Source organism: Stenotrophomonas sp. STEN087 (genome assembly GCF_056759115.1).
Genome location: NZ_JBRRCR010000001.1, coordinates 111,308 through 154,288, shown reverse-complemented (window position 1 = coordinate 154,288; position 42,981 = coordinate 111,308). Strand labels below are relative to the sequence as shown.

At 68.4% G+C, this 42,981-nt stretch carries 41 protein-coding genes (1 of these 41 running past the window's edge); 15 read left to right on the top strand and 26 right to left on the bottom strand.

All coding sequences use genetic code 11. The features are described 5' to 3' along the window. Positions 1–180: 180 nt before the first annotated feature. A complete protein-coding gene (locus tag ACVOK1_RS00730; protein ID WP_481560739.1) occupies positions 181–657 on the bottom strand; it encodes a MerC domain-containing protein in 477 nt (158 codons plus the stop codon). 32 nt (positions 658–689) lie between these two features. Between ACVOK1_RS00730 and ACVOK1_RS00725 the strand changes: the two genes are divergently transcribed. From ACVOK1_RS00725 to ACVOK1_RS00690, 8 genes are all read left to right on the top strand, one after another. Continuing rightward, complete coding sequence (locus tag ACVOK1_RS00725; protein WP_481560738.1) at positions 690–1,229, top strand: ZrgA family zinc uptake protein; 540 nt, start codon at positions 690–692, stop codon at positions 1,227–1,229. After that, positions 1,226–1,921, top strand: coding sequence for an ABC transporter ATP-binding protein (locus ACVOK1_RS00720; RefSeq protein ID WP_481560737.1), 696 nt, complete (start codon positions 1,226–1,228; stop codon positions 1,919–1,921). Before ACVOK1_RS00725 ends, ACVOK1_RS00720 begins: the two co-directional genes overlap by 4 nt. Next, positions 1,914–3,167: an ABC transporter permease gene (locus tag ACVOK1_RS00715; protein WP_481560736.1), complete on the top strand. Its 1,254-nt coding sequence runs from the start codon at positions 1,914–1,916 to the stop codon at positions 3,165–3,167. Before ACVOK1_RS00720 ends, ACVOK1_RS00715 begins: the two co-directional genes overlap by 8 nt. 3 nt (positions 3,168–3,170) lie before the next feature. Beyond that, positions 3,171–3,722: a DUF3299 domain-containing protein gene (locus tag ACVOK1_RS00710; RefSeq protein ID WP_481560735.1), complete on the top strand. Its 552-nt coding sequence runs from the start codon at positions 3,171–3,173 to the stop codon at positions 3,720–3,722. Next, entirely contained in the window at positions 3,712–4,371 is a 660-nt protein-coding gene (locus ACVOK1_RS00705; RefSeq protein ID WP_481560734.1) for a DUF3299 domain-containing protein, read from the top strand. Before ACVOK1_RS00710 ends, ACVOK1_RS00705 begins: the two co-directional genes overlap by 11 nt. Continuing rightward, complete coding sequence (locus ACVOK1_RS00700) at positions 4,371–5,120, top strand: hypothetical protein (RefSeq protein ID WP_481560733.1); 750 nt, start codon at positions 4,371–4,373, stop codon at positions 5,118–5,120. Before ACVOK1_RS00705 ends, ACVOK1_RS00700 begins: the two co-directional genes overlap by 1 nt. 195 nt (positions 5,121–5,315) lie before the next feature. After that, entirely contained in the window at positions 5,316–6,848 is a 1,533-nt protein-coding gene (locus ACVOK1_RS00695) for an MFS transporter (RefSeq protein WP_481560732.1), read from the top strand. 5 nt (positions 6,849–6,853) lie between these two features. Further along, positions 6,854–7,402 (top strand): TetR/AcrR family transcriptional regulator, encoded by a 549-nt coding sequence (locus ACVOK1_RS00690; RefSeq protein WP_481560731.1) that lies wholly within the window; start codon positions 6,854–6,856, stop codon positions 7,400–7,402. A gap of 204 nt (positions 7,403–7,606) precedes the next feature. Here the strand turns inward: ACVOK1_RS00690 and ACVOK1_RS00685 are convergent, their stop codons facing one another. Further along, on the bottom strand, positions 7,607–8,464 hold the full coding sequence (locus tag ACVOK1_RS00685) for an AraC family transcriptional regulator (RefSeq protein WP_481560730.1): 858 nt from the start codon (positions 8,462–8,464) through the stop codon (positions 7,607–7,609). Positions 8,465–8,540: 76 nt separating this feature from the next. Here ACVOK1_RS00685 and ACVOK1_RS00680 point away from each other — a divergent pair, with 76 nt between their 5' ends. Continuing rightward, entirely contained in the window at positions 8,541–9,107 is a 567-nt protein-coding gene (locus tag ACVOK1_RS00680) for a carboxymuconolactone decarboxylase family protein (protein WP_481560744.1), read from the top strand. Between the two features lie 53 nt (positions 9,108–9,160). Here ACVOK1_RS00680 and fdhD read toward each other — a convergent pair whose 3' ends face one another. Beyond that, positions 9,161–9,994 carry a formate dehydrogenase accessory sulfurtransferase FdhD gene (gene fdhD, locus ACVOK1_RS00675; RefSeq protein ID WP_481560729.1) on the bottom strand — a complete coding sequence of 278 codons (834 nt, stop codon included), beginning with the start codon at positions 9,992–9,994 and terminating at the stop codon, positions 9,161–9,163. A gap of 183 nt (positions 9,995–10,177) precedes the next feature. Between fdhD and ACVOK1_RS00670 the strand changes: the two genes are divergently transcribed. Beyond that, entirely contained in the window at positions 10,178–12,460 is a 2,283-nt protein-coding gene (locus ACVOK1_RS00670) for an FdhF/YdeP family oxidoreductase (RefSeq protein WP_481560728.1), read from the top strand. A gap of 132 nt (positions 12,461–12,592) precedes the next feature. On the opposite strand, the gene bla is transcribed toward ACVOK1_RS00670, so the two are convergent. Then, entirely contained in the window at positions 12,593–13,444 is an 852-nt protein-coding gene (bla, locus tag ACVOK1_RS00665; protein WP_481560727.1) for a subclass B3 metallo-beta-lactamase, read from the bottom strand. A gap of 121 nt (positions 13,445–13,565) precedes the next feature. On the opposite strand from bla, the gene ACVOK1_RS00660 reads away from it, so the two are divergent. After that, positions 13,566–14,732: a low temperature requirement protein A gene (locus ACVOK1_RS00660; protein WP_481560726.1), complete on the top strand. Its 1,167-nt coding sequence runs from the start codon at positions 13,566–13,568 to the stop codon at positions 14,730–14,732. A 21-nt stretch (positions 14,733–14,753) separates the two neighbouring features. Here the strand turns inward: ACVOK1_RS00660 and ACVOK1_RS00655 are convergent, their stop codons facing one another. The 7 genes from ACVOK1_RS00655 to pip form a co-directional block, all read right to left on the bottom strand. Next, positions 14,754–15,269 (bottom strand): DUF1697 domain-containing protein, encoded by a 516-nt coding sequence (locus tag ACVOK1_RS00655; RefSeq protein ID WP_481560725.1) that lies wholly within the window; start codon positions 15,267–15,269, stop codon positions 14,754–14,756. Next, positions 15,266–15,907, bottom strand: coding sequence for a response regulator transcription factor (locus tag ACVOK1_RS00650; RefSeq protein WP_481560724.1), 642 nt, complete (start codon positions 15,905–15,907; stop codon positions 15,266–15,268). Before ACVOK1_RS00650 ends, ACVOK1_RS00655 begins: the two co-directional genes overlap by 4 nt. Beyond that, on the bottom strand, positions 15,900–16,958 hold the full coding sequence (locus tag ACVOK1_RS00645; RefSeq protein WP_108768983.1) for a sensor histidine kinase: 1,059 nt from the start codon (positions 16,956–16,958) through the stop codon (positions 15,900–15,902). Before ACVOK1_RS00645 ends, ACVOK1_RS00650 begins: the two co-directional genes overlap by 8 nt. A 131-nt stretch (positions 16,959–17,089) precedes the next feature. Continuing rightward, positions 17,090–17,830, bottom strand: coding sequence for an MgtC/SapB family protein (locus ACVOK1_RS00640; RefSeq protein ID WP_481560723.1), 741 nt, complete (start codon positions 17,828–17,830; stop codon positions 17,090–17,092). Then, positions 17,830–20,589, bottom strand: a complete 2,760-nt coding sequence (mgtA, locus tag ACVOK1_RS00635; protein WP_481560722.1) for a magnesium-translocating P-type ATPase — start codon at positions 20,587–20,589, stop codon at positions 17,830–17,832. The genes ACVOK1_RS00640 and mgtA overlap by 1 nt, the downstream gene beginning before the upstream one ends. Positions 20,590–20,643: 54 nt before the next feature. After that, positions 20,644–20,943, bottom strand: coding sequence for a hypothetical protein (locus tag ACVOK1_RS00630; protein ID WP_108768980.1), 300 nt, complete (start codon positions 20,941–20,943; stop codon positions 20,644–20,646). A 389-nt stretch (positions 20,944–21,332) separates the two neighbouring features. Continuing rightward, complete coding sequence (gene pip, locus ACVOK1_RS00625; protein ID WP_481560721.1) at positions 21,333–22,280, bottom strand: prolyl aminopeptidase; 948 nt, start codon at positions 22,278–22,280, stop codon at positions 21,333–21,335. Between the two features lie 131 nt (positions 22,281–22,411). On the opposite strand from pip, the gene ACVOK1_RS00620 reads away from it, so the two are divergent. Both ACVOK1_RS00620 and ACVOK1_RS00615 read left to right on the top strand, forming a co-directional pair. Further along, positions 22,412–23,083, top strand: a complete 672-nt coding sequence (locus tag ACVOK1_RS00620) for a TraX family protein (protein ID WP_481560720.1) — start codon at positions 22,412–22,414, stop codon at positions 23,081–23,083. A 20-nt stretch (positions 23,084–23,103) separates the two neighbouring features. After that, positions 23,104–24,213 carry a DNA glycosylase AlkZ-like family protein gene (locus ACVOK1_RS00615; RefSeq protein ID WP_481560719.1) on the top strand — a complete coding sequence of 370 codons (1,110 nt, stop codon included), beginning with the start codon at positions 23,104–23,106 and terminating at the stop codon, positions 24,211–24,213. Positions 24,214–24,228: 15 nt separating this feature from the next. On the opposite strand, the gene ACVOK1_RS00610 is transcribed toward ACVOK1_RS00615, so the two are convergent. From ACVOK1_RS00610 to ACVOK1_RS00595, 4 genes are all read right to left on the bottom strand, one after another. After that, the gene (locus tag ACVOK1_RS00610; protein ID WP_481560718.1) at positions 24,229–24,528 is read right to left on the bottom strand and encodes a hypothetical protein; all 300 of its coding nucleotides are present in this window, start codon (positions 24,526–24,528) and stop codon (positions 24,229–24,231) included. 67 nt (positions 24,529–24,595) lie between these two features. Then, on the bottom strand, positions 24,596–26,341 hold the full coding sequence (locus tag ACVOK1_RS00605; RefSeq protein ID WP_481560717.1) for a sensor domain-containing diguanylate cyclase: 1,746 nt from the start codon (positions 26,339–26,341) through the stop codon (positions 24,596–24,598). Positions 26,342–26,454: 113 nt separating this feature from the next. After that, positions 26,455–27,405 (bottom strand): cation diffusion facilitator family transporter, encoded by a 951-nt coding sequence (locus ACVOK1_RS00600; protein WP_481560716.1) that lies wholly within the window; start codon positions 27,403–27,405, stop codon positions 26,455–26,457. A gap of 69 nt (positions 27,406–27,474) precedes the next feature. After that, complete coding sequence (locus tag ACVOK1_RS00595; protein WP_481560715.1) at positions 27,475–28,116, bottom strand: AprI/Inh family metalloprotease inhibitor; 642 nt, start codon at positions 28,114–28,116, stop codon at positions 27,475–27,477. Between the two features lie 207 nt (positions 28,117–28,323). Between ACVOK1_RS00595 and ACVOK1_RS00590 the strand changes: the two genes are divergently transcribed. Then, complete coding sequence (locus ACVOK1_RS00590) at positions 28,324–29,097, top strand: CHAD domain-containing protein (protein WP_481560714.1); 774 nt, start codon at positions 28,324–28,326, stop codon at positions 29,095–29,097. Between the two features lie 67 nt (positions 29,098–29,164). On the opposite strand, the gene ACVOK1_RS00585 is transcribed toward ACVOK1_RS00590, so the two are convergent. The 10 genes from ACVOK1_RS00585 to ACVOK1_RS00540 all read right to left on the bottom strand — a co-directional run bounded on the left by ACVOK1_RS00585 (position 29,165) and on the right by ACVOK1_RS00540 (position 40,113). Further along, positions 29,165–29,791, bottom strand: a complete 627-nt coding sequence (locus tag ACVOK1_RS00585) for a nucleotidyltransferase family protein (protein ID WP_481560713.1) — start codon at positions 29,789–29,791, stop codon at positions 29,165–29,167. Continuing rightward, complete coding sequence (locus tag ACVOK1_RS00580; protein ID WP_481560712.1) at positions 29,758–30,747, bottom strand: XdhC family protein; 990 nt, start codon at positions 30,745–30,747, stop codon at positions 29,758–29,760. The genes ACVOK1_RS00585 and ACVOK1_RS00580 overlap by 34 nt, the downstream gene beginning before the upstream one ends. Then, positions 30,744–32,945 (bottom strand): aldehyde oxidoreductase molybdenum-binding subunit PaoC, encoded by a 2,202-nt coding sequence (gene paoC / locus ACVOK1_RS00575; RefSeq protein ID WP_481560711.1) that lies wholly within the window; start codon positions 32,943–32,945, stop codon positions 30,744–30,746. Before paoC ends, ACVOK1_RS00580 begins: the two co-directional genes overlap by 4 nt. Then, positions 32,942–33,898 carry an FAD binding domain-containing protein gene (locus ACVOK1_RS00570; RefSeq protein ID WP_481560710.1) on the bottom strand — a complete coding sequence of 319 codons (957 nt, stop codon included), beginning with the start codon at positions 33,896–33,898 and terminating at the stop codon, positions 32,942–32,944. The genes paoC and ACVOK1_RS00570 overlap by 4 nt, the downstream gene beginning before the upstream one ends. Then, a complete protein-coding gene (paoA, locus tag ACVOK1_RS00565; protein WP_481560709.1) occupies positions 33,895–34,542 on the bottom strand; it encodes an aldehyde dehydrogenase iron-sulfur subunit PaoA in 648 nt (215 codons plus the stop codon). Before paoA ends, ACVOK1_RS00570 begins: the two co-directional genes overlap by 4 nt. Positions 34,543–34,672: 130 nt before the next feature. Continuing rightward, entirely contained in the window at positions 34,673–34,951 is a 279-nt protein-coding gene (locus ACVOK1_RS00560) for a DUF3325 domain-containing protein (RefSeq protein ID WP_481560708.1), read from the bottom strand. Positions 34,952–35,072: 121 nt separating this feature from the next. Beyond that, a complete protein-coding gene (locus ACVOK1_RS00555; RefSeq protein ID WP_481560707.1) occupies positions 35,073–36,563 on the bottom strand; it encodes a PepSY-associated TM helix domain-containing protein in 1,491 nt (496 codons plus the stop codon). Continuing rightward, entirely contained in the window at positions 36,560–36,859 is a 300-nt protein-coding gene (locus tag ACVOK1_RS00550; protein ID WP_481560706.1) for a DUF3649 domain-containing protein, read from the bottom strand. The genes ACVOK1_RS00555 and ACVOK1_RS00550 overlap by 4 nt, the downstream gene beginning before the upstream one ends. Before the next feature lie 49 nt (positions 36,860–36,908). After that, a complete protein-coding gene (locus ACVOK1_RS00545; RefSeq protein WP_481560705.1) occupies positions 36,909–39,086 on the bottom strand; it encodes a TonB-dependent receptor in 2,178 nt (725 codons plus the stop codon). 175 nt (positions 39,087–39,261) lie between these two features. Continuing rightward, positions 39,262–40,113: a siderophore-interacting protein gene (locus tag ACVOK1_RS00540; protein WP_481560704.1), complete on the bottom strand. Its 852-nt coding sequence runs from the start codon at positions 40,111–40,113 to the stop codon at positions 39,262–39,264. A gap of 157 nt (positions 40,114–40,270) precedes the next feature. Here ACVOK1_RS00540 and ACVOK1_RS00535 point away from each other — a divergent pair, with 157 nt between their 5' ends. After that, positions 40,271–40,888 carry a TetR/AcrR family transcriptional regulator gene (locus tag ACVOK1_RS00535; RefSeq protein WP_406236224.1) on the top strand — a complete coding sequence of 206 codons (618 nt, stop codon included), beginning with the start codon at positions 40,271–40,273 and terminating at the stop codon, positions 40,886–40,888. 3 nt (positions 40,889–40,891) lie between these two features. Here the strand turns inward: ACVOK1_RS00535 and ACVOK1_RS00530 are convergent, their stop codons facing one another. Next, positions 40,892–42,981, bottom strand: the 3' portion of a protein-coding gene (locus tag ACVOK1_RS00530) for a PAS domain-containing hybrid sensor histidine kinase/response regulator (protein WP_481560703.1). The gene runs 706 nt beyond the window's last position; 2,090 of the gene's 2,796 nt are visible here — the last part of the coding sequence; its start codon lies off the right edge, out of view; it ends in the stop codon at positions 40,892–40,894.

The window sequence follows — 42,981 nt, the reverse complement described above, 5'->3', positions numbered from 1 at the left end:
TAATACTATTGCGCTTTGTGTCGTCTGCGCAACTTATCCGGCCGTGCGCCCATGCGGCCGTTGGGTGTTCACGTGTTTTTATTGTGGTTATGAGGTGTGTCCCGCGATGCGGCGGCCACTACCGGGCATCGCGCGTAGACGGAGATCCGGTAGTGCCGGCCGCTGGCCGGCATTCCGCCGTTACCGCATGCGGCGCAATGCCCGCCGGTTGAGGATGTGGGCGGTGGCCAGCAACACGCCGCCACAGGCGGTCGCCACGCCGTGCCAGACCAGTGATTCCTTCAACGGCATGTACAGCGACGACGCCAGCAGCGCGACCGCGCCGCAGGCCGCCAGCCGCAGCGGCCGCCACTGCTGGTGGCGACGCCAGCCCGACACGGTGCTGGCCATGGCCACGGTGGAGGCGACCACGGCAAACACCCATTCCCAGCGCGACATCACCAGCAGCGCGGTCATCGCGCCGTGGGCCGGGTGCTGGAACGAGCGCAGGGCCATCATCGCCGCCGGCACGAAGGCCAGCAGCAGGGGCAGGGTGATGCAGTGCGCGGCGCAGGCCAGGGACAGCCAGGCGCCGGCCAGGTCGAGACGGGGGTGCCAGCGTGCCGAAGCTGGCGGCTGGGGCATTGTCCTTGCGGGCGGCGTGGGGATGTGGTCCATAATGTTACATAGTAACAATGATGGAGTCCCCCATGAAGCGTTCCGTTTTGCTGTTCCTGTTGTTTGCCGCCCCTGCCGTGCACGCACACGACGTGCGCCAGCTCGGTGCCCACGTGCATGGCCAGGCCACGGTCGACCTGGCGGTGGATCAGGGCACCCTTGAACTGGCCCTGCAGGCGCCGGGTATCGGCATCCTCGATTTCGAGCGGCCGCCGGCCAATCCCACCGAACAGGCGGCGCTGGACGCGGCACTGGCCACGCTCAAGCGCGGCGACTGGTTGACCCTGCCCACCGCAGCGCAGTGCACGCCGCTGAAACGTGACGCGCACGCGGAGGGCTTTGCCGCCGCCGCATCCACCACTGCCACTGCGCCGGCCAAACATACGCATGCAGGCTTCAACGCCGAGCTGCGCTACCAGTGCGCCAATCCGGCCGCGCTGCGCGTGCTGGTGCTGGCCTTGCCGAAGGTCTTCCCGAACCTGCACGAGGTCATCGTCAACAGCGCGACGGCGGCCGGCCAGAGCCGAACCGTGCTCAACGCTGACAACCTGCGCGTGGTGCTCGCCCCATGAACACCGCCGCGGTGATCGCGCTGGAGCAGGTGCGTTTCAGCTATGGCGGGCGCACCGTGCTGGATATTCCGCAGCTTCGCATCGCCGCCGGAAGCAGCGTGCTGCTGCGCGGCGCCAGCGGTTCGGGCAAGAGCACCCTGCTGGGCCTGCTGGCCGGTGTGCTGCGCCCCGAACAGGGCGAGGTGAGCGTGGCCGGCACGGCCGTGCACACACTGAAGCCGGCGGCGCGCGACCGCTTCCGCGCCGATCATCTCGGCGTGATCTTCCAGCAGTTCAACCTGCTGCCCTTCCTCAGCGTGCGCGACAACATCGCGCTGGGCCTGCGCTTCGCGCCCGCGCGCAGCGCTCGGGTCGGTCGGCCGATGGATGATGAAATCCTCCGCCTGCTGCAGGCCCTGCACCTGGACCCGGACCTGCTGCAGCGTCGGGCCGGCACCCTCAGCGTCGGCCAGCAGCAGCGCGTGGCCGCGGCGCGCGCGTTGATCGGTCGCCCGGCAGTGCTGCTCGCCGATGAGCCGACCTCGGCACTGGACCGCGAAGCGGCCACCGCCTTCCTGCAGCTGATGGCCGCGCAATGTGCCGCGGCCGGTACCACCGCGGTGGTGGTCAGCCATGACGACAGCCTGCAACCGCTGTTCGACCGCGTCGTGCAGCTGCAGGACATCAACCACGCCGGAGCCGCCCATGTTTGAACTTGCCTGGGCCAGCCTGCGCAGCCGTGCGCTGAGCGTGTCCTTGACCGTCCTGGTCATCACCCTCAGCGTGACCCTGCTGCTGGGCGTGGAGCGTGTGCGCGTGCAGGCGCATGAGGGTTTCGCCAGCACCGTTTCGGGCACCGACCTGATCGTTGGCGCGCGCTCGGGGCCGGTGAACCTGCTGCTGTACTCGGTGTTCCATATCGGCGACCCGACCAACAACGTGTCCTGGCAGTCCTACCAGGAACTGTCGACACTGCCGCAGGTGAAGTGGGCGGTGCCGCTGTCGTTGGGTGATTCCTGGCGCGGCTACCGGGTGATCGGCACCACCGGTGGCTATTTCGAGCATTACCGCTACGGTGCGGGGCACACGTTGGCCTTCGCCGGGGGCAAGCCCTTCGATGATCTGTACGACGCGGTGGTCGGCGCCGATGTCGCCCGCGCGCAGGGCGTGCAGGTGGGCGATGAGATGGTGCTCGCCCATGGCACTGCTGCGGTGACACTGGCCAAGCATGCCGACAAGCCATTCCGCATCAGCGGCGTGCTGCAGCGGACCGGCACGCCGGTGGATTCGTCGGTGCTGGTGTCGTTGCCTGCGATCGAGGCCATCCATGTGGATTGGCGTTCGGGCGTGCAGCTGCGCGGGCACAAGGTCAGCGCCGAGGAGGCGCGGCACCTGGACCTGACTCCGACCAGCATCACCGCCTTCATGCTCGGCCTGAACTCGCGCATCGCGACGTTCTCGGTGCAGCGCGCGATCAATGACTACCGCGACGAGGCACTGCTGGCGATCCTGCCCGGCGTGACCCTGCAGCAGCTGTGGCAGTCACTGGGCACGGCCGAGAGGGCGCTGCAGCTGATCAGTGCAATGGTCGTGCTGCTGGGCCTGGTCTCGCTGGTGGCGCTGCTGGTGTCGACCCTGCACGAGCGGCGTCGCGAGATGGCGGTGCTGCGCGCCACGGGTGCGCGGCCACGCTACATCGCCAGCCTGCTGGTGCTGGAAGCGGTGGCGACCAGCGCCATGGCCTGCGTGCTGGCGTTGGCCATCCTGGTGGCCGCCAGCCTGGCCGGGCGCGGCTGGGCACTGGCGAATTTCGGCCTGTCGATCACCCATGTCTGGCCGGACCTGCGCGAGCTGGTGTGGGTAGGCGGGGTGCTGGTGCTGAGTGCCGTGGCCGGCCTGGTACCGGCATTGCTGGCCTATCGGCGCACCTTGGCCGACGGCCTGTCGGCGGGAGCCTGAGCGATGCGCGCGTGGCTTTCCCTTGTCGTGATCCTGCTGCTGGCCGGCTGCAAACGTCCGGTGGATACCGGCGTGCAGGCCCTGCCGCCGTCGCCTGTGCAGGACGGAGCGACAACCCAAACGGCTGCCGAGCAGGAACTGGACTGGCTGCAGATGATGCCCGCCGACGAACTGGCCGCCTTGGAGCGGGGTGACGGGCCGGAAGTGAAGCACAACGGCAGCCGGCGCATGGCCCAGTTCGGCACCTTCCGCACGGTGGATACGGTACTGGACCGCGCCGTGCGCCTGCCCGGTTACGTGGTGCCGCTGGCCAATGCCAGCGATGGCCGCCTGACCGAGTTCCTGTTCGTGCCGTACTACGGCGCCTGCATCCACGTGCCGCCGCCACCCCCGAACCAGATCGTGCACGTGCGGTTGTCGCGGCCGATCGACATGCCGGACATGTACTCGCCGTTCTTCCTCGCCGGCACGCTGCGCGCCGAGCGCGTGGACGACGAGCTGGCCGGTTCGGCCTACACCATGGCAGACCCCGAGTTGAGGCCCTATGAACCGTAACGCCTGTGTCCTAGTGCTGATGGTGTTGGCCGGTTGCAGTCGACCCGGCGGTGATGTGCCCGACGCGGCGGCCGACCCTGCAACCGCCACGGCGACATCCGATGCGGCGAGCACGCCGGACAAGGCGGCACCGGCTGATGGCGCGATCACGGCCTGGAATGCCTTGATGCCCGAGGAGGACGCATTCCTGCGCCCGCCGCCGCAGATCGGCATCGACCGCAGCGGCGGCATGGGCGCGATGTCCGGCGTCGGTGGGCTGATCGATGACACGGGTTCGGGCACGCCGCCAGGCGCGGCCATCGATCACTCCAGCCCCGACCGTGCCCAGCAGTTCGGCTCAGCCGCCGTGGTCGACGACGTGGACGGTCGCGAGGTCGACCTGGACGGCTACGTGGTGCCGTTGGGCATGGACGATGCCGGTGCGGTGAACGAACTGCTGTTCGTGCCGTTCTACGGCGCCTGCATCCACGTGCCACCGCCGCCACCGAACCAGATCATCCATGTGACCCTGGCCAAGCCGATTGCACTGGGCAATCTGTGGGACGCCTATCGGCTGTCGGGCCATCTGCGGATCAAGCGCTTCGAGGCCGACATCGCCAGCGCGTCCTACGATGCGGATGCGGCCACGCTGACGGCGATCGGCAGCTGATGCGGCGCGCGCACTGGCTGGGGGTCGGTGCGGTGGCGCTGCTGGGCGGTGCCGCGCTGCTGGCGTGGCAGCGCTGCGCGCCGCAGGGGCGTCCGCCGTCCGTCGCGTTCCCCGCACCGGTGCCCGCGCTGCAGGCCGACATCGAGCGGCACCTGCGCGAAGATCGTGCGTTCCGTGATGACGTGGTTTTCCTGCTGGCGGCCACCGTGCGTGATCGCTGCGTTCCCGCCGAGGCCGGTGTGCTGGCACGGATGGCCAACCGCGCCGCGTTGCCGGTGCTGGGTTCGGTCAGTGCGGTGACCGCGCAGGATCGTCGGCTTGACCGGCCGATCTACCAGTTCATCCAGCACCGCGCCGACAGCACGGACTGCGGTGCACCGCTCCAGTTGCCCGCCTCAGGCGCGATGCCGCTGCAGGTGGACGTCGAGGAGTACGCGCGCAGCTTCCCCGACAGCTATTACGACCCGGCGCACAGCAGCGTGCCGCGCGACTTCGGCGGCCGCAGCCTGGTCGAGCGTGCAGGCAATGCCTGCAACAGCGTGGTCTATTCGGTGCTGCCGCTGGGCCCGGGGGACTGGCGCTGCAGCATGCTGCGGTCCAACGCGCGCAGGCGCGTGCGGGGTGCCTGCGAGAGCGAGCTGCAACGCCAGCACGGCAGTACCGGCGGCGAGCTGGACATGGCCGTGGGGCAGGGCATGCAGGGGGCGGTCGTCGCGGCCATCGCCGCCTTGCCGGAAGGCTGCCGGTAACCGGCTTTTAGAGTCGAGCCATGCTCGACTGCCGTCGCTTATATAGAGCCGAGCCATGCTCGGCTGCTCCTGAACAGTCGAGCATGGCTCGACTCTACCAAGGCCAAAGCTGAACCGCGCCAGCGCCGGCCCTCATAACTATACAGTACATCCTGTATAGTTATGGCCACCCCATACCCTCTCCTGGTGTGTTCCATGGCGCTCTCCCAGCCCCTGGCCGGTGCTCCGGCCCTGTCCCGTGCCCGTCGCTGGGCGCTGCTCTTCACCGTCGCCGCCGGCCTGCTGCTGGTCACGCTGGACAACTCCGTGCTGTACACCGCGTTGCCCACCCTCACCGAGGAACTGTCGGCCAGCGCCGGGCAGGCGCTGTGGATCATCAACGCTTACCCGCTGGTGATGGCCGGCCTGCTGCTCGGCGCCGGCACCCTGGGCGACCGGCTGGGCCATCGCCGCATGTTCCTGATCGGGCTGGTGGTGTTCGGCATCGCCTCGCTGGCAGCCGCATTCTCGGCCACACCTGCCCAGCTGATCGGCGCGCGTGCCTTCCTGGCGGTAGGCGCGGCGGCGATGATGCCGGCCACCCTGGCACTCATCGGCCTGAGCTTCCACGAGGAGCGTGAGCGCAACATCGCCATCGCGATCTGGGGCTCGGTGGCGATCGTCGGTGCGGCGCTCGGCCCGATCATCGGTGGCCTGCTGCTGCAGCACTTCTGGTGGGGTTCGGTGTTCCTGGTCAACGTGCCGGTGGTGCTGGTGGCGTTCATTGCAACGTTGCTGCTGGCCCCCGAAGGCCAGCGCGATACTTCGCGCCCGTGGGATCTGCTGTCCTCGCTGCTGGCGCTGGCGGCACTGTCCGGCCTGGTGCTGGCGATCAAGTCGCTGATCGCCACGCCGCCTTCTTATGCACTGGGTGCCGGCGCGCTGCTGCTGGCGCTGGTCAGCGCGGTGGCCTTTGCGCGCCGCCAGCAGCGCCTGTCGTACCCGCTGCTGGACTTCGCGATCTTCCGCAATCCCGCCTTCCTCGCCGGCACGCTGTCGGCGGTGTTCACCCTGTTCGCACTGGCTGGCCTGCAGCTGGTCACCACCCAGCGCTTCCAGCTGGTCGCCGGCTTCAGTCCGTTGCAGGCTGGCCTGCTGGTCTCGGTGGCGGCGCTGGGCAGCCTGCCGAGTGCACTGCTGGGTGGCAGCATCCTGCACCGGGTCGGCCTGCGCCCGATGATCTGTGGTGGCCTGGCCACCGGCGCGGTGGGCGTGGCCGTGGTCGCGCTCGGTTTCCCGCATGGCCTGGGCTGGGTGGTGGCGGGCATGGCGCTGACCGGCGTCGGCATGGGCGCGGCGATCTCGGTCGCGTCCACCGCCATCCTCAACAACGTGCCGGCGCACCGTGCGGGCATGGCCTCGTCGGTGGAAGAGGTGTCCTACGAATTCGGTGGCCTGCTGGCAGTTGCGCTGCTGGGCAGCCTCGGTGCAGCGATGTACGGCGCCTTCCTGCCCGATGCGGCGGACATGCCGGCCGCGGCGCGCGAAGGGTTCAGCCAGGCACTGCACGTGGCGCGCGAAGGCGGGCAGGGTGCGTGGTTCGCGCAGGCGGTGGCCGCCTACGACCGCGGGTACCAGATCGTGCTGCTGGTCATCATGGCGGTGCTGGCGGCGGGTGCAGCGTTCCTCGCGCGAGTGCTGCGCGGGCGCGTGGGTGGCCGCGACGGCGCAGGTGATCGCGTAAAGTAACGGCAATGAGAACCAGCAAGCGCGACCGCATCCTCGACGCCGCCGTGAGCGTCATCAACCGTGACGGAATCGGTGCCGTCACCTTTGAATCGGTGGCGGCCGAGGCGCAGCTGACCCGCGGCGGCCTGCTGTACCACTTCCCCTCGCGCGAGGCGCTGCTCCGCGGCATCGACGAACACCTGGTGAAATCCTGGGAGGCATCGATGGAAGCGCTGCTCGGCAAGCGCGCCGAGGAGGCGACCACGCTGGAGCGCTACCGGACCTTCGTGCGGGTGTCGGCACAGAGCGCGACCCGTGCCGAGCTGATGTTCATGCTTGAATCGATGGACCCGGAAGCGGGCGAACGCCCGTGGGGCCCGGTGATGAAGCGCTGGGCGCCGTCACCCCCGGCCAAGGCCGTGGCCGACCCGGCCGCGCTGGATAATTTCGTGGCACGGCTGGCCGCCGATGGGTTGTGGATCTACGAGGCGATGTACGAGGGTCAGCTGGATCCCGAAGTACGCGCGCAGGTGACCGAGCGGATTGCCGGATTGTTGTCGGCAGGCAAGCCCTAGCGCCCCTGCTGCCGTTTGTAGAGTCGAGCCATGCTCGACTGGCGTCGCGTCTGTAGAGTCGAGCTTGCTCGACTGGCTCTTGTAGAGCCGAGCCATGCTCGGCTGCCGTCGCGTCCGTAGAGCCGAGCCATGCTCGGCTGCTGCTTGCAGAATCAGTCGAGCATGGCTCGACTCTACATAAGCGGTTGTCGAGCAAGCTCGACTCTACATGGGCGCGGCCTGCGCCAGCCACGCCCGGGGCGATACCCCGATCCGCTTGCGGAACGCCTTCGACAACGACGCGGTATCGGCAAAACCGACCTCCACCGCAACCTGCTTCACCGGCGCGCCCGCTCGCAGCTGCGCGCAGGCCAGGCTCAGCCGCCAGTCCAGCAGATAGCTGGCCGGGGTGGTCTGCATCACTTCCTTGAACACCGCCGCGAACGCGCTACGCGAGAGCCCGGCGATCGCCGCCATCCGCGGCAGCGTCCATTCCTCCTGAGGTGCCTGGTGCAGCGCGACCAGGGTGCGGGCCAGGCGTGCATCGGACAAGCCGCGCATCAGGCCATGGCTGACCCCGGCCGCATCCGGGTGGTCGACCACCCAGCGCAGCACCTGGATCAGTGCCACTTCGAACAGCCGGTTGGTCAGCAGCCTTGAGCCGCAGCGCTGGCGGTCGGCCTCGCCGAACAGCAGCTGCAGGGTGCCATCCAGCTCGCCGATGTCGGCCAGCGGCACCACCATCACCGGCGGCAGCGACTGCACCACCGGGTTGCGCGCGCCCCCATCGAAATCCAGCGTGGCACAGGTGAAATCCGGGCCATCCAGCGGTGCGTTGAGGAAGGTGTGCTGCAGCGGCTGCGGGTACAGCAGCAGGCTGGGCTGGTCGATCCGCAGGCGCGAGGGCAGGCCCGCCTCGGCATGGCGCACTTCCATCTCACCCTTGCGCAGGATGTGCAGGAACGCGCGGCCCGGCTGCGGGGCGAACTCATGTCGCCCGCACAGGGGGCCGGAGTGGAACAGCGCGGCCTGCACGCGGAAGCGCTCGAGCAGGGCGGACAGACGGTCTGGGGGAGTGTCCATGGACGAATGGATAACCGATGCGGACAAATGTGGGAGATTCGTCCTGCGAGACTACCTACGATGACCCCATCGTCCAATCCCGGACGCGTTACCGAAGGAAACCGCCAAGTCCCGTATCGCCCTGATCGACGCTGCCAACACCACCCCTGACCGCCAGGCCCTGCTGGGCCAGGTCCACGCCGCCTTCGGCGCCACCCCGGCCATGTTCCGCGCCGTGGCCAACTCGCCAGCCGCCCTGGCCAGCATGTGGGGCTCGTTCGGCGCCCTCGGTGGCGGCCGCGTCTCGCCGCTGCTGGGTGAGCAGATCGCCGTCGCCATCGCCAACCGCAATGCCTGCGAGTACTGCCTGGCCGCGCACACCGCACTGGGCCGCAAGGCCGGCGCCAGCAGCGAGCAGATGGCTGCCGCCCAGGTCGGTCAGTCCAGCGACACGGCCACCGCCGCTGCACTCGCCTTCGCCCTGAAGGTGGTGGAGAACCGCGCGCAGATCGGCGACGCCGACGTGCAGGCGCTGCGCGACGCCGGCTTCGACGATGAGCTGATCGTCGAGATCCTTGCCCACGTGGCGCTCAACCTGTTCACCAACTACGTCAACGTGGCGTTCGACGTGCCGGTGGACTTCCCGAAGATCGCGCTGCGCTGAGGCCTGTGCAGGCCCGGGTGGCAACGTGCCGCCCGGGCTGCAGGAACCCGGCGTTACGGCGCCTGCAACCGCTCGGGGTGGGTATACACATTGAACCCGCCATCGCGGGCGAACCCCACCAGGCACAGGTCGGCGTTGCGGGCCAGGTCGATGGCCAGCGCCGTGGGCGCTGAGACTGCCGCCAGCACGCTGGCACCGGCGCGCGCCGCCTTGCTGACCATCTCGTAGCTGGCGCGGCTGGAAATGACCAGCAGGCCGCCTTCGCTGCTGTGTCCGTTGTGGTGCAACGCGCCGATCAGCTTGTCCAACGCGTTGTGGCGGCCGACATCCTCGCGTATCCAGCCGATGCGGCCACCGGCATCGGCCCAGGCAGCGGCGTGTGTGGAACCACTGACGGCATTCATCGGCTGGTGCTGGGCCAGGCCGGCCAGGGCGCGTTGCAGTGCAATGGGTGAGTACGCGCGGCGATCACCTACCGGCGGCAGCGGTCGCAGCACGTCCTCCAGCTGCCGCGAGCCGCACAGGCCGCACCCGCCCCGGCCCGGCAGCAGACGACCGTCGGACGGGTCCAGCGCCGCACCGGGCGCGTCGGCGGCAACGGTCATCTTTAGTTCGATGCCTTCCAGTTGCACCTGCACCTCGATGGCCAGCAGCTGCTCCGGGCGCGCGACCAGGCCCTCGCTGAGCGAGAAGCCCATCGCGAAGTCCTCCAGGTCGCAGGGCGTGGCCATCATCACCGCGAAGGCCGCGCCGTTGTAGCGCATCGCCACCGGTACTTCCTCGGCGATGAGGTCGACCCGTTCGTCCTGCCCCGTTTCACGCCAGCGCTGCAGGGTGCGCAACGCAGTACCGGCAGGCGGCGGAGAAGGCGGGGTCGATGCGGGCATGCAGTACGTCCTGGGTGGAGCACGAAGGCCATCTACCGTTGCAGGATAGCGCAGCGGTCAGGGGAAGACGCCGTTGTAACTGTTGCCGTGGCAGGCTGGCGCCCCTCAACCGGGTGATGGCGCGACGGCCGTGGTCGTGCTTGACTGGCCCCGGTCCCTTGCGCGCTACCAGGTTGCCGAGCCATGTCCGAACAGAAGCCGCCGCGATACACCTCCTACAACCAACCGGCCGGTGGCTGGGGTGCGGCCGGGGCGACGGCCAAAGTGCTGCTGCAGCAGAGCGTGGTCGGCAAGGGCTCCAAGGCGCTGCTGGCGATGAACCAGCCGGGCGGCTTCAAGTGCCCCAGCTGCGCCTTTCCCGACGCCGACCATCGGCGGAAGTTCGAGTTCTGCGAGAACGGTGCCAAGGCATTGGCCTGGGAGGCGACCGAGCACCGTGTAACGCGTGAGCTCTTCGCCGAACACACCGTCAGCGAACTGATGGAACAGAGCGACTACTGGCTGGAGATGCAGGGGCGGCTGACCGAGCCGATGCGCTACGACGCGGCAAGCGATCACTACGTGCCGTGTACCTGGGACGAGGCCTTCTCGCTGATCGGCCAGCACCTGCGCGCGCTCGACCATCCCGACCAGGCCGAGTTCTACACCTCCGGGCGCACGCCGAACGAAGCGGCGTTCCTGTACTCGATCTTCGTGCGTGAGTTCGGCACCAACAATTTCCCGGACTGCTCCAACATGTGCCATGAACCCACCAGCCGCGGCCTGCCGCCGGTGATCGGGGTGGGCAAAGGCACCATCGTGCTGGACGACTTCGAGCATGCCGAGGCGATCTTCGTGATGGGCCAGAACACCGGCACCAATTCGCCGCGGATGATGAGCAACCTGGTGGAAGCGCGCAAACGCGGCATCCCCATCGTGGCGGTCAACCCGATGCCCGAGCGTGCGCTGATCCGCTTCACCGAGCCGCAGGACATCGTGCAGATGGCCACGCTGGGCTCGACCGAGATCACCAGCGAGTTCGTGCACGTCCGCATCGGCGGCGACCTCGCCTTCATCAAGGGCATCATGAAGGTGATGTTCGAGCGCGAGGCGCAGGGCGAGAGCGTCCTTGACCACGCCTTCCTGGCCGAGCACACCCTGGGCCTTGATGCGCTGCGCGAGGACGTGATGGCGCAGGACTGGGACGAGATCGTTCGGGTGTCGGGCATCGCCGAGGTGCAGATCCGGCGCTGCGCGGATATCTACATCCGCTCGCAGGCCACGGTGATCTGCTACGGCATGGGCCTGACCCAGCATCAGTATGGCTCGCGCCTGCTGCAGCAGGTGGCCAACCTGCTGTTGCTGCGTGGCAATTTCGGCAAGCGCGGCGCTGGCATCGGCCCCATCCGTGGCCACTCCAACGTGCAGGGCGACCGCACCGTCGGCATCGACGAGAAGCCCAAGCCGGCCTACCTGGACCGGGTGCGCGAGGTGTTCGGCTTCGATCCGCCGCGCGCGAATGGCCATCACGTGGTCGAATCCATCCAGGCCATGCTGGACGGACAGGCCAAGGTGTTCATCGGCCTGGGCGGCAATTTCATCCATGCCGTGCCCGATACGCCGCGTGCCTACGAGGCGATGCAGCGGCTGGAGCTGACCGTGGGCATTGCCACCAAGCTCAACCGTGGCCATCTGGTGCATGGCCGCGATGCGCTGATCCTGCCGGTGGTGGCGCGCTCGGAATGGATCCGCACGCCGGCCGGCGAGCAGTTCGTGACCATCGAAGATGCGATGTCCAATGTCAGCGCCTCGCGCGGCGTGCTCGAGCCGGTCAGCGAACACGTGCTCCCGGAAGTGGAGATCGTCTGTCGCATGGCCATGGCCACGCTGCCGGACAGCCGGGTGGACTGGGCGTCCTGCATGCACGACTACGCGCCGATACGCGAACTGATCGCAGCGGTCTACCCGGAGATCTACGCCGGCTTCAATGAGCGCATCCAGCAGCCACATGGCTTTCATCTGGACATCGCGCCGCGCCGTCGGGTGTGGCCGACAGACACCGGCAAGGCAAACATCCTGGTGATGCCCGGCCTGGAGGTGAATGACATCGTGGACGACCCGGACATGCTGCGCCTGGCCACGGTGCGGTCGCACGATCAGTACAACACCACCATCTACAGTTACAGCGATCGCTACCGTGGCGTCTACAACGATCGCAACGTGGTGTTCATGAACATCGAGGACCGGCTGGCACGTGGGCTCGGGAAGGAAGCGCGGGTGAGCCTGGAGACCATCGCCGGCGATGGCGTGGTACGGCGCATCGAGGGCCTGACCGTACTGGACTATCCGATGCCGCGCGGCGCGCTGGCCGGCTACTACCCGGAACTGAATCCGCTGCTGCCGCTGGACTACCATGACCGCATCAGCGGCACGCCGGCGGCCAAATCGATCCCGGTGCGGGTGCGCGCGATGGCCGAGGTGCCGTAGCGGCCTGTGCTTTCCGTAGAGCCGAGCGATGCTCGGCTGCCCTTGCCTTGTGTAGAGCCGAGCCATGCTCGGCTGCTCCAGAACAGTCGAGCATGGCTCGACTCTACAAAGGCCAGTCGAGCAAGCTCGACTCTACCGGGCCAGGGCTGCGTCGAGCTTCTGCTGCGCGGCATCCGCATACGCACCGCAGGTCACCGCCTTGGCGCCGGCCGCAGCCCCCGCCGCATAGTCCCAGCCACTGGCTCCCGGGTGCGGGGTCAGCAGCACGTCGCAGGGCAGGGCGCGCACGGTGGCGAAACTGCGGCGGAAGTCCTCGACCAGATGCGGGTAACGCGGGTTGTCCTTCAACGTGTAGCCCGGCGCACCCAGGCTGTCGGCGTAGGCGATGCGCACCGGCTTGCCGTTACGGGTATCCGTCCAGGTCCAGGCCGTGCTGCCCGGGGTGTGGCCCGGCACGAAATGCGCGGTGAAGCGCACGCCGCCGACGTCGACGGTCTCGCCATCCATGATGATGCGATCGACCTGGGCCGGCGGGAAGGCGAAACGATCGCCGAAGTGCAGGTCATCACTGCCACCACGGGCCAGCAGCACCGCCGATTCCGCATTGGCCACTACGCGCGCGCCAGTGCGGCGCTTGAGCTCGGCCACCGACCCGGCATGGTCGGCATGGGCATGGCTGAGCAGGATCACGCGCAGGTCGGCCGGGGCCACGCCGCGCAGCTGCAGGTTGTGCAGCAGGTGATCGGCCATCTGTGGCATGCCGCCGTCCAGCAGTACCGCCCCCTGCGGGGTCTGCACCAGCAGCGAGGTGAGGTTGGCGGTACCGATCTGCCAGGTGTGGTCGGCAATCTGCAGCGGGGTGATCGGCTGCAGCCAGGAGGGATCAACGGTGTAGGCCTTCAGCTGCGGCAGCGCCGGTTCGGCGGCATGGGCGGCCAGCGGCAGGCAGGTGGCAAAGGCGAGGGCAAGAGGCAGCAGGCGCATGCGGAAAGGTCGCGGGTGAAGGTGCAACGACGCTATCACGGCCCCTTCTTTTCCCGTTTCGCGTATTGCTCATGGCTGCAATAAGCGCGATGGTTGGCTCGGCCACCGATCAGGAGTTTCCATGGTTCCCGGCATCCGTGTTCCCGCCTTGCGCCGCCGCGACGGCCACCACGCGCGGGTGACCTACGAAGAGCTGTTCTTCGATCTGGTCTACGTCTTCGCCGTCACCCAGCTCAGCCATCACCTGCTGCACCACCTGGGCGTGCTCGGCGTGCTGCAGACGCTGGTGCTGTGGTTCGCGGTCTGGCTGGGCTGGCAATACGCGTGCTGGGTCAGCAACTGGTTCGATCCGCAGGCGCCGCGCATCCGCGGCCTGCTGTTCACCACCATGCTGCTGGCACTGCTGATGTCCTCTTCCACTCCGGAGGCATTTGGCGAACGCGCCTGGGTGTTCGCCGGGGCCTACGCCACGATGCAGGTGGGGCGCACCGCGTTCGTGCTGTGGGAAGTGGGCCGCCACCACGCGCTGGCGCCGAACTTCCGCCGCATGCTGGCCTGGGTGATGGTGTCGGCATGCTTCTGGCTGGCCGGTGCGGCAGTCGAGGGCAACCTGCGGCTGGGCCTGTGGACGTTGGCGGTGGCCTGCGAGTACCTGTCACCGATGTTCGGTTTCGCCTTTCCGGGGCTGGGACGCTCGCACACGCGCGAATGGACGATCGAGGGCGGGCATCTGGCCGAGCGCTGCCAGCTGTTCGTCATCGTCGCATTGGGCGAAACGCTGCTGGCGACCGGCGGCGTGCTCAGCGAAGCCGGCAGCTGGAACGGCGACATCGTGTCGGCGGTGCTGGCCACCTTTGCCGGCACCCTGGCGATGTGGTGGCTGTACTTCGGCACGTCCAGCCAGGATGCCACCGACACCATCACCCGCTCTGCCGATCCCGGTCGCATCGGCGCCTACTTCCACTACGTACACGCGTTGCTGATCGCCGGCATCATCGCCACCGCGGTTGGCAACGATCTGGTGATGGACGCGCCGGAGGAAGGCGTATCGCTGGCGCACGCGGCGATGCTGGTGGCCGGGCCGCTGATCTACCTGCTGGGCAGCGCGCTGTACAAGCGCGTGGTGTATGGGCGGATGCCGCGCTCGCACCTGCTGGGCGCCGTCCTGCTGCTGGTGATGGGCCCGCTGCTGCCGATGACCCATCTGCTGGCCGCCGGTTGGCTCACCAGCGTGGTGCTGCTGCTGGTGGGGCTGGTCGATACGCGGATGCAGCGGCGAACGGTGTAGCCCTGTCGTCGGGAACAGCGCTCAGGCCAGCCTGGCCGCCATCATCGCAAGCTTGGTGACGGTGTTGAGGTTGCGCGCGGTGCCGTGGGCCGCGCAGGGAATGCGCAGCTTCGAATCGGCCATGCCGTCGCCGTAGTGCACGTACAGTGCGCGTGGCCCCAGCGCCAGCTGTTCGCCGTTCAGGCCTGCCACGCCCTGCAGCGGATCGCTGGGCAGCGGGCCATCGACGAACAGCGCCACCACGCGGTTGCCGGCGGCCTGCCCGAACGGATTGCGTGCGGCCACCTCGGCCATCTCCGCGGCGCTGCGCACCAGCACGCCCACCGGTCTGCCGGCGTAGGCGTGCAGTCGCGCCGCCAGGGCATCGCGTACCGTCACCTCGTCCGCGCTGCTGCGGAACACCACGTTGCCGCTGGCGATGTAGGTGCGCACCTCGCCGAAGCCGGCGTCCATGCACATCGCCACCAGTTCGGCCATGGGCAGCTTGCCGGTACCGCCCACGTTCACCGCACGCAGCAGGGCCACGTAGGCGTTCATGGCGCAGCAGCCTGCAGGCGGTCATACATGCGCACCAGGTCGACGAGCGTGCGCGCCTCCATCTTGCGCATCACCTGCGCGCGCCTCACTTTCACCGTGATCTCGCTGACGCCCAGGTCGGCGGCGATCTGCTTGTTGAGCCGGCCGCGTACCACGCCGTCGACCACGTCGCGTTCGCCGGCGCTGAGCGTCTGCCAGCGCGCCTGCAGCTCGCCCAGCGCCTCGCCTTCGCGGCGGCGCTCGCGATCCAGGGCGATGCCCTTGTGGATGGCGTCGAGCAGCTCCTGGTCGCGGAAGGGTTTGGTCAGGAACTCGATGGCGCCGGCCTTGATCGCGTTGACGCCCATGGCGATGTCGCCGTGGCCGGTGATGAACACCACCGGCAGCTGCAGGCCCAGGTCCGCCATGCTGCGGTGGAAGTCCAGGCCGCTCTGGCCGGGCATGCGCACATCCAGCACCAGGCAGGTCGGGACATCGTCGCGCGGGTGGTCGAGGAAGGCCTGGGTGGAGGCGAAGGCGCGCACCTGCAGCCCCATCGAGGCCAGCAGGTCCTCCAGTGCCGCGCGCACGGACGCGTCGTCGTCGACGACGTAGACGATGGGCGCCAGCTCGGCTGGCGGTGTCAGTGGCTTACGCATGGTCATCCTTGCCGGCGGCCGGCAGTTCGAACACGAAACAGGCGCCGCCGCCGGCCGGGCGCTCGGCGCGGATGCGGCCACCGTTGGCCTCGATCATCGAACGGCTCAGACTGAGGCCCAGGCCGAGGCCATGGGCCTTGGTGGTCCAGAACGCATCGAAGACGCGGTCCGGCTGCTCGCTGGGCAGGCCGACGCCACGGTCGCGCACGCTCAGGCTGACCTGGCCGCGGCCATCGCGCGCCGTCGCCAGCGCAACACGCCGCTCGGCAGGCGGCAGCAGGGCCATCGCGTCGACCGCGTTCAACAGCAGGTTGCCGATCACCTGCTGCACCTGCACGGGATCGGCGAAGACCGGCGGCAGGTCCGCATCGAGCAGCAGCGCCACATCCACCTGGTGCTGGTCCAGTTCATTGCGTGACAGGGCCAGCATGTCCTGCACGGCCTGGTTAAGGTCGAAGGCGCGGCGTTCGGGCGCGGCGCCCTGGGTCAGGCCGCGGATCCTGGCAATCACGTCACTGGCGCGGTGCGCATCGGACAGGATGCGGGCGATGGCCTGAAGCGCCTTGTCGACATTGGCGGGCGATTGCGCCAACCAGCGCTGGCTGGCCTCGGCGCTGCTGGCGATGGCGGCCAGTGGCTGGTTCACTTCATGGGCGATCGAAGTGGTCAATTCGCCCACCGTGGAAGCGCGGGCCACCCGCAGCAGGCGCGCCTGGGCTTCCTGCACGGCCGCCTTGGCCGCCTCCATTTTCAGCACCAGCCAGGTGGTGATGCCGATGACCAGCATGCCGATGGTCGAGTTGACCAGGCCGATACGGTAGGTGCCGAAGCGGGTGAGAAAGAAGCTCAGGCCGGTGAGCGCGATGCAGGCGGCCGCCAGGATGAGCAGGCCGCGCGGGGCCATCAACCGTGACGCCGCGAGGATGACTGCCGCGTAGAAGCAGGCGGCGGCCACGGCATAGTCGGTGACGGTGTCGAGCAGGAAGATCGCCGCCATCACCACGATCAGGGCGAGCAGCGCCAGCGGGCGGCGGGGCGATAGCGACGGCATCGGGAACAGCTCCCTGGCGGGTGGTGGGGGGATGATAAGCGGCGGGTCTGGTAGATGCCCACCTTGGTGGGCAATGCCGGCCAGCGGCCGGCACTACCGGGGTGCGAACATGCCGGCAGTACCGGGGTGGATCACTCTTCGAGGCTGGCATTCCAGAACCCCTGCAACACGCCCGGCGTGCCGGCCAGGTTCTCCAGCACCGCATCCAGTTCCGCGGCGTCGACCGAGGTGGCATACAGCACCGCCTCGATCTCCACGTCGCGTTCGCCGAATGGCCGCTGGTCCACCGCACGCACCGGGTACTGCGCCTGCTCGAGCAGCAGCAGCAGCCGGTCCAGTACCTCGGCCTGCTGCTCGCGCTGGCAGACCACGTTGATCGCGTAGGTCGCCTCGCTGAAGCCCTGTGCCAGCGGCTGCCGCTGGATGCGGTTGACCACCGGCCGCAGCAGGGTGTTGGCGGCCAGCACGAACACTGCCGCCATCACCGCTTCCGGCAGCAGCTTGACGCCGGCACAGGCACCGACGGCCGCCGAGCCCCACAGCGTGGCCGCAGTATTCAGGCCCGAGACCTGTGCACCGTCCTTCATGATCGCGCCGGCGCCGAGGAAACCGACGCCGGAGATCACGTAGGCGACCACGTGCAGCGGCGAGGGCGGGCCGCCGTACAGATCGTGGAAGCGCACCGCCAGATTGACGAACACCGCCGCGCCCACCGCCACCAGCGTGTTGGTGCGCAGTCCGGCGGTGCGCTGGCGCAGCTGCCGCTCCAGCCCGATCGCCGCGCCGAGCACGAAGGCAACGGTCAGGCTCAGCAGCGAGCCGAGCGTGGCGCCGGCGTCGAACGGCGGCAGGTTCGCCAGCAGGCCCAGCATCACTGCCACCCGTAGCGGCGGATGTAGAGCCGCTTCATCGCCGTGGTCAGCACCGCATAGCCGAACAGGATCGCCACCAGGAACGGCCAGTAGCCCAGCGGCAGCGCCTGCAGCTTGAAATAGCCGGCCAGCGGGCTCATCGGCAGCAGCACGCCGATCGCCATGATCGCCGCGGTCATCAGCAGCAGGGCCGGCGCGGCGATGCTCTGCAGGAACGGCACCTTGGGCGTGCGGATCATGTGCACGATCAGGGTCTGGGTGAGCAGACCGACCACGAACCAGCCGGACTGGAACAGGCTCTGGTCGGCCACCGTGCGCGCGTCGAACACATGCCACATCAGCGCGAAGCAGCAGAGGTCGAAGATCGAGCTGATCGGCCCGAAGAACACCATGAAGCGCCCGATGTCGGCCGGGTTCCACTTCAACGGCTGCCGCACCAGTTCCTCGTCCACGTTGTCGAACGGGATGGCGATCTGCGAGATGTCATACAGCAGGTTCTGCACCAGCAGCTGCAGCGGCAGCATCGGCAGGAACGGCAGGAACGCCGAAGCAACCAGCACCGAGAACACGTTGCCGAAGTTGGAACTGGCGGTCATACGGATGTACTTGAGCATGTTGCAGAACGTGCGCCGGCCCTGGATGACGCCGTCCTCCAGCACCATCAGGCTCTTTTCCAGCAGGATGATGTCGGCCGCTTCCTTGGCGATGTCCACCGCGCTGTCCACGCTGATGCCGATGTCGGCCGCGCGAAGGGCGGGGGCATCGTTGATGCCATCGCCGAGGAAGCCGACCACCTTGCCCTGCGCGCGCAGGCAGCGCACCAGCCGCTCCTTGTGCAGCGGCGTCAGGCGGGCGAACACCCGGTGCTGCTGCAGGGCATGCGCAAGCGCCGCATCGTCCATGCGTTCGATCTGCGGCCCGGTCACGATGGCATCGACCTCCAGACCGACCTGGGCGCAGACGCGGGCGGTGACCAGTTCGTTGTCGCCGGTGAAGACCTTGACCTCCACCCCATGCGCAGCCAGCGCCTGCAGGGCCTGTGCGGTCGATTCCTTGGGCGGGTCGAGGAAGGCCACGTAGCCGACCAGGGTCAGGCCGCACTCATCGGCCTGCGAATACACCGACTGGCTGGCCGCGGTCTCCTTCATCGCCACGGCCACCACGCGCAGGCCCTGTTCGTTCAGTTCCTCGGTGGTCTGCCGTACCCGTGCCAGCCGTGCCGCATCCAGCGGCTGGTCGATGTCGCCCTCGCGCACGGTGCTGCACACCGCCAGCATCTCCTCCACCGCGCCCTTGCAGATCAGCTCGTGGTGGTCCTCGCGCTCGGCCACCACCACCGACATGCGGCGGCGCTGGAAGTCGAACGGAATCTCGTCGACCTTGCGGTAGTCCTGCGACAGGCGCAGCGAGCTCTGCAGCTCCACGTGCTCGAGCACGGCACGGTCGAGCAGGTTGATCAGCCCGGTCTGGAAGTGGCTGTTGAGGTAGGCGAACTTGAGCACGTCCTCCGAATCCCGGCCGAACACATCGGTGTGGCGCTCCAGCGCGATGCGGTCCTGGGTAAGGGTGCCGGTCTTGTCGGTGCACAGCACCTCCATCGCACCGAAGTTCTGGATCGCGTCCAGGCGCTTGACGATCACCCGCTGCCGCGACAGCAGCACCGCGCCCTTGGCCAGGGTTGAGGTGACGATCATCGGCAGCATTTCCGGGGTCAGCCCGACCGCCACCGACAGCGCGAACAGGAAGGCTTCGGTCCAGTCGCCCTTGGTCCAGCCGTTGATGAGCAGCACGAACGGCACCATCACCAGGGCGAAGCGGATCAGCAGCCAGCTGACACTGTTCACCCCGGCCTGGAACGCGGTCGGCGCACGCTCGGTGGCGGTGCTGCGCTGGGCCAGCGTGCCGAAGTAGGTACGGTTGCCGGTGGCCAGCACCACCGCCGTGGCCGTGCCCAACACCACATTCGTGCCCATGAACAGCAGGTTGGCCTGTTCCATCAGGCCGGCCTCGGCGCCGCCCGGGCTGGCGAATTTCTCCACCGGCAATGACTCGCCGGTCATCGCCGCCTGGGCGACGAACAGGTCCTTGGCGCTCAGCACGCGGCAGTCGGCCGGAATCATGTCGCCGGCCGAGAGCACGATGTGGTCGCCCGGCACCAGCGCACGGATCGGCAGGTCGAGCAGGCGCGATGGACGCCTGCTGTGCAGGTGCGCGCCGAAGTACTGGTCGGCCAGCTCCGCTGCCTCGGTACCCGCGCTGCGGCGCAGGACCCGGGAGGTGTTGCCGACCAGCGCCTTCAGCCGTTCGGCGGCGCGGTTGGAGCGACCCTCCTGGACGAAGCGGATGAGGGTGGAGAGCACCACCATCGCAGCGATCACCACCGTGGCCTTGGCGTCCTCGGTCAACCAGGACACGGCCGCCAGCACGCTGAGCAGCAGGTTGAACGGATTGCGGTAGCACTGCCACAGATGGCGCCACCACGGCAGCGGCTTTTCGTGATCGACTTCATTGGGCCCGAGACGGGCCAGGCGATCAGCGGCCTCCTGCGGGCTGAGGCCATCACTGTGCGAATCCAGCGCGGCCAGCAGGCGGGCATCGTCGAGTCGGGCCAGGGTCAGCAGGCCATCGGTGAGTGCGGAAGGCGCGGCCCCGGCGGCACCGCGGCCAAATCCGGCCTCGGGCAAGGCGCGGCGGCGGAACAGGCTGCCCGCGCGGCGGCTGCGCAGGAAGGCGTTGAACCAGGCGTTGAGCAGGCTCATGGGGTCATCCTCGGAAGTGCCGACCCGGGCTGCCGGGTCGCGGAGTGGCGTGAATCAGGCGCGGCGCAGGGCCAGCACGGACGGCGACCACGGCTGCAAGTGCAGGCGCTGGCTGCCGCCGATGCACAGCGGCTTCATGGCATCGCGCAGAGGGTGGGGCAGGTGGCGCAGCACGGTGATGCGCTCGCTGATCGGCAGCAGCGACAGCGCGTCGGCGACGACCCGCGGCGAGCCGAGCGCCAGCGCATGGGCGAACAGCACCGGGCCGTGCTGCAGCAGGCGGCTGCGCAGGCCGGCGACATCGCGCTCACCGATCAGGCGGCGCAGGCTGATGTAGAGGATCTTGTAGGACATGGGGAAACTCCGGGCAGGCGACGCCCGGGGCCCCCATCACGCGTGCGGACAGGGACCAGCGATGGGCGCCAGCAGGGAACAGGCGGCGGTACTCGGGGGCGCGGTGCGCCCGGCAGGGTCGGGGTCCATCAGCGTCTCCATCGGTGGGGCCTGTGTGGGCCGGTGGCGCTATTGTCCGCGCGCGGCCGCGCCGGGCCTAGATGCCCGTGGGTAAGCGCGGATATACGTTGGTATAGGGGCGCGCACGATGCGTGGCGAACGGCATCCACGCATGGCGTGGATCTACAAACCATCCGCGAACGCTTCGGTCGCCTGTCCTGTAGAGCCGAGCCATGCTCGGCTGCCTTTCGCGCGATGCGTGGCGAACGGCATCCACGCGTGCCGTGGATCTACAAACCGTCCACGAACGCGTCGGTCGCGCGGATCAGCGCGTCGGTGGTGGCCGGCTCGGTCGCGCTGTGCCCGGACAGCACCATCTCCAGCCGGGCTTCCGGCCAGGCGCAGGACAGGTCCCAGGCGCTGCGGGCCGGGCAGATGATGTCGTAGCGTCCCTGCACGATCACCGCGGGCAGATGGCGGATGCGGTCGACGTCCCGCAGCAGCTGGCCGTGCTCGAGAAATGCGTTGTGGCGGAAGTAGTGCGCCTCGATGCGGGCCTTGGCCAGCGTATCCAGCGGATCGGCATCGGAGACCGCATCGACATCGTGCACCAGCGTGGCGGCGTGGTCTTCCCACCCCAGCCAGGCGAGGCCCGCGGCAATGCGCGTGGCAGGGTCTGCGCTGTCCAGCCGTTTCCAGTACGCAGCAATCAGGTCGCCACGCTCGTCCTCCGGAATATGCGCCTCGTAGCGCGCCCAGCGTTCCGGGAAGATCCAGCGGGCGCCGCCGTCCGCCTCGGCGAACCAGGCGTTCTCCTCGGCGCGGCCCAGATACACACCGCGCACGATCACGCCGGTCGCGCGCTCGGGGTGGGCCTGTGCGTAGGCCAGCGCCAGCGTGGAGCCCCAGGAGCCGCCGAACACCAGCCAGCGTTCAATGCCGAGGTGCTCACGCACCCGCTCGATGTCCTCGACCAGGTGCGCGGTGGTGTTGTCACGCAGTTCGCCGAACGGCGTGGAACGGCCGCAGCCGCGCTGGTCGATCAGTACGATGCGGTAGCGCGCCGGGTCGAAGAAGCGGCGATGTGTGGGCGAGACGCCGGCCCCGGGGCCACCATGCAGGAACACGGCGGGGATGCCCTCCGGGTTGCCGCATTCCTCGATATGCAGCGTATGCAGCGCATCCACGGCAAGGCGGTGCTCGCGGTAAGGCGTGATCGGCGGAAAGAGCGTACGCATGGCGGTGTCTCACGAGCAGGAACGACAAGCATAGCGGTGCCGGTCGGACGGCGTCGCATCGCGCGTGGTTCCAGTATCCTCGGCGTACAGGAACGGCCGCGCGCGCAGGCCACCATCACTCCAGGAACGGCATGGACCAGCAGGATGCAGCGAAGCAGGCCGCAGTGCCGTATACGCTCAGCAGTGGCGGACGCGAGCTGCTGAAGTGGATCGCGCTGCTGCTGATGACCGGCGACCACGTCGCCAAGGTTGTGTTCGGTGGCTATGTGCCGGTTGTCAGCGAACTGGGGCGCGTCGCGTTTCCGCTGTTCGCCCTGGTGATGGCCTGCAACCTGGCCCAGCCCGGCGCTGACCTCGGCAAATCGATCCGGCGCCTGCTGCTCTGGGGCGCGATCGCCCAGCCGCTGCATCTGCTGGCCTTCGGGCAGCCGCTTCCATTGAACATCCTGCTGACCTTCGCCGTTGCGGCGCTGGCCGTGTTCGCGCTGGCGCAGGGCCGGGCCTGGCTGATACTGCTGGCGGGCGGCGTGCTGCCGATGCTGGTCGACTACCAGTGGGCGGGCGTGGCGCTGGTGGTGCTGGGCTGGATCGCGTTCCGCAACCGGCTGTGGTGGCTGCCGCTGCCGGCCTTGGCCGCGCTGTGCTGGACCAATGGCAACGGCTGGGCGCTGCTGGCGGTGCCGCTACTGTGGGCATTGGCCCGGGTGCCGTGGCGGGTGCCGCGCTGGCGCTGGTCGTTCTACCTCTACTACGTGGGCCACCTGGCGGTGCTGGCGGGCTATGCGATGGTGGCCGGCCGCTGAGCGATGGCCGACAATAGAGCATGCCCGCCACGCCGACCCTCGATGATCTGCGCCGTTACGCCGTAGCGCGCACGCTGTTCAGGCCAACGACCCTGCTGGCGGCCATCCGTCGCCTCGGGTTCGTCCAGGCCGATCCCATCCGGGCTCCCGCCCGCGCCCAGGATCTGACCCTGCGCCACCGGGTCAAGGGCTATCGGGCCGGTGATCTGGAACGACGCTACGCGCGCCTGCCGGTGGAAGAGGACTGCCTGGTCAACTATGGCTTTCTGCCGCGCGAACTGCTGGCGCTGATGCATCCGCGGGTCTCATCGAGGGTGTGGGATGCGGCGACCCGCCGCAAGGCGGCCGAGGTGCTCGAATTCGTGCAGGCGCGTGGCAGCGTGCATCCCCGCGAGGTGGACCAGGCCTTCGCGCATGGCCGGGTGACCAACTACTGGGGCGGCACCAGCAACGCCAGCACCCATCTGCTCGATGGCATGCACTACCGCGGCATGCTGCGCGTGCAGCGGCGCGACAGCGGAACACGCATCTACAGCGTGGCCGACCACCCGCAGGCAGACACCGGCGCGGCCGCGCAGGCGCAGCGTGCCGCCGCGCTGGTCGACCTGGTGGTGCGCAAGTACGCGCCCCTGCCGGCCGCCAGCCTGACCTACCTGGTGCGCCTGCTTGGCTATGGCGCGCCGCACCTGGCGGCACCGCTGCAGCAGGCGCTGCGCGACGCCCGGCAGACGCTGGCCAGCGCCGTTGTCGACGGGACGACCTGGTACTGGCCGGCGGGAGAGAATCCGCGCTCGCGGCGCTTCGCCGTGGGCGAGCAGGTTCGCCTGCTGGCCCCATTCGATCCGGTGGCATGGGATCGTCGCCGCTTCGAACTGCTCTGGGGCTGGACCTACAAGTTCGAGGCCTACACACCTGCAGCGAAGCGGCGGTTCGGCTATTACGCACTGCCGCTGCTGTGGCGCGACCAGATCATCGGCTGGGCCAACATCACGACGACCGAGGGCCGACTGCAACCGGCGTTGGGTTACGTCACTGGCAAGGCGCCGCGCGAAGCGGCGTTCCGCGCGGCGCTGGACGACGAACTGCAGCGCATGGACGACTTCCTGCACGGGCCAGGCAGCGGCGCCTGAGCGTCGACCCCACGGTCATCCACGTCCTCGACCTGGCAGCGGCGCCACGCCGGTGGCGGCGACGGCCGGCGAGGTGACGGCCATTACGTGATCGCACTCCTCCAGCCGTGCATTGGCCACGGCCTGGGTCGCGCCGCAATGGGTGCAGTCGAGGATGGTGCCGCCATCCAGTCGCGCGATCTGTGCACCTTCGGTCCGGGTGACCTCACCGCAGGCTTCGCAGCGCAGTGCCATCGAACGGATCTGCACGATGGCGCCTGCCGGGTTCCTGTCTGCATCGAGAGCCAATACGAAAAAACGGCCGGTATTGGGCATGGAACTGTCTCCGTAGAACCTGCTGGCAGGGTGCCCAGAGCGCTGGCTGCAGGGCGTGATGGAAGGCTCAATCGGATGTGGACGCGGACGTCCCCGGCATCACGGCGTCTTCCTCGCGCTGGACACGGCGGACCCGTTCGCGGGTGCTGTAGAGGCCGTTGTCGGCGCGATGGATGGTGTCGGCGACCAGCTCGCCACGGGCATGCGTGGCCGCGCCCATGGAGAACGCGATCGGGGCGAGACCGGCGTTCTGCTCGTACCAGTCCAGCAGCGCCTGCAGGCGCTCGCGGGCCGGCTGGATCAGCACCACCATGAATTCATCGCCGCCCAGCCGGACTTCGCTTTCCCCGGCACCCAGCGGCGAGCGCAGGAAGGCAGCGAACTCGACGAGGATGGCATCGCCGCGACGGTGGCCCTGGGTGTCATTGACCTGCTTAAAGTGGTCCAGGTCGAACACCACGCAGGCCCAGGACTCGGTCTCCAGCTGCTCCAAGCGGTGCAGGTAGCGGCGGTTGTGGCACAGGGTCAGCGGGTCGCGCTGGGACAGTTCGCGCAGACGCTCTTCCTGCTGCCGCAAGGCGGTGACGTCCTGCGCGTGGCCGAGCACGAAGGGTGGGTGTGCCTCGCTGTCGAGGACGTTGTTGTAGGCCCAGTAGCGGCGGCTGCCATCGGCCGCGATCAGCTCGATGACGCCGGCATCGGTGTGGTTGCTCTCGATCCGCGCCAAGTAGGCCTTGAAGGCATCGCGCTTGTCCGCGGGCATCAGGTCGCACAGGCTGCGGCCGACCATCTGGCTCTCGGGGAAGCCCAGGGACTGCACCGCCGCCGGATTCACCGAAGTGACGGTGCCGTCGAGGGTGTGCGTGCAGATCAGGCCGAGGCTGTAGTGGAACAGGCGGCGGTAGCGAACCTCGCTGGCCTCCAGCGCGTCCAGCACCGCGCGTTCCTCGGTGATGTCCTGGATGGCCCCGACCAGGCGTGGTCGGCCTTCGACCTGCTGGCGGCTGCCGACCACGCGCGTCCAGATCGCGCGGCCATCGCCGGTGGTCATCGGCAGCTGCACCTCCCATGGCGTGCCGGCATCGATGCAGCGCTGTACCGAGGCCTGGATGATCGCGCGGCTGTCCTCGCGATAGAACGAGAGGGCGCTGTCCAGGGTCGGCTGGTAGCTGGAGCGCACGCCATGGATCTGCTTGGTCTCGCGGGTCCAGCGCACCTCGTTGCTGGTCAGGTCCAGTTCCCAGCCACCAACCCTGGCGGCGGTGTTGGTGCGTTCGAGGAAATCCTCGCTGCGCTTGAGGTCGCTGTGCAGGTGCTGCGCCTGGTCGACTTTCTGCAGCAGCGTGGCGCGCTGTTCCAGTACCTGGGTAGCGACCCGGCCCAGGTGCACCATCAGTTCACGCTGCGAGGGCGAAAGCACGCCGGGCATGGTGTCGAGCAGGCACAGGGTGCCGATGCGCGCGCCATGCGCGGTGCCGAGCGGGATGCCGGCGTAGTGGCGGATGCGCGGCCCGCCGGTGACCAGCGGGTTGCTGGCGAACAGCGGATCCTGGCGCGCGTCGGGGATCTCCATCAGTGCATCGCGCTCGATGGCGTGCGTGCAGAAGGAGATATCGCGCGGCGTTTGGCTTGTGTCCGGCAGGCCGATGTTGGCCTTGAACCATTGCCGGTGCTCGGCCACGATGGAAATCAGTCCCATCGGCATCCCGGTGGCGGCCTGGGCTGCGGCCACGATCGCATCGAAGACGGGTTCGGACGGAGTGTCGAGCACTCCCAGGCGGTCGATCTCGCAAAGTCGGAAAGCTTCATCCATAACTGGCGCGCTGGCTTCTGCAGGGAAGGGCGGGGCAGGCCCCACGCTAGTGGGGTAATTGTTAGCATTCCGCGTTCCCGGGTGATGCCCGCGTGAGGTAGGCCGACGGCGTCTCAGGTGTGTTTCTTCAGGGCAGCCTGCCGTGCAGCGAACACTTCCGGGGTCTGCGGCTTGACGAACAGTGCCACCAGTTCGGGAAATTCGTCCTTGACCGCCGTCTCGATACGGGTGATGCAGGCTTCGATCTGTGGTGTCCGGCGGTCGTCCTCGAACTCGGCACTGAGCATGGCCACCACCTGCTCCGGGCCCATCTGCATGGTGGTCACGCCATTGGCACGCAGCAGGTCGGGATCGGTCACCGCCACCGCCATGATCCGCTGTGCCACCGCCGGATGCGCCGGTTCACCCACCAGCAGGCCCTTGGTTTCGCGCGCCAGCAGGAAGGCGGTCACCGCGAGCACGGCGGCGATGCACAGGGAGGCCACCCCGTCGAGCACGGGCATGCCCAGCAGCTGCGCAGCGAGCAGGCCGGCGAGAGCGAAGCCCAGGCCCAGCATTGCCGCGCTGTCTTCCAGCAGCACGGTGAAGGTGGACGGGTCCTTGCTGCGCCGGAAGGCCTCGAAGTAGCCCATCGAGCCCTTGCTGCGGCGGAATTCGCGCAGGGCGATGTACCACGAGCTGCCTTCGAACAGCAGCGATACGCCCAGCACCGTGTAACTAAGGGCGTGGTTCGTGGCCGGTTGCGGATGGCGGATGTGCTGGATGCCTTCGTAGGCCGATACACCGGCGCCGGCGGCAAACACCAGCAGGGCGACGATGAAGCTCCAGAAATACAGCTCACGCCCATAGCCGAAGGGGTGCAGCGTGTCGGGCGACTTTTCGGCACGGTGCAGGCCGTACAGCAGCAGGACCTCGTTGAGCGTATCGACCAGCGAATGCACGCCCTCGCTCAGCATGGCCGAACTGCCGGAGATGCCGGCGGCGACGAACTTGGCGATGGCGATGGCAAGGTTGCCGAACAGCGCGGCGTAGACGACCAGGCGTGAGCCTGTGGGAGCGGCCATGTCAGGGTGCAGGAGGAACGGACACCCCATGGTGCGATGGGGGGTGTCCGTGCCGCGTATACGGTGCGCTCAGCGCTGCCGCGGGTTGAGGTAGATGCGGGTACCGTCCGACTCGCGGCGGCCCGACCAGCGTCCGTTACCGCTCGGGCGGAAGCGGCCGATGACCTGGTTGTTGGTGTCCGTCAGCAGCAGCTGGTTGCCGGACAGCACCCAGCGGTTGACCGAGAAGAAGCCATCGGGGCAGCCGGCCGGCACCCACGCGCCGTAGCCGCCGAACCACTGGCTGTCTTTCAGGGTGATGGTGCAGCTGCTGCCGTTTTCCTGGCCCAGCGTCCAGTCGCCGAACAGATCGTTGTCGTTGATCGGCGGGCCACCGCGGTGGCGGTCATGGCCCCAGTCGTCACCGCGGTAGTCGGGGCGGTCGATATCCATTTCGACGTCGGAACCGTGGCTGCGTGACTCCGAATGCGAACTGCCAGTGGTCGTGGTCTCGGTGGTCATCGAGCCCATGTTGCCGAAACCGGAATCGTCCTGCGTCTGGTCGCTGCCGGTGTCCGACTGGGTGGTGACGGTGGTCTGCGAGCTGCTGGACGACTGCGTGGTGGTGGTGTCCTGGCCGAAGCCGATCGACGCGTCCTGGGCCACGGCAGCAGCAGGGAAGGCAAGGCTGCACAACGCCAGCAGCCCGTAGTGCGGGAAGCGCTTGGCCATCATGGAATCCTCGTTGGGGAACGCTGAAACCGCTGATCTGCGTGGGGGGCGGCAGCCTCCCGCGCTGGCGGAGCATAGCTCCGGCCGCGCGGGGCGGCGTGAGTGCGGCGTATAGATGCAGCCCCCCGCGAGTGGTCCGTGCAATGTGAACGGGGCAGCCCGGGGCTGGGGATACACTGCGCCCTTACCCCCGCGGGGCAGTCCCCGATGTCCGCAGCAGACCTTGGCGAGTCGGTTCAACAACGGGCGATGCAGGAATGCCGCTCGATCATCGCGGCATTGTCGGCGTCGGACGATCCGCATGCCGCCATCCATGCCGCGCGCAAGGCGATACGCCGGCTGCGGGCGTTGCTGGCCCTGTTGCAGGATTCGGCACTGGAACTGGATGACGCGGACCGCCGTCTGCAGCGTCTGGGCGACAGTCTGTCCGACCTGCGCGATGCCCACGTGGTGGTGCAGGCCGCGGTCTACCTGCAGGACGCGCACGCGGCCGACGCGTGGCCGGGCATCATCGCCCGTCTGGTCCAGCGTCGTGACCGTCTGCTGCAGGAGGCCCTGCAGCGCGACCTCGCATTCGAACGGCGGGTGCGCCGCGTAGTGATTGTGCAGGAACAGCTTGCAAAGCAGCCTTGGGGGAAGCTGCGGCGTTCGACGCTGCGAAGCAACCTCGAGCGCAGCCAGCGGCGGGCGGAAAAGGCTGCCCTGCGTGCAAGCGATGATGGCGGCGCCGAGGCCATCCACCGCTGGCGACTCAAGGTCCGCCGCCTGCGCTTGCAGCTGGACGTGGCACACGCGCTGAACCTGCACGCCGGCAAAAGGAAGGCGGCCGGCGGCGATGCGAAGGCCCTGCACCGGCTCAGTGATGTACTTGGCCAGCAGCAGGATCTGCAGCTGCTGCGCAACGTGGTGCGGGCGATGCCGGCCGCTCAAGGCAAGGCAAGGGCCCTTGAGCAGCTACGCAACGCGCAGCACGCAGGGTAACCGAGGGATCGACGCCGCCGTGGTCGCGCCAGGCTGTGCCTGGCGAAGGCCTTCTTGCCCCGCGCGTTCATTCCGGCGGCGTATCGATCCACCCGGCGGCAGATGCGGCGCGCAGATCGTCCGCGTCGTCGATGTCACGAAGGCACACGTCGCTGGCACAGAGGGCCACGCCCGGGGTCTGCCGCAGGCGGCGACCGAAACCGTGCTCACCACCGCCCTCCGGCAGGTCGTTGAACCACGCGGCGGGGACAACGGCCGGCGAGCCCGGCACCCCGCCTTCCAGCGTGGCAGCGCAGCGGCACGGCGTGCTGGCTGCGGCGTCGAGCAGGGCACGAAGATGTGCTGCATGGAGGCGGGGCTGGTCACAGACCAGGACCAGCACCCGGCGGGCGGTGCCGAGGTGCGGCGCTGCCAGCAGAAGGCTGCTGCCGATCCCCAGCCCGGGCGTGGGATTCTCCACCTGGACGGCACGCAGTCCGGCCAGCTCCGGACCGAAGGCGGGAGCCTGCGGCGTCAGTACGATCAGCACGTCCGGATCTGTCTCAGACGCCAGCCGCGCTGCACGCCGCAGCAGTGATTCGCCATTGACCTGAAGCCATTGCTTGGGGCGGCCCAGCCGACGGCTCAGTCCGGCCGCAAGTACCACGGCAGCGTGCCCGCTCACGTACTGCCCAGTGCGCTGCCATGGCGCCATGCCTGCAGTTGGGCGGTGACGCTCAGGGCGATTGCCTCGGGCCCCCGTCCGCCCAGTGCCAGACCGATGGGTGAGCGCAGCCGGGGCTGAAGCGCGGCGCGCGTACCTGCGTCCAGCACCTTCAAGAGATCCTCTCTGCGCTGGCGAGGGCCCAGCAGTCCGATGAATGGAATCCTTGATCGGGCAAGCAATCGCAACGCATCCAGGTCCAGCTCGAAGTTGTGGTGCATGATCAGCGCCGCATCGACCTGGCGGTCTTCCTTATCTTCGTTCGTCTGCTGCAGCGACGGCAGGCGTGCCTGCCAGGCCCTTCGCGGCTCCACGACCTGTATGAGCCAGCCCTGGTCTTCCAGCATTGGCATCAGCGTCACGGCCTCAGGTCCGGCGCCATGCAGCTGTACCAGCGGTGGCCGGTGCCATTGCAGGCGCCATACGCAGATGTCGATGGCCTCGTCGCTCTTGAGCACCGGCAGCTCGGTGCAGAACGAAGATCCGGCGCAGCGACCTTCGACACGACCCTCGGTCGCCAGGGACACGTGCAGGCTGTCACGGCCCTGCAGCCAGACATCCAGGCAGCCTGCCAGGCCCGGTAACTGGTGCAAAGGCAGCAGCGCGATCCACTGGCAGCCGCGGCAGCCCACGGCGTTGCCGGAGAACAGTGCAGCGTCATCGCGGGTATCAATTTTTACCCAGCAGAGCTGCCCTTCCGCTGCGACTCTGCAGGCCGCACGTGCGAGCTCCGGCTCAAGGCAGCCGCCACTGAGCCAGCCGATCTGTTCGTCGCCGGTAAACAACACGCAGGTCCCCGCACGGCTGTAGGTTGATCCTTCGGTCTGCACCACGATGGCCAGCACCGCCGGAGAGCGATCGCGTGCGGCATCGGCAGCAGCACGCAGGGCGGGCCGCGCATTGCCCGTTTCAAGGTCCAGCGGTGCGGGAAAGAACGACGTCGTCATGCGAGGTCTGGCAGGCCTGCCAGCAGCTTGTCCAGCGTCAGCGGGTAATTCCTGACCCGTACGCCGGTTGCGTTGTAGACGGCGTTGGCGATGGCGGCACTGACACCACACAAGCCCAGCTCGCCGACGCCCTTGGCTTTCATGGGCGATGACACGGCATCGGCCCCGTCGAGGAACACCACCTCCTGGTGGGGCACATCGGCATGCACCGGAACCTCGTAGCCTGCCAGATCATGGTTGACGAAGAAGCCCAGGCGCGGGTCGACGACCAGTTCCTCCGACAGCGCAGCACCGATGCCCATCGTCATCGCGCCTATGACCTGGCTGCGCGCCGTCGTGGGATTCAGGATGCGTCCCGCAGCGCAGACGGCCAGCATCCGGCGGATGCGCGTTTCGCCCGTCGCGACATCAACGCCGACCTCGACGAAATGCGCGGCGAAGGTCGATTGCTGGAACTTCTCCTGCAGGATGTCGAACTCGATGCTGTCCTCGGCAACGACTTCGCCGCTGCGGGTCGCCTCTGTCAAGGCAGCGCGTCGTTGCCCATCGATGACATGGCCGTCTTCGAACCGTGCCGCGGCAGCATCCATTCCCAGCGCGCTGGCGACCTTGGTCCTCAATGCCATGCAGGCCGCATAGACACCTGCGGTAGAACTGTTGGCACCCCACTGGCCACCGGAGCCGGCGGCAACCGGAAAGCGCGAGTCGCCCAGCTTCACCGTGACCTGCTCCAGGGGAACGCCCAGCATCTCGGCGGCGGTCTGGCCGATGATGGTGTAGCTGCCGGTGCCGATATCGGTCATGTCGGTTTCGACGGTTACGTGCCCATCAGTGGCCAGGCGCACGCGCGCGCCGGACTTCATCACCAGGTTGTTGCGGAAGCCGGCTGCCACACCCATGCCGACCAGCCAGCGTCCATCGCGGTTGGCGGCAGGGGCAGCACTGCGACGCTCCCAGCCGAAGCGCGAGGCGCCGGATTGCAGGCACTGCACCAGCTGTCGCTGCGAAAATGGGCGTGACGGATCGCTGGGGTCGACCTGCGTATCGTTGCGGATGCGGAACTCGATCGGATCCAGCCCGACCTTCTCGGCCATCTCATCCATGGCGATTTCCAGGGCCATCAGCCCGGGCGTCTCGCCAGGCGCGCGCATCGCGTTGCCTTCGGGAAGATCCAGCGCAGCCAATCGCAGGGCGGCCAGCCGATGCGCGCCGGCATACAGGAAACGGGTCTGCTGCACGGCTTCCTCGGGCGAGCCGCCCGCCAGGTTGCCTGACCAGGATTCGTGTCCGATGGCGGTCAACGTTCCGTTCGGGGATGCGCCCAGCCGGATGCGCTGGATGGTGGCGGGGCGATGGGTCGTGTTGTTGGCGACCAGCGGGCGTTGCAGCGCTACCTTCACCGGGCGCTTCGCCGCTCGTGCCGCGAGCGCTGCAAGCAGGGCATCGGAGCGCAGGAACAGCTTTCCGCCGAAGCCCCCGCCAATGTAAGGCGATACCAGTCGTACATTGTCCTTCGGTATGCCCAGCGTCCTGGCCAGGTCCGTCCGGCCCCAGTCGATCATCTGGTTGGATGTCCACACGGTCAGGTGGTCACCGTCCCAGGCCGCCAGCGTTGCATGCGGCTCCATCATGGCGTGTGACTGGTCAGGGGTGTGGTACGTCGCATCGAGGGTGATGTCGGCCTGCTGGAATGCCTTTTCGAAATCGCCCACCCGGGCATCGGGTTCGGGCGTCTTCAGTAACGTCCCATCCTTGCGGGCCGCAGCCAGGTCAAATGAACCGTGCCGGGGCGCGTAGCGCACGCGGACCCTGGCGGCCGCAGCGCGTGCCTGCTCGAAGGTCTCGGCGACCACCACCGCCAGCGCCTGATGGTAGTGGCTGATCGTCGGGCCACCGAGCAGCGGCGCAGCGTTGCGCTTCACGCGCTGCAGCGGCCCGGCAGTGTCGGCAGTGACGATGGCCAGGACGCCTGGCGAGCGGCGAGCGGGCTCGAGATCCAGTGACGCGATGGTTCCGGTGGCGATCCCTGCGCCGACGACCACGCCGTAAGCCGGCGGTTCGGGTAGTGCGTCATGCCACTCGTAGGCATAGGTTGCCTTTCCTGAAACCTTCAATTGACCGTCGATGCGGGGGTGCGGTTGTCCGACGACCTTCTTTGCATCGATGGGATTGGTGCCAGCAGGCTTAGTGAACTTCATGCGCGCGCCCTCAGGTCCTGCAGGATGGATGCCAGGGTGCGTTCGGCCAGTACCGCCTTGAAGCGGTTCTGCCCAGTTGGTGCCGCACCCTGCAACAGCGTCGAGATGACGGCCGAAGCTCCCTGCGGCAGCGCGGCGTCGGCGGCGTCGCTGCGCCATGGCTTGTAGGCCACGCCGCCCAGGGCGATGCGCCCACTGCCGTCGGCCTGCACGATCGCAGCAACCGAAACAAGCGCAAAGGCGTAGGAGGCGCGGTCACGCACTTTCCGATAGATATGGGTGCCACCTGCAGGGGGTGGCAGGATCACCGCCTGGATCAGCTCGCCTCGCAGCAGCGTGGTCTCAAGGTGCGGCGTTGCTCCCGGCGGGCGGTACAGGGCATCCAGCGCAATGAGCCGCCGCGTGCCGTCGGCACCCAACGTCTCCACCGACGCGCCCAAGGCCATCATGGCCACTGCCATGTCGCTGGGATGCGTGGCGATGCAGTCTGCGCTGCCGCCGATGATCGCCAGCTGCCGGCTTGCGCCTTCGACTGCGGCACAGCCGCTGCCGGGCAGGCGCTTGTTGCAGGCCTGGGCCGTATCGTAGAAGTAGGGGCAGCGCGTGCGCTGCAGCAGATTGCCTGCCGTGGTTGCCTTGTTGCGCAGTTGTCCGGAGGCGCCCGATACCAGCGCCCGGGTCAGCAAGGCATAGTCGCGGCGGACGCGGGCGTCTGCGGCGAGATCGGTATTGCGCACGAGTGCACCAATCCGGAGGCCGCCATCGGCCGTCGCTTCGATGTCGTCCATGCCCAGCCCGTTCACATCGATCAGATGCGTCGGCGTTTCCACTTCCAGCTTCATCAGGTCGAGCAGGTTGGTGCCCCCTGCGATGAAGCGTGCGCCCGGTGCGCGCGTGGCGGCGGCAATGGCATCGGCCGCGCTGGCAGGGCGTTCATAGGTGAATGCCCTCATGAGCGCTTCCCCGCCGCATCCTGGATCGCTTCGATGATGTTGGAGTAGGCGCCGCAGCGGCAGATATTGCCGCTCATCCGCTCGCGGATCTCTTCAGGTGTCAGTGCCGCAGGCTCGTCCAGGCGCGCAGTGGCGTGGCTGGGGACATCCCGCTGGATTTCGTCGAGCACCGCCACGGCCGAGCAGATCTGGCCCGGCGTGCAGTACCCGCACTGGAAACCATCATGCTTGACGAAGGCGGCCTGCATGTCGCTGAGGTTGCCAGGTGATCCCATGCCCTCGATGGTGGTGATGCTGGCGCCCTCATGCATCACGGCCAGAGTCAGGCACGCATTGATGCGACGGCCGTCCAGCAGAACGGTGCAGGCACCGCACTGCCCATGGTCGCAGCCCTTTTTCGTGCCCGTCAGCTGCAGGTGCTCACGCAGCGCATCCAGCAGGGTGACCCGGGTGTCGAGCAGCAGTGAGCGGCTTGCACCGTTCACCTTGAAGGTCACCTGCGTGGTGACCGGGGCGCGTGCGGCGGAGCGGTCGGGCTCGGCGGCGGCAGCGACAGCGGCGGGCATGGCCATGGTGGTGGCCGAGCCCGCACTGAGCTTGAGCATGTCGCGCCGCGTGAGCGGAAGCTTGGAAGGGGGATTCATCGTGACTCCGCTGGCTGCAGTTGGCTGACGGGATTGCGTGTCAGCATGGCTGTGCTGCGGTAGGCAGGTGGTGAAGTCCCTCAGAGCCTCCCATTCAGTCTGTTGCGTAGCGGATTGCGAGCGGACGTGCTCAGCTGCGCGGGCGCAGATGGAAGGCCATCGCCACTACCAGCAGGCCGGCGGCCACGCTGGTGTGGCCGGAGAATTCGGCCAGGCCAAGGCCCAAGCCACGCGAAGCAACGCATAGCGCGAAGCCCAGCACCAGCATGCTGGAGCCCGCAATCCGCAGGCGACGGCGGCTGGCCGCAGCCAACGCGCGCTTCAGCAGGTCGCGCTGGTGCCGTTCCATGGCCAATGCCAGGCAGCCTAAGCCGGCCAGTGACAGCAGGAACACAAGGGCATGGATCATCCCGCCACCTCCGTTGTCGCAGCCCGCGCCGCGCGCGGCGGGCGTGCCCGCACCGGCTTCGGCGTGAACCGCCAGGTACGCCAGGCCAGGCAGGCATGCAGGGCTGCCAGCACCAGCATCGTCAGGTCGGTACCTGCGAATGCCCAGTCCGATACCGGCAACGAGCGCCACAAGGGATGCGCGGTGGTGACGGCGCCCAGCACCGGCAGCAGGGCCAGCAGCGCCGCCGCAAAGGTGAACTGCTCGACCCAGGCCTGCTTGGGCGTGCGCAGGCAGGCGTGGGCCAGCATCGCCGCCCAGGCCAGGAAGAACACGTGGACTTCCCAGCCGGCCCGTCGGCCATCGCGGCCGGCAGCAGCCGGTTGCCCCAGAAGAACGCGGCCATGGCCACCGACAGCCCGGCCACGGTGGCGATGTTCAGGCGTTCGACCAGGCGGAAACCGAAGTAGGGCCGCTGCGGATCGGGCAACTGGCTGCGGCGCTTCACCGTCCACAGCACCAGCCCGGTGCCGACCATGGCAGTGCCGCCCAGGCTGACCACGAAGTACAGCCAGCGCGTAAGTGAATCGGCAAAGCGGCCCAGGTGCAGGCCATACAGCACACCCTGGGTCTGCGCGGCGGCGCCGGATGTCTCCTTGGCCTGCAGCAGGTGGCCATTGCTGCCGTCGAACAGCAGGTAGTGCGGCGTGGTCGACACGCGGGTGGACTGCGCGCGCACCACGGCGACGCGGGCGTTGCGGTCACCGGGGTTCTGCACCTGCACGCCGCCGACACTGGCCGGCCCCCAACGCTGTTGGGCAGCAGCCACCATCGCGGCGATGTCGGCCATCGGTGCAGGCACATCGGCGGGGGCCTGGCGTGGAAGCTGCAGGCGCATCTCGCTGGTCACCTGCGCCTGTTGACGTTTGTCCTGCAGTCTGTCGAGGCCGAACGGCATGTACAGCACCGCCAGCATCACCAGGCCGCTCCAGGTGATCATGAAGTGGAACGGCAGGCCGAGCACCGAGACCGCAGCATGCCCATCCAGCCACGAGCGCTGGCCCTTGCCCCAGCGGAAGGTGAAGAAGTCGGCGAAGATCTTCTTGTGGGTGATGACGCCGCTGACGATGGCCACCAGCATGAACATCGCGCACAGGCCGACGATCCATCGCCCCCACATCGCCGGCATGTAATGCAGGTTGAAGTGGAACGCATAGAAGAAGTCGCCGCCCGCGGTATCGCGCGCCGCCAACGGCGTGCCGGTGTCAGCATCGAAGCGGCCGGACTGGAAGCCGTGGCGACCACCGCCGCCACCGGGTGCGGCCCACATCGCCGACACCCACGGGCTGCGCGGGCTGGGCAGGGTCAGGCTGATCTGGCGTGCGCCCGGCGTGTCGGCCATCAGTTGCGAAACCAGCCGTGCACTCACCTCCGGCGCGGGCGGCAGCTGCGCAGGCGTGCTGATCTCCGGGCGCGTGTAGCGCGAGATTTCATCGCGGAAGTAGCTGGCGGTACCGGTCAGGAACATCGCGTAGAGAATCCAGCCGGCGAGCAGGCCGACCCAGATGTGCAGGTCGGACATGGTCTGGCGGATGCCACGCGGCTTGGGTGCCCGTGCTTCGACCGCAGTCATGCGCCACCGCCTGTCGGCACGGCGAATGTAGCCAGCAGCCACAGCGGTGCGGCAAGGACCAGGCCCAGCCACGCGCGCCGCGCCGAACGAACGGCAAACACCCACACCACCGCGCCGGCATACAGCAGGAAACTCACCAGCATGCCGGTGAACACCGCCTGCTGCGGGTCGATCGGCAGGGCCAGCGCGGCCACGCTGGACAGCGCGGCCACCAGATAGCCGCCCAGCAGGGCAGCGATGATGCGTGACACCAGCGGCAGCCATGCGGCCAGCGCTGCGAAGCGGGAAACAATCACCAGCACATACTCCAGAGCGCCACGCCCACAGGCGTGGCGGGGCGAGGGATCAGAAGTCGACCGTGGCCGACAGCGTGGCCGTGCGCGGCGCACCGAGGCCGGAGCCCAGGCTGCCGGCCCAGTACGCCTTGTTGGTCAGGTTCTGCACGGTGGCGCGCAGCACCAGCGGCTTGCCGGCCGCTTCGGTCGCGTAGCGCGCGCCGAGGTCGTAGACGGTGTGGCCGGCTATCCACTGGCTGTTGTCGGCGTTGATGTAGCCCTTGGACATGCTCAGCGCACCGCCGGTGACGGTCAGCCCGGGCACGGCCAGCACGTCCCATTCCAGGCCCAGCTTGCCCTGCCACTGTGGCGTGGCCGTGGCCAGGCGGCCCTGGTTGATACCGCCCTGGGTGCGGGTCAGCTTCGGCTGCAGCCAACCGATGCCGCCCAGCACGCGCAGCTGGTCGCTGGCCTGGCCGAACACGGTCCATTCCACGCCACGGTTGCGCTGCTGGCCGCCCAGCGAATACACGTTGCTGGTGGGATCGGTGTAGGCGGCCGGCTTCTCGATCTCGTACACGCTCAGGGCGGTGCCCAGGCGGCCCAGGTCCATCTTCGCGCCCACTTCGCGCTGGCGGGTCTTATACGGCGGGAACACCTCACCGGCATTGGCGGCCGTGACCGGTGCGGTGCTGCCCTGGCTGAGGCCTTCGATGTAGTTGGCATACAGCGAGAGGCGTTCGCTGGCCTTGAACAACAGGGCTGCGGCCGGGGTGTTGGCGCTGGCGTCGTAGCGCACGGTGCGCTTGCCGCTGGTGCCGTCGAAGGTATCGCTCAGCACGGTCTGGCGGCGGATGCCCAGGGTCAGCTGCACGCGGTCGTCGGCCATCGACAGCGTATCGGCGATGCCGAAGCTGGTGGTGCGCACTTCGCCGATGCGCGGCAGCGCTGCGCTGCTGTAGCTGCGGTCCACGGCAGGGCCCCACTGCGGGTCATGGATGTTCGTGACCCAGTCGCTGGCCAGCATGTTGCGCAGGAAGCCGAAGTTGTAATCGTGGTGGTACCACGATGCACTGAGCCCCAGCGCGTGGTCGACCGGGCCGGTACGGAAGCGCGCGTTCAGGCCGGCCTCGGCGGTGTCCTTGCTGTAGGTGAAGCGCTGGTGGGCGAAGTTGTTGCGGAAGTCGCCCGCGGCGTTGGTGATCAGCGTGGTGCCGCTGGCGATGGAATCGAAGTCGGTATGGCCATGACCGTACGCCGCGTGCGCAGAGAGGTGCTCGTTGAAATCCATGTCCCAGCGCAGCGCGGCACCGTTGTCCTTGACGTTGCTGAAGGTCCAGTCCGGTGCGAACAGGGTGTCGGCCTTCGGCGGACGCGGCACGGCCAGGCCGGCGGCCAGCGACACTCCGCGGTTCAGACCATCGACGTGGTCGCGGCTGGCGAAGGCATCCAGAGCCACGCGTGCGCGCTCGCCGCGCCAGTCCAGGCCCAGCGATGCCAGCTGGGATGTGTGCTGCTGGTTGCGGGTGGCGGTGGTGCCATCACGATGCACCGCGTTGAAGCGCACGCCGAACTGCTTGCCGGCACCGAAGCGACGGCCGAGGTCGAGGTGGCCGCCAACCTGCGCATCGCTGCCGTAGTTGGCGGTGAATCGGTTGAGTGGCGTATCGCCAGCGCGCTTGGGCACCAGGTTGATGGCCCCACCGACCGAGCCGCCGGGCGGCATGCCGTTGAGCAGGGCCGACGGGCCCTTCAGCACTTCCACGCGCTCGGCCATCTCCGGCGTCACCCGGTAGTAGGGAATCAGGCCGTACAGGCCGCCGAAGCCGATGTCGGACGAGGACACACTGAAGCCGCGGATGTTGAAGTAATCGGTGATGCCGCCCGTCGAGCCACCGTTGTAGACGCTGGGATCGGTGGCGGCGATCACCCGCATCAGGTCCGGTGCCTGCAGGTTCTCGATGAAATCGGCGGTGTAGCTGGTGGTGGTGAACGGGGTGTCCATGAAGTCGAGGTCACCGAGCAGGCCGACCCGGCTGCCGCGCGCGACCTGGCCGCCTGCATAGGTGCTGGTGGGCGCGGCCTTGTCCGCATGCACGTTGACCGAAGGCAGCTCGGTGGCGGGGGCATCGGCAGGCTCGTCCGCCTGAGCGGCCGCGGCCAGCAGCAGGCCGGGCAGCAGGGCCAGGCGGGCGGCGCGCACCAACGGCCGCAGGACAGGGAGGGGGGAGGTGATGGAGCGGGACATGGCAATACTCGTCGTGGGAGAGAGGGTTCGGCCAGGGCTGCGCCGTCGCGGCCTGGGGGCAGGGCGACGCAGGGGGCGAGTGGCTGGCAGAACACGGCATCTCCTGCGACGGCAGGGGTGGTCTGTGGCTGGGGACAGCGGGATGCACGCCGCGAGGGGCGTGGGTACAGCGGGATCAGATGTCGTCGGCGAGATCGTCGACGTCCTGCAGGCCGCCGCCACGGGCCAGCACACGCTCGTAGTTGCGACGGCGGCGCTGGTCGGTGTCGGTGGTGGTTTCGCCGCGCTTCCAGTAACCGGCCACGGCCACGTCGTCGCGCGCGATCGCCAGGTGCTGCAGGAACCAGCGGCGCAGTTCGCGCATCTCTTCGCGTTCGCCGGCCGCCCAGACCACCGGTGGCGGCGTGCCCGGCACGCAGGCGCGGGCGGTACGCAGCAGCGGCGTGGGATCTTCGGGGCTGGGGGCGCTGAGGGCGTGCACGTGCACGCCAGCGACCGCAGGCAGCTCGTCCACCGCGGCCGCGTCATCGCTGGACACCCAGATGTCCGCACGCAGTCCCTTCGGCCACTGCAGCAGCAGCGCATACACCGCAGGCAACGCGCTGGCATCGGCAAACAGCAGGGCGCTGGCGCCGCTGCGCTGCGGTATCTGCAGGTGCGGGCGCGGGCCGGTCAGCGCGAAGGTGTCGCCTGGCTGGAGTGCGCCCACCCAGGCCAGCATGGGGCCGGGCGAGGGGTGCAGGGCCACGTCGAAGACGAAGTGGCGCGCCTGCGCGTCAATGCTGCGCACGGTGTAGATGCGCGACACATCACCGAAGGCGGCGCCGAGCTGGATGCGTACAGCGGTATTCGCGCGCCGCCAGGGATCCAGTGCGGCGTCGGCGGGCAGTGCCGCGGTCACCCGCAGCAGCCCGGGGGTGGGGCGGGTGGTCTCGACCACGGTCACCTGCAGGGCCTGCAGGCCGCGGTCATGGTCGGTGCCGCGCAATACGCCCTGCGGCGCAGCGGCGGTGGGAGAAGCAGACATCAGAACATCCAATCCGGGTACGAATGCGAATTAGTTACATCATAGTAAACTAAATTGGCGCATCTGCAATGGCGGTCACGCCGCGCGCATTGACCTGCGCGGCCGTGCTGACCACCATGGCAGGGTTTTCCGTCCAGATGCCCGGCATCGGAGTTCCATGGCAGCACCGAAGAAGGCGACCCCGCGCGGCCGCCCGCCGTCCATCACCCGCGAGCGCATTGCCGACGCCGGCATCGAAATGACACTACCCAGTGTCAGCATCGTCGGCGTCGCCGCGTTGCTGGGGGTCAGCCACATCGGCCTGTACAAACACGTGGCCAACCTGGCCGCGCTGCGCGAGCTGGTGGCCGAGGTGATCTTCGAACGCTGGCAGGCGCCGCCGCTGGCAACCGGCCGCAAGGCAGGGCTGGAGACGGATCTGCTGGCGTTCCAGCGCTCGCTGCGCGACCTGGTCGACCGCAATCCGGGGCTGGCGCCGTTTCTGGCGGTCCATGGTGCCAAGACGCCGCAGATGGTCGAGCGCATCGAGGCGCACCAGCGTGCGTTTGCCGAGGCCCACGGTTTGAACCCGGCGCAGGCCGCCTGGCTGCTGTCGACGGTGGCCTACCACTGCGTGGCGTTGGCTGACACGGTGTACGCGCGGCAGCGGGTCGTGGAGGAGGGGCGGCGCGCGCACGACCCGGCGGCCGCGCAGGCCGAGTTCGAGCTCGGCATGCTGGCCCTGATCCGTGGTGCGGTGGCGATGCTGCCTTCGCTGCCCACCGGGAAGCGCTGAGGCTCAGTTTTCCGCGGAGAGGACGGCGCGGACGCGCGTAGCCAGTTCGCCGATGGTGAAGGGCTTGCCGATCAGCTGCACATGCGCGTCGAGCACGCCGTCGTCGACCAGGGCATTGCGGCTGTTACCGGTGGCAAACAGGACCTTCAGGTGCGGATGTCGCGCCAGGGCCTCGTCGGCCAGCTGGCGACCGTTGACCCCGGGCATCACCACGTCGGTGAACAGCAGCGCGATGCCGGGGTGGGCCTGCAGCAGGGGCAGGGCGCTGGCAGCGCCATCGGCCGACAGCACGCGATAGCCGAGTTCGGACAGCGCATCGACCGAGAACGCGCGTACCGCCGCGTCATCGTCCACCACCAGGATCTGCTCGGCGCCACCGCCGGACAGCGGCGCCACATCGGCCTTGGCCGGCGGCAGGGCGTCCACCTCGGCCAGCAGGCGTGGCAGGTAGATGATGACGGTAGTGCCCGCGCCGGGCGCGGACTGCAGGCGGACGTGCCCGTTGGACTGCTGCACGAAGCCATAGACCTGCGACAGGCCCAGGCCGGTGCCCTGGCCGACCGGCTTGGTGGTGAAGAAGGGATCGAACGCGCGTGCCATCACCTCGGGCGCCATGCCGCCGCCGGTGTCGGTCACGGCGATGCGCACGTAATCGCCGGTGGGGATGCCGCCGTGCTCGGCCACGCTGGCCAGGTCGATCTGGCAGTTGCTGGTCTGCAGGGTCAGGCGGCCGCCACCCGGCATGGCATCGCGCGCGTTGACCGCCAGGTTGAGGATGACGTTCTCAAGCTGGTTGGCATCGGCGTGCGTCCACCACTGGCCGCCGCCCAGCACGGTTTCGAGGATGACGCTGCTGCCAAGCGAATGCACCAGCAGGTCAGTCATGCCGGCCACCAGGTGGTTCACGTCCAGGGCCACCGGCTGCAGCGGCTGCTGGCGCGAGAAGGCCAGCAGGCGCTGGGTCAGCTGGGCGGCACGCTGGGCGCCGTCCAGGGCCATCTCGATGTAGCGCACCGCGCGTGCATCGCTGTCGCCGATGCGCAGCGCCAGCAGGTCCAGCGGGCCGATCACCGTGGCCAGCATGTTGTTGAAGTCGTGCGCGATGCCGCCGCTGAGCTGGCCGACCGCCTCCATCTTGCGGCTCTGCCGCAGTGCGTCTTCCACCCGCATGCGCTCGGCCACTTCGGCACGCACCTGCGCCTCCAGCTGCTCGTTCAACTCACGCAGGCGTTCGTCGGCCGCCTTGCGTGCGGTGATGTCGATGGCCACGCCCAGCATGCGCACGCAGCGCCCGGCCTCGAAGATGCCCCGGCCCTTGGCCGCGACCCAGCGCACCACGCCATCTTCCTTGCCGACCGTGCGGTATTCCACATCGTAGTTGGCGCGCCGCTGCGGATCGGCAGAAGCATCGAGCGCCGCCAGCGTCGCGGCACGGTCGTCCGGATGCAGGCCAGAGCGGAAATCCTCGAAGCTCACCTCAGCATCGGAAGAAATGCCGAACATCGCCTTCGTGCGCGCGGGCCAGAGCAGGATGTTCTGCAGCAGGTCCAGGTCCCACAAACCGAGCTCGCCGGCCTCGGTGGCCAGGCGCAGGCGTTCTTCGCCTTCGGCCAGCGCCGCCTCGGCCGCCTTGCGTCCGGACAGGTCGAGCATGGCGCCGATCATCCGCAGCGGCCGCCCGTCAGCGTCGCGCAGCACCGCACCGCGGTCGAGGACGGCCGCATAGCTGCCATCGGCACGGCGGAAGCGATACTCGCCGGTCCAGGTAATGCCGTCGCCGTCGATGACGGCGTGGATGTTGCGGTCGATGCGGTCGCGGTCTTCGGGATGGATGTGGTCGAGCCACCACTGCGCGCTGGTCTCCTTCACCGGGTGCCCGAACAGGCTGGACAGCGCCTCGTTCCAGACGACGTGTCCGTCGACGATGCGCCAGTCCCAGATCGCATCGTTGGTGGCCTGCGCAGCGAGCCGATAGCGCTCCTCGATGTCGAGGCGCTCGGCCTCAGCGGACTTGCGGTCGGTGATGTCCAGCGAGGTACCGACCAGGCCGATCACTTCGCCGTCTCCATTGCGCAGCGGCGCCTTGGTCGACA

What these genes read in the sequence shown, in the direction of transcription:
- ACVOK1_RS00730 (WP_481560739.1), bottom strand. Translation starts at nt 657, where the DNA reads ATGGACCACATCCCCACGCCGCCCGCAAGGACAATGCCCCAGCCGCCA.
- ACVOK1_RS00725 (WP_481560738.1), top strand. Translation starts at nt 690, where the DNA reads ATGAAGCGTTCCGTTTTGCTGTTCCTGTTGTTTGCCGCCCCTGCCGTG.
- ACVOK1_RS00720 (WP_481560737.1), top strand. Translation starts at nt 1,226, where the DNA reads ATGAACACCGCCGCGGTGATCGCGCTGGAGCAGGTGCGTTTCAGCTAT.
- ACVOK1_RS00715 (WP_481560736.1), top strand. Translation starts at nt 1,914, where the DNA reads ATGTTTGAACTTGCCTGGGCCAGCCTGCGCAGCCGTGCGCTGAGCGTG.
- ACVOK1_RS00710 (WP_481560735.1), top strand. Translation starts at nt 3,171, where the DNA reads ATGCGCGCGTGGCTTTCCCTTGTCGTGATCCTGCTGCTGGCCGGCTGC.
- ACVOK1_RS00705 (WP_481560734.1), top strand. Translation starts at nt 3,712, where the DNA reads ATGAACCGTAACGCCTGTGTCCTAGTGCTGATGGTGTTGGCCGGTTGC.
- ACVOK1_RS00700 (WP_481560733.1), top strand. Translation starts at nt 4,371, where the DNA reads ATGCGGCGCGCGCACTGGCTGGGGGTCGGTGCGGTGGCGCTGCTGGGC.
- ACVOK1_RS00695 (WP_481560732.1), top strand. Translation starts at nt 5,316, where the DNA reads ATGGCGCTCTCCCAGCCCCTGGCCGGTGCTCCGGCCCTGTCCCGTGCC.
- ACVOK1_RS00690 (WP_481560731.1), top strand. Translation starts at nt 6,854, where the DNA reads ATGAGAACCAGCAAGCGCGACCGCATCCTCGACGCCGCCGTGAGCGTC.
- ACVOK1_RS00685 (WP_481560730.1), bottom strand. Translation starts at nt 8,464, where the DNA reads ATGGACACTCCCCCAGACCGTCTGTCCGCCCTGCTCGAGCGCTTCCGC.
- fdhD (WP_481560729.1), bottom strand. Translation starts at nt 9,994, where the DNA reads ATGCCCGCATCGACCCCGCCTTCTCCGCCGCCTGCCGGTACTGCGTTG.
- ACVOK1_RS00670 (WP_481560728.1), top strand. Translation starts at nt 10,178, where the DNA reads ATGTCCGAACAGAAGCCGCCGCGATACACCTCCTACAACCAACCGGCC.
- bla (WP_481560727.1), bottom strand. Translation starts at nt 13,444, where the DNA reads ATGCGCCTGCTGCCTCTTGCCCTCGCCTTTGCCACCTGCCTGCCGCTG.
- ACVOK1_RS00660 (WP_481560726.1), top strand. Translation starts at nt 13,566, where the DNA reads ATGGTTCCCGGCATCCGTGTTCCCGCCTTGCGCCGCCGCGACGGCCAC.
- ACVOK1_RS00655 (WP_481560725.1), bottom strand. Translation starts at nt 15,269, where the DNA reads ATGAACGCCTACGTGGCCCTGCTGCGTGCGGTGAACGTGGGCGGTACC.
- ACVOK1_RS00650 (WP_481560724.1), bottom strand. Translation starts at nt 15,907, where the DNA reads ATGCGTAAGCCACTGACACCGCCAGCCGAGCTGGCGCCCATCGTCTAC.
- ACVOK1_RS00645 (WP_108768983.1), bottom strand. Translation starts at nt 16,958, where the DNA reads ATGCCGTCGCTATCGCCCCGCCGCCCGCTGGCGCTGCTCGCCCTGATC.
- ACVOK1_RS00640 (WP_481560723.1), bottom strand. Translation starts at nt 17,830, where the DNA reads ATGCTGGGCCTGCTGGCGAACCTGCCGCCGTTCGACGCCGGCGCCACG.
- mgtA (WP_481560722.1), bottom strand. Translation starts at nt 20,589, where the DNA reads ATGAGCCTGCTCAACGCCTGGTTCAACGCCTTCCTGCGCAGCCGCCGC.
- ACVOK1_RS00630 (WP_108768980.1), bottom strand. Translation starts at nt 20,943, where the DNA reads ATGTCCTACAAGATCCTCTACATCAGCCTGCGCCGCCTGATCGGTGAG.
- pip (WP_481560721.1), bottom strand. Translation starts at nt 22,280, where the DNA reads ATGCGTACGCTCTTTCCGCCGATCACGCCTTACCGCGAGCACCGCCTT.
- ACVOK1_RS00620 (WP_481560720.1), top strand. Translation starts at nt 22,412, where the DNA reads ATGGACCAGCAGGATGCAGCGAAGCAGGCCGCAGTGCCGTATACGCTC.
- ACVOK1_RS00615 (WP_481560719.1), top strand. Translation starts at nt 23,104, where the DNA reads ATGCCCGCCACGCCGACCCTCGATGATCTGCGCCGTTACGCCGTAGCG.
- ACVOK1_RS00610 (WP_481560718.1), bottom strand. Translation starts at nt 24,528, where the DNA reads ATGCCCAATACCGGCCGTTTTTTCGTATTGGCTCTCGATGCAGACAGG.
- ACVOK1_RS00605 (WP_481560717.1), bottom strand. Translation starts at nt 26,341, where the DNA reads ATGGATGAAGCTTTCCGACTTTGCGAGATCGACCGCCTGGGAGTGCTC.
- ACVOK1_RS00600 (WP_481560716.1), bottom strand. Translation starts at nt 27,405, where the DNA reads ATGGCCGCTCCCACAGGCTCACGCCTGGTCGTCTACGCCGCGCTGTTC.
- ACVOK1_RS00595 (WP_481560715.1), bottom strand. Translation starts at nt 28,116, where the DNA reads ATGGCCAAGCGCTTCCCGCACTACGGGCTGCTGGCGTTGTGCAGCCTT.
- ACVOK1_RS00590 (WP_481560714.1), top strand. Translation starts at nt 28,324, where the DNA reads ATGTCCGCAGCAGACCTTGGCGAGTCGGTTCAACAACGGGCGATGCAG.
- ACVOK1_RS00585 (WP_481560713.1), bottom strand. Translation starts at nt 29,791, where the DNA reads ATGGCGCCATGGCAGCGCACTGGGCAGTACGTGAGCGGGCACGCTGCC.
- ACVOK1_RS00580 (WP_481560712.1), bottom strand. Translation starts at nt 30,747, where the DNA reads ATGACGACGTCGTTCTTTCCCGCACCGCTGGACCTTGAAACGGGCAAT.
- paoC (WP_481560711.1), bottom strand. Translation starts at nt 32,945, where the DNA reads ATGAAGTTCACTAAGCCTGCTGGCACCAATCCCATCGATGCAAAGAAG.
- ACVOK1_RS00570 (WP_481560710.1), bottom strand. Translation starts at nt 33,898, where the DNA reads ATGAGGGCATTCACCTATGAACGCCCTGCCAGCGCGGCCGATGCCATT.
- paoA (WP_481560709.1), bottom strand. Translation starts at nt 34,542, where the DNA reads ATGAATCCCCCTTCCAAGCTTCCGCTCACGCGGCGCGACATGCTCAAG.
- ACVOK1_RS00560 (WP_481560708.1), bottom strand. Translation starts at nt 34,951, where the DNA reads ATGATCCATGCCCTTGTGTTCCTGCTGTCACTGGCCGGCTTAGGCTGC.
- ACVOK1_RS00555 (WP_481560707.1), bottom strand. Translation starts at nt 36,563, where the DNA reads ATGACTGCGGTCGAAGCACGGGCACCCAAGCCGCGTGGCATCCGCCAG.
- ACVOK1_RS00545 (WP_481560705.1), bottom strand. Translation starts at nt 39,086, where the DNA reads ATGTCCCGCTCCATCACCTCCCCCCTCCCTGTCCTGCGGCCGTTGGTG.
- ACVOK1_RS00540 (WP_481560704.1), bottom strand. Translation starts at nt 40,113, where the DNA reads ATGTCTGCTTCTCCCACCGCCGCTGCGCCGCAGGGCGTATTGCGCGGC.
- ACVOK1_RS00535 (WP_406236224.1), top strand. Translation starts at nt 40,271, where the DNA reads ATGGCAGCACCGAAGAAGGCGACCCCGCGCGGCCGCCCGCCGTCCATC.